Origin of the sequence: Serratia sp. CY76391 (assembly GCF_052166695.1) — a bacterium.
In the GTDB taxonomy this organism is placed as follows: Bacteria; Pseudomonadota; Gammaproteobacteria; order Enterobacterales; family Enterobacteriaceae; genus Serratia; species Serratia nematodiphila.
In genome coordinates, this window is the sequence record NZ_JBJNOJ010000001.1 from 778,240 (window position 1) to 835,910 (window position 57,671).

Genomic DNA, 57,671 nt, shown 5'->3' on the forward strand with positions numbered 1-57,671 from the left:
GCAGGAACCGGCGCACACCGCCAACTGGCCGGTAAGCTGGGCTTCGGCGCCGGCGGCGAAGGCGGCCACTTCTTCATGACGGGTGCCCAACCATTCGATGGTGCCCATGCGGTGCAGGCTGTCGCTAAGGCCGTTGAGCGAATCGCCGGTCACGCCCCAAATGCGTTTTACGCCGGCTTGATCCAGCGTTTTGGCGATCAGTGTGGCTACGGTTTGCTTCATGGTTCCCCCAAACAAGGTTTGAAAAACGATGTGGACTCGATCCGGTGAGTGGCAGCAGAACAACTGCAAGCATAGCTTACCGGCTGTGGACGAGATGCGGTCAGGAAGGGTAAAGAGCGTAGGACGGGGAAAAGTGTAACCGGGCTGGCCGCGGGGAGCTTGCCGATAAATGCCCCATCGCGGCGATGGGGCCAGGGGATCACGCCAGCGTGACGTTACCCTGCAGCTGGCAACTGCAGGCGAGCACGTAGCCTTGCGCTATCTCTTCCGCGCTCAGCGTCATGGTGCTGGTGGTGGTGTAGTCGCCCTCGAGGATGCGGGTTTTGCACGAGCCGCACACCCCGGCGCGGCAGGCGGCGTTGACCGGCAGGGCATGGGCCTCCATCGCCGCCAGCAGCGTGCTGCCAACCGGTACGCGGAATTCGCGCAGCGGGCGCGCGGCGCGCAGCGTCAGCCCTTCGGTGGCGTCGGCCTGCGCCGCCGGCGTGTGGAACTGCTCTTTATGGAAACGCTCGGCCGGCACGCCGAGCCGGCGGCACAGCTGCTCCACCTGATCCATGTAGGACGCAGGGCCGCAGGTCATCACCGTGCGTTCGGCGATATCCGGCGCCGCCTGCCGCAGCGTCTGTTCATCGATGCGGCCGCTGAGGTAGCCGGGTTGCAGATCCTGCTCGGCCATCAGCGTCAGGCGCAGCTGCGGATGGGCGGCGCACAGTGCGCGCCACTGATCGGCGAAAATCGTGTCGGCGGGGGTGCGCACGTTAACGATCGCGACGATATCGCAGGCCGGACGGTTGGCGGTCAGCCAGCGGCACATCGAGACGATCGGCGTCACGCCGCAGCCGGCGGCCAGCATCAGATAACGATCGGCCGGGTGGCGCTCGCAGCTGAACTCGCCCTGCGCGTCGGACAGCCACAGCGTGTTGCCGGGCTTGACCTCTTGCGTCAGCCAGCGCGATCCGACGCCGTCCGGCAGGCAGCGCACGCTGATGCTGAGAAAGCGGCTCTGGCCGGGCGAGGAGGAGAGCGTATAGGCGCGCAGCGTCTCCTCGCTGTTGCGGATGCTGACCAGCGCAAACTGGCCGGCCTGGTAAGGATAGAAAACGTCGCAGATCAGGTTCAGCGTCCAGACGTCGGCGGTTTCACGCCGGATGGAATGCACCTGCATGCGGTTCGGGCAAAGCGGAGTGGGTTGAGTCATCGGGGCACCTCAAAAAGCAAAGGGGCCGGCGCAGGCGGCCCCATAACGTAACGGCATCAGGCGAGCAGCGCGGTGATATCCTGCTCGACGGTGGTGATCGGGCGCAGGCCGAATTTCTCGTTGAGGATCGCCATCAGGTTGTCAGTCAGGAAGCCCGGCGCGGTCGGGCCGGTGACGATGTTTTTCACCCCCAACGACAGCAGCGTCAGCAGAATGACGATCGCCTTCTGTTCAAACCACGACAGCACCAGACTGAGCGGCAGCTCGTTGACGCTGCAGCCGAGCGTGTCCGCCAGCTTGACCGCCAGCATGATGGCGGAGTAAGCGTCGTTGCACTGGCCGACGTCCAGCAGGCGCGGCAACCCCTCCAGCGTGCCGAAGTCCAGCTTGTTGAAACGGTACTTGCCGCAGGCCAGCGTCATGATCAGGCAGTCTTGCGGCACGCTGCGGGCGAAGTCGGTGAAGTAGCTGCGCTCGTCGCGGCTGCCGTCGCAGCCGCCGACCAGGAAGACGTGGCGCAGTTTTTTCTGCGACACCAGGTCGATGACCGTGTCGGCGGCGTTCAGCAGCGTCTGGCGGCCGAAGCCGACGGTGATCAGGTGCTCAATCTCGGTGTAAGGGAAGCCGTTCATGCCCTGAGCCTGGCGGATCACGGCGCCGAAGTCGTCGCCTTCCAGATGGTTGACGCCCGGCCAGCCGACGATGCTGCGGGTCCAGATACGATCGCCGTAGTTGCCGACGTTCGGATCGATGATGCAGTTGGAGGTCATCACGATCGGGCCGGGGAATTTGGCGAATTCCGTCTGCTGGTTCTGCCAGCCGCTGCCGTAGTTGCCCACCAGGTGCTTGAATTTTTTCAGTTCCGGATAGCCGTGCGCCGGCAGCATTTCGCCGTGGGTGTAGACGTTGACGTTTTGCCCTTCGGTTTGTTCGAGCAGCATGCGCAGATCTTTGAGATCGTGGCCGGAAATCAGAATGGCTTTCCCGGCCACCGGGCGCACGTTGACCGCGCTGGGCTGCGGATCGCCGTAGGCCTGGGTTTCACCGCGATCGAGGATCGCCATCACGCTGAAGTTCATCTTGCCGATGCCCATGGCGTTGTTCAGCAGGGTGTCGACGTCGCGCGGCCGGGTGCCGAGCCAGGCCATGAAAGCGTGGTAGTCGGCATAGAGCTGTTCGTCGAACTGGCCGAGCACGTGCGCGTGTTCCATATAGGCCGCCGCGCCTTTCAGGCCGTACAGGCACAGCAGGCGCAAACCGTGTACGTCGTCGCCGACCTCGGCCTTGTCGCTGTCGAGGGCAAATTGCGCCGCCTGTTGCAGCAGCGCAGGCATATCGTCGCCGGCCAGCTGCAGCGCCGCCATCGGGTGATCGACGCGCGCGCCGGCATCCAGCAGCCGGCAACGGGCGGCCAGCGAGTCGCGCAGCAGCAGGGTTTCCCGCGCGTAGCCGATGATGCGCTGGGAATCGAAGTTGACGTTGGTCAGGGTGGCGAAGAAGGCGCGCGGAGCGAAGCTGTCGATCTCGTGGTCGACGATGCCCAACGAACGCGCCTGCAGCGCCCAGGCGGAGAGGCTCTGCAGCGCCGCCACCAGCAGATCCTGCAGATCGGAGGTTTCCGCCGTTTTGCCGCACATGCCCTGAGCATACGCGCAGCCGTTGCCTGCCGGGGTTCGGATGGTTTGTTCACATTGCACACAGAACATAGTCGCTTCCTTTTATTTTAAAGTTGCATTTGTAATGCTTGTTTAAAAGCATAGATCGGCGATCGGGGTTGCAAAAGGCTTTTGTGCGACTACTGCGGGCAAGTTTGATTTAGCGCAATTTTGCCGTGCGGATGGGAATGATTACGCTTTGGGGGCCGGGTGGCCCCCAGGGGGAAAGGATCAGGAGAACAGGGCGATCAGCACCGGCGCCAGCAGGCTCAGCAAGAAGCCGTGCACGATGGCGGGCGGCACCATGTCCAGCCCGCCGCTGCGCTGCAGCACCGGCAGGGTGAAGTCCATCGAGGTGGCGCCGCACAGGCCGAGGGCGGTGGAGCGGCTGCGGCGCACCAGCGTCGGGATCAGCATGATCGCCACCAGCTCGCGTGCCAGATCGTTGAAGAACGCGGCGCTGCCCATCACCGGGCCGTAGGCGTCGGTGATCAGAATGCCGGACAGCGAGTACCAGCCGAAGCCGGAGGCCATCGCCAGCCCGGCCTTGACCGGCAACCCCAGCAGCTGAGCCGCCAGCGCGCCGCCGGCCAGCGACGCGACGGTCACCACCAATGCCACCAGCGTGCCGCGGCGGTTGAGCACGATCTGGCGCAGCGTCATGCCGCTGTTGCGCAGCTGAATGCCGACCAGCAACAGCAGGAAGATCAGCGCATATTCGCTGCCTTTATGGGCGAACTGCAGCCATTGCCACTGCGTCAGGCCGAGCAGGAAGCCGCCGAGTACCACGCCGCACAGCTTGAGCGACTCCAGCGCCATGTGCACGCGCGAAGGCAGCTTTTCCTGTTTATGGCTGCTGCGCCACGGCATGCGCCGCTCCAGTAGCGCCAGCAACAGCAAATTGGCGCAAAGAATGCAGAGGAAGAACACCGCGCTGTACTGGAAGATCAGCACCAGGTTGCTGCTGAGATCTTCCATGAACGCCAGGCTGATACCCATGAAAAACAGGATCACGTACACCATCCAACTGAGCAGCCGGTTGATCAGCACCAGCAGCGGGCGATGACGTAAGGGAATGAGGTAACCGACAATCAGCGGTAACAGAATAATCAACAGTCCTGAGTACATGGTGCAGCTTATGTCCTTGAGTTTTGAAACGCGCCGAACGCCGACGAGGAGCACACGCTAACCAAAAGCCCGGCCGGAGTAAAGCGGCAGATTTGACGTTGGCCGCTTGACCTGCAAGGGGTTTTTTGACCATGCTCTGTGAAGGTCACCTCATTGAAGAGGCGACGGCGCGCACGGGAGGCGGCGGATGTTCTTGGAGCGTATCGAAATTGTAGGTTTTCGCGGCATTAACCGGCTGTCGCTGATGCTGGACGACAACACGCTGTTGCTCGGCGAAAACGCCTGGGGTAAATCCAGCCTGCTGGATGCGCTGACGCTGCTGCTGGCGCCGGAGCAGAAGCTGTATCGGTTTGAAGCGCACGACTTCCATTTCCCTCCCGGTGAGGAGTCGGCCAAAGAGCGCCACCTGCAGGTGGTGTTCACCTTCTGCGAAAAAGACATCGGCCATGCGCACCTGCCGCGCTATCGCCACCTGACGCCGCTGTGGGTCAAGGGCGAAGATGGCCTGAGCCGCATTCATTACCGCTGCGAGGGCGAGCTGGCCGACGACGGCACGGTGTGCACCTGGCGCGGTTTTCTCGACGCCGACGGCAACCCCTTTCAACTGCACCATATCGAACAACTGGCCCACGCCATTATCCGCATCCATCCGGTATTGCGCCTGCGCGACGCGCGCTTTATTCGCCGCCTGCGCCCCAGCAGCCTCGGCGATGAACGCAAACCCGATACCCAGGCGCTGGCGCAGCAGTTGGATCAGCTGACGCGCGAGCTGGTGCGCAATCCGCAGAAGTTGACCAACGGTGAGCTGCGTCAGGGGCTGGCGGCGATGCAGCAGCTGCTGGAGCACTATTTCGCCGAGCAGAGTTCACAGGTGACGCGGCCGCGCCGCCGCGGCGGTGAACCGGAGCAGGACGCCTGGCGCGCGCTGGACGGCATCAATCGCATGGTGGCCGAGCCGAACAGCCGCAGCATGCGCCTGATCCTGCTGGGGATGTTTTCCACCCTGCTGCAGGCCAAGGGCGATGTCAAGCTGGATCCCCATGCCCGGCCGCTGCTACTGGTGGAGGACCCGGAAACTCGCCTGCATCCGATCATGCTGTCGGTGGCCTGGGGGCTGCTCAATCAGCTGCCGCTGCAGCGCATCACCACCACCAACTCCAGCGAACTGGTGTCGCTGGTGCCGGTGGAGCACGTCTGCCGGCTGGTGCGCGAGTCGGGGCGGGTTGCGACCTACCGTCTCGGGCCGCGCGGGCTGAGCGCCGAAGACGGGCGGCGCATCGCGTTTCACATCCGTTTCAACCGGCCGTCGTCGCTGTTTGCCCGCTGCTGGCTGCTGGTGGAAGGCGAGACCGAAGTGTGGCTGCTGAACGAGCTGGCGCGCCAGTGCGGCTACCATTTCGAGGCGGAAGGGGTGAGGGTCATCGAATTCGCCCAGTGCGGCCTGAAGCCGCTGCTGCGCTTCGCCCGCCGTATGGGTATCGAGTGGCATGCGCTGGTGGACGGCGACGAGGCGGGCAAAAAGTACGCCAATACCGTGCGCAGCCTGCTGGACAATCATGAAGACAACGAACGCGATCGGCTGACCGCGCTGCCGGCGCCGGACATGGAGCACTTCATGTTCCGTGAAGGGTTCGGCCCGGTTTATCACCGAATGGCGTCGGTGCCGCTCAACGCGCAGATGCCGGTGCGCAAGGTGATCCTGAAAGCGGTTCACCACTCGTCGAAGCCGGATCTGGCGATTGAGGTCGCGATGCAGGCCGGTGAATGGGGCACGGACTCGGTGCCGCCGCTGCTGAAGAAAATGTTCTCACGGGTAATCTGGCTGGCGCGCGGCCGGGCGGACTGACGGCCCGCCGGGCGTTATCGGGCGCAGAAATGCGCCGCCAATCCCTGTTCCAGTTCGTCCAGCAACTGATAGCGGCGGCGATACTCGGCGCGCTTCTTGCTGGCAATCTCTTCGATCGGCTTGCGGGCGATGCGCTCGGGCAGCAGGAAATAGCCGCTGTCGAGCGGTTTGGCGCCCATCGACAGCCAGAACTGATCGTAATCGGCGTGCAGTTGGTCCTTCTTCTTACTCTGGTAACGCCAGTTTTGATAGATATGGGTAGCATTGCCGACGGCTACGATCCGGCGCATGCCGAGATGCCGAGCCAGCGTGCAAACGCCTTCCAGCACCAGACGTTTAGGGAACAGACCGTGACACTCCTTGGTGGTGTGCTGGATCTCGGCGTGCGGCACCTCATGGTTCGCGCCCTGCAGGCCGCCGATGAACAGCGTCGGCTGCTGCTGATAATGCATCAGCGCAAAGGTGATTTCCGCCAGCATCACGCCGTTGGCGTTGCGCAGCAGCAGCGTGGCTTCCCCTTCCTTATTCAGTTTGTCGATCGCCGCCAGTTCCAGCGAGATCGGCGCTTCGTTTTTGCCCATCGCGCGGGCCAGCACGAAAGGCTGTGGGCCGAGGTGGCCGAGACGCATCTTCAGCGGCATGCGCTGCACGATGAGATCGTAATGATCGCGCAGGGCGAACAAGCATTCGATCTTGCTCATGTTGGCCGCCAGGTAGGGGCGATGCAGCTTGCACGGCAGGTTCGGCTGCGCGTTCAGGATCTCTTCCAGCAGCGGGTTGCTGGCCAGGGTGCTGAGCAGGCCGCTGGTGGTGCGCCAGTTGAGCAGCGAACGGCCGAGAAACTTCAGGCGAAACGAGGTTTTTTTCCAGGCGTTGCTTGGCGCCTTTTCGCCATTGATCAGCGCCGTCATCAGTTGCCAGCCGTTAAGCGGCCGGGGGGAGGCGAGTGGGTAGCTGAGCTGTGACATGATGAAATCCTTGGCTGTGTTGAATGGCGGTATTTCATCAAGGTTTCACTAAACGGGAGTTCAATGCTGAACTGTAACCAGGCGTGTCTCCACATTGTGTTGAGCTAAGGTTTAGTTATTCCCTACGTTGCATGCTAATTTAGCTCCGCCGCCGCAATGGGCGGTGGATATTCACAAGCACAGGCAGGTCCATTTTGACAGGGTTTAAAGGACATAAACGCCGCTGGATACTCGTTCTGGCGGTGATTGCGGCGCTTGCCGCGGCGGCCGTTTGGCACTTTCGCCATCCGGCGCCAACCGATTTCAAAACGGTGAAGGTCACCCAGCGCGATCTGCAGCAGAACGTGTTGGCGACCGGCCAGCTGGACGCGGTGCGCAAGGTTGACGTCGGCGCGCAGGTCAGCGGGCAGTTGGAAAAACTGTATGTCGAGATCGGCGACAAGGTGAAAAAAGGCCAGTTGCTGGGGGTTATCGATCCGCAACAGGCGCAGAACAGCATCCGCGAAGGCGAGGCGACGCTGCGCGAACTGCATGCGCAACTGCTGCAGGCGCAGGCGGAACAGCAACTGGCGGCGGTCACGCTGCAGCGCAACCAGGCGCTGGCTAAACTGCAGGCGGTATCGCGTCAGGATCTGGATCAGGCGGCGACGCAGCTGGCGGTGAAGAAGGCGCAGGTGGGCACCATCAATGCGCAGATCGCGCGGAATCAGGCCAGCCTGGACACCGCCAAGATCAACCTGGCTTACACCCGCATCGAAGCGCCGATGGATGGCGACGTGGTGCAGATCACCACGCTGCAGGGCCAGACGGTGATCGCGGCGCAACAGGCGCCAAACATTCTGACGCTGGCGGATCTCGGCACCATGTTGGTGAAGGCGCAGGTCTCGGAGGCCGACGTCATTAACCTCAAGCCGGGTCAGAAGGCCTGGTTCACGGTGCTGGGCGATCCGACCCGGCGCTTCGACGGCGTGCTGAAAGACATTCAGCCGACGCCGGAAAAGGTCAATAACGCCATCTTCTATTACGCGCGTTTCGAAGTGCCCAACCCGGAAAGGTTGCTGCGCTTGCAAATGACGGCGCAGGTGCATATTCAGCTGGCCGGCGTTCAGCAGGCGCTGGTGATCCCGCTGGCGGCGCTGGGCGATCAGATCGCCGACAATCGCTACCACGTTTCGGTGCTGAAACAGGGCAAGGAAGAGAAGCGTGAGGTGGCCATCGGCCTGCGCAACAATATCGACGTGCAGATCCTCCGCGGGCTTGAGGCGGGTGATGAGGTGATCGTCAGCCGCGGCGGCGTGGAGGCCGGCTGATGGCGGCGCTGTTGCAGCTGAACGGCATTCGCCGCAGCTACCGTTCCGGCGAGCAGACGGTGGAGGTGCTGAAGGGGATCAGTCTGAGCATCGACGCCGGTGAAATGGTGGCGATCATGGGGGCTTCAGGCTCCGGCAAATCGACGCTGATGAACATCCTCGGCTGCCTGGACAAGCCGAGCGCCGGCGTGTATCGGGTAGCCGGGCAAGATGTGGCGACGCTGAGCGACGATGCGCTGGCGCAGCTGCGGCGCGAGCATTTCGGCTTTATCTTTCAACGCTATCATCTGCTGCCGCACCTGAGCGCGGCGCACAACGTCGAGGTGCCGGCGGTGTATGCCGGGCTGGGCAAAGCGGCGCGGCGCGAACGGGCGGAGGCGCTGTTGCGCCGTCTGGGGCTGGGGGAGCGAGTCAACTATCGGCCGAGCCAGCTTTCCGGCGGCCAGCAGCAGCGTGTCAGTATCGCCCGCGCGTTGATGAACGGCGGGCAGGTGATCCTGGCGGATGAGCCGACCGGCGCGCTTGACAGCCATTCCGGCGAAGAGGTGATGGCGATCCTTAAACAGTTGTGCGCCCAGGGGCACACGGTGATCCTGGTGACTCACGATCCGGCGGTGGCGCGTCAGGCTGAACGGATCATCGAAATCCGCGACGGCGAGATCATCGCCGACTCGCGGCCGGCACCGCAGGAGAATGCGCAGGCCAAGCCGCTGGCGCTGGCCGCCGCGGCGCCTTCCTGGCGGCAGATGGGCGGCCGTTTCCGCGAGGCGCTGATCATGGCCTGGCGCGCGATGGCGGCCAACAAGATGCGCACCGCGCTGACCATGCTCGGCATCATTATCGGCATCGCCTCGGTGGTGTCGATCCTGGTGATCGGCGACGCCGCCAAGCAGATGGTGCTGGCGGACATCAAATCCATCGGCACCAATACTGTCGATATCTATCCCGGCAAGGATTTCGGCGACGACGATCCGACCTACCGGCAATCGTTGAAATACGGCGATCTCGATGCGCTGCGCGAACAGCCTTACATCAGTGCGCTGTCGCCGAGCATCAGCAGCAGCATGCGGCTGCGCTTGGGCAACGTTGATGCGGCGGCCAACGTCAACGGCGTCAGCGAGCAGTTCTTCCGCGTGTACGGCATGAGCTTTACCCAGGGCGTCGGCATCGATCCGATGCAGGTACAGTCGCAGGCGCAGACGGTGGTGATTGACGCCAATACCCAGCGGCGGCTGTTCCCGCACCAAAAGAACGTGGTGGGCGAGGTGATCCTGGTGGGCAACATGCCGGCGACGGTGGTCGGCGTGGCCAAGGAGAAGCAGTCGATGTTCGGCAGCAGCAAGACGCTGAACGTGTGGGTGCCGTACAGCACCATGGCCAACCGGCTGATGGGCAACAGCTATTTCGATTCGATCACCGTGCGCATCCGCGACGGTTACGACAGCAAGGAAGCGGAGCAGCAACTGTCGCGCCTGTTGACGCTGCGCCACGGCAAGAAGGACTTTTTCACCTATAACATGGACAGCCTGGTGCAAACCGCGGAGAAAACCACCCGCACGCTGCAGCTGTTCCTGACGCTGGTGGCGGTGATTTCGCTGGTGGTCGGCGGCATCGGCGTGATGAACATCATGCTGGTGTCGGTGACCGAGCGCACGCGCGAGATCGGCATCCGCATGGCGGTGGGCGCCCGTTCCGGCGACGTGTTGCAGCAGTTCTTGATCGAGGCGGTGTTGGTCTGCCTGGTGGGGGGCGCGCTGGGGATTACGCTGTCGTTCGCCATCGGTCTGGCGGTGCAGTTGGTATTGCCAGGCTGGCAGATCAGCTTCCCGCCGGCGGCGTTGCTGAGCGCGTTCCTCTGTTCCACCGGCATCGGCGTGGTGTTCGGCTATCTGCCGGCGCGCAATGCCGCGCGGCTGAATCCGATCGATGCGCTGGCGCGCGAGTAAGTCACAGACATAAAAAATGCCAGTCACACGGCGGCTGGCATTTTTATCGCAGTCAGAGTCAGTGCAGCGTGATGCTGCCGGAAGCGTTTAGGACAGCGCCTCGCTTTCCACTGGCACAATAAGACTGGCATGGTTGCCTTTGGGCCCTTGATGCACGTCGAAGCTGACCTGCTGGCCCGCCTTCAACGTTCTGTAACCATCCATCTTGATTGTGGAATAATGCGCGAAAATATCTTCGCCGCCGCCGGCTGGGCAGATGAAGCCAAAACCTTTGGCGTTGTTAAACCATTTAACAGTACCCGTCTCCATGCTTTTACATCCCTCGCAACGCTATTTTAAGTGAGATGAATAACTGATTTCGCACTCGCCGTGGGCGAGTAGCAGGGTGGACAAGGGGTGGTTAAAAGACCACCAGCCACGAATTTACACTCTAGAGCAAATGATCGGGGCGTCAAGGGATCGGCTTTTGTCGGCGGGGAGCAGTTCACCAAAGTTTGAAGCAGGTAACGCTATTGCCACGATTCAGTCACAATTGGCCCGTTTTTTTGCGCACGTTACTGTGCGGCGGGACGATGGCGAAGATGATAAAATAGTAACTATCCCCACTTTGAATAACCGAAACCTGTCCCCATATCAGAGGGCAGAGCAGAGAAGATGAGCAGCGATGGGCAATAACAACGACTGGCTAAACTTTGAACACTTGGCCGAAGAAAAACAAATCGATGCGGTAAAACCGCCGTCTATGTATAAAGTTATACTTAACAACGACGATTACACACCGATGGAATTTGTGATTGACGTTCTGCAAAAGTTCTTTTCTTATGATATTGAACGCGCAACGCAACTGATGCTCACGGTCCACTATCAAGGCAAGGCGATCTGTGGTGTTTTCACCGCCGAGGTGGCGGAAACCAAAGTCGTCCATGTGAACCGGTACGCAAGGGAGAACGAGCATCCGTTGCTTTGTACGCTGGAAAAAGCCTGAATAAGGCAATCTATTGGGGAGGTGCTTATGCTCAATCAAGAACTGGAACTCAGTCTCAACATGGCTTTCGCCAGGGCGCGTGAGCACAGACACGAGTTTATGACCGTGGAGCACCTGTTGCTGGCGTTGCTGAGCAACCCTGCCGCGCGAGAAGCGCTCGAGGCATGTACGGTGGATCTGGCCGCGTTGCGCCAGGAGCTGGAAGCCTTCATCGAACAAACCACACCGACGCTGCCCGCCGGCGAAGAAGAGCGCGACACTCAGCCGACGCTCAGCTTCCAGCGCGTGTTGCAGCGCGCGGTCTTCCATGTGCAATCTTCCGGCCGCAGCGAAGTGTCCGGCGCCAACGTGTTGGTGGCCATCTTCAGCGAGCAGGAGTCGCAGGCGGCCTATCTGCTGCGCAAGCACGACGTCAGCCGTCTCGACGTGGTGAACTTCATTTCACATGGCACGCGTAAAGACGAGCCGGGCCAAGCGCCGAATGCGGAAAACCCGGTGAACGAAGAGCAGTCCGGAGGGGAAGACCGTATGGAAAACTTCACCACCAACCTCAATCAGTTGGCCCGTGTGGGCGGCATCGATCCGCTGATCGGCCGCGATCGTGAGCTGGAGCGCGCGATTCAGGTGCTGTGCCGTCGTCGTAAAAACAACCCGCTGCTGGTCGGTGAATCCGGCGTGGGCAAGACCGCCATTGCCGAAGGCCTGGCCTGGCGTATCGTGCAGGGCGACGTGCCGGATGTGATGGCGGACTGCACGCTGTATTCGCTGGATATCGGTTCACTGCTGGCCGGCACCAAATACCGCGGCGACTTCGAGAAGCGCTTCAAGGCGCTGCTCAAACAGCTGGAACAGGATCAGAACAGCATCCTGTTCATCGATGAAATTCACACCATCATCGGCGCCGGTGCGGCTTCCGGTGGGCAAGTGGATGCCGCCAACCTGATCAAACCGCTGCTGTCGAGCGGCAAGATCCGGGTGATCGGCTCGACCACCTACCAGGAGTTCAGCAACATCTTCGAAAAGGATCGCGCTTTGGCGCGCCGCTTCCAGAAGATCGATATCACCGAACCGACGGCGGAAGAGACCGTTCAGATCATCAACGGCCTGAAGGCCAAGTATGAAGCGCACCACGACGTGCGTTATACCGCCAAGGCGATCCGCGCCGCGGTGGAGCTGTCGGTGAAATACATCAACGATCGTCATCTGCCGGACAAGGCTATCGACGTGATCGACGAGGCGGGCGCCCGCAGCCGGTTGATGCCGGCCAGCAAGCGCAAGAAAACCGTCAACGTGGCCGATATTGAATCCGTGGTGGCGCGTATCGCTCGCATCCCGGAGAAAACCGTGTCGGCCAGCGACCGCGACGTGCTGAGAAACCTGGGCGATCGCTTGAAGATGCTGGTATTCGGCCAGGATCAGGCGATCGAAGCGTTGACGGAAGCGATCAAGATGAGCCGTGCCGGTCTGGGCCACGAGCGCAAGCCGGTCGGTTCCTTCCTGTTCGCCGGGCCGACCGGGGTCGGGAAAACCGAGGTCACCGTACAGCTGGCCAAGGCGATGGATATCGAGCTGCTGCGTTTCGACATGTCCGAGTACATGGAGCGGCATACCGTCAGCCGCCTGATCGGCGCGCCTCCGGGCTACGTCGGTTACGATCAGGGCGGGCTGCTGACCGATGCGGTGATCAAGCATCCGCATGCGGTGGTGCTGCTCGATGAGATTGAGAAGGCGCATCCGGACGTGTTCAACCTGCTGCTGCAGGTGATGGACAACGGCACGCTGACCGATAACAACGGCCGCAAGGCGGACTTCCGCAACGTGATCCTGGTGATGACCACCAACGCCGGGGTGCGGGAAACCGAACGCAAGTCGATCGGTCTGGTGCAGCAGGACAACAGCACCGACGCGATGGAAGAGATCAAGAAGGTGTTTACGCCGGAGTTCCGCAACCGTCTGGACAACATCATCTGGTTCAACCATCTGTCTACCGAGGTGATCCAGCAGGTGGTCGACAAGTTTATCGTCGAACTGCAGGCGCAGCTGGATGCGAAGGGCGTCTCGCTGGAAGTGAGCGACGAAGCGCGCGACTGGCTGTCGGTGAAGGGTTACGACCGTGCGATGGGCGCTCGTCCGATGGCGCGCGTCATGCAGGAAAACCTGAAGAAACCGTTGGCCAACGAGTTGCTGTTCGGTTCGCTGGTGGACGGCGGTTCCGTGAAGGTCGAGCTGGACAAGGACAAGAAACAGCTGACCTACCACTTCCTCAGCGCCGCCAAGCGCAAAGCGGACGAGGGCGCGGTGCACTAAAAGGCCGCTTTCAGGCAAAGAAAAAGCGATGCTTCGGCATCGCTTTTTTTATGGGTGAGATTCACCGTACAACAGAAACGAGTGAGCCCTCTCAGTTTACCTGCGCACCTGCAACCCGTTGTGTAACGTCGCTGCGGGGGTAAACGGAAAGGGCTCCCGAGGGATATTACATCCTCGATGCCGCCAGCGTGTGGCGCGCGGTGAGCCGATTAACGGCTACGGAAGACAATGCGGCCTTTGCTCAGGTCGTACGGGGTCAGCTCTACAGTGACTTTGTCGCCCGTCAGGATGCGGATATAGTTTTTACGCATTTTACCGGAGATGTGTGCGGTTACCACGTGCCCGTTTTCCAATTCAACGCGGAACATGGTGTTCGGCAGCGTATCAAGAACGGTGCCCTGCATTTCAATATTGTCTTCTTTGGCCATCGAATCCTCTAGGTCTAACTACCTTAGTTTTTAACCGGCAAGATAATGCCGAAAAACCCCCATTATGTAAAGATGTGTCGGTGAACATTGCACCGTTTCCACCAATTAGTTTGCTGGGCAGGGCGGTTCAACCGGCTGTGGGGATATGACTTGCGGCGCCCAGCACGCCGGTGCCAAAGGCCGCCGTTGAAGGGTGCTGAGCTGCTGCAAAAATTGACGGCGCGGAATTTCACGCGCGCCAAGGCGGGCAGTGTGAGCGTTCAGCACCTGGCAGTCAATCAATTCCCCGCCATAAGCGGCAAAATGGCGGCAAAAGGCCATCAATGCGCATTTTGAGGCGTTGGTGACGCGGCTGAACATCGATTCGCCGCAGAACAACGCGCCTTGCGCCACGCCATACATGCCGCCGACCAGTTGATCATCCTGCCATACCTCCACCGAGTGCGCATAGCCGAGGCGATGAAGATGTTGATAGGCGCGCTGTACCTCCGGGCCGATCCAGGTGCCTTCATCCGGCCGGTGGGCGCAGGCGGCGATCACCGCGGCGAAGTCGTGATTAAGCGTGATGCGAAACGGATCGTGGCGCAGAAAGCGTTTCAGGCTGCGGTTGAGATGAAACTCGGCCGGGAACAGCACCGCACGCGGATCGGGTGACCACCACAGAATCGCTTCCCCCGGCGAATACCAGGGGAAGATGCCGCGCTCGTAGGCTGCCAGCAGCCGTGGCGCCGTCAGGTCGCCGCCGATCGCCAGCAGGCCGTTGGGATCGCGCAGGGCGCCCTCAGGCGAGGGAAACGCCAGCGACTGAGGGGAAAGCTTAACGATGCGCATACAGGGTTTCTGCGTCCTCTACGGGCCGATTACGGCGCCAGGTTGCTGATACGGTTGCGAAAGCGGGCATAGCGGCCCTGCTGGCGCATTAGGGCGGCGTGATCGCCCTGTTCGACAATTTGGCCGTCATCCATTACGCAAATGCGATCGAGATGCTCCAGGCCGTACAGGCGGTGCGTCACCAGGATCAGCGTCTTGCCCTGACAATGCCGGCGCAGCAGCGCCAGGATCTGCTGCTCGGTCTCGGCGTCCAGCCCTTCGGTCGGTTCGTCAAGCAACAGCAGCGGGGCAGGGTGCAGCAGCGCGCGGGCGATGCCCAGTCGGCGCTGTTCGCCGCCGGACAGCTGCCGGCCGCCTTCCCCCAGCCAGGCGTTCAGCCCGCCGTCGCTGTCCAGCAATTTGCCGAGCCCCACCTGCAGCAGCACGTCACTCAGGCGAGCGTCGCCGGCATCCGGTGCGGCCAGCCGCAGGTTTTCCCGCAGCGTATCGCTGAAGATATGCACTCGCTGGCTGACGACCGTGGTCATCCGACGCAGCGTGGTTTCATCATAATCCTCCAGCGGTTCGCCGTTGAGCAGAATTTTTCCGCCGTCGGTGCGCCAGGCGCGGGTCAGCAACTGCAGCAGGGTGGACTTGCCGCAGCCGGTGCGGCCGAGCAAGGCGATGTGTTCGCCGGCTGCCACCTCGAGCGTGACGTCGCGCAGTACCGGCTGCGGCTGATCGGGGTAGGTGAAACTCAACTGCCGCAGGCTAAGCTGAGCCCGGTCGGCGGCGGCCGGACCGGTGGCAGGGAAGGTGACCTCCGGCTGGCGATCGATGATCTGTTTGACCCGCGTGGCGGAGGCGATCACCTGGCCGAGGTGCTGGAAGGCGCCGGCCACCGGCATCAGCGCTTCGAACGACGCCAGCGCGGCGAAGACAAACAGCGCGATCAGCGCGCCGGGTTGGGTATCGCCGCCGATGCCGGCGGCGGTCAGCCACAGCAGCAGCGTCACCGTCAGCCCGCTGGCGAGGATCATCAGCGCCTGCGCCTTGCCGCTCAGCGAGGCCTGCTGCCACTGGCGGCGTTGCCACAGCTGTTCGGTGGCGTTCAGCGTCTGGCGGAAGTCGTTGACGGCGCCGAACACCACCAGCTCCGCCTGCCCCTGCAGCCAGGCGGTCAGGTCGGTGCGGTATTGGCCGCGCAGGGCGGTAAGCTGGCCGCCGATCGGTTTGCCGGCGCGATAGAACACCGGCGGCACCAGCAGCAACAGCAGCAACAGTATGCCGCCCAGCGTCAGGGCGAGCGCAGGATCCAGCCAGCTCAGGCCGTAGGTGACCACCAGGATCACCACCGCCGCGCTGATCAGCGGCGAGATCACCCGCAGATAAAGGTGATCCAGCGTGTCCACGTCCGCCACCAGGCGATTGAGCAGGTCGGCCTGGCGGAAACGGGCGATGCCGCCCGGCGTCAGCGGCAGGATCTTGCTGAAGGTGAACACCCGCAGGTGCGACAGCACGCGGAAGGTGGCGTCGTGGCTGACCACACGCTCGGCGTAGCGCCCGGCGGTGCGGAAGATCGCCGTGCCGCGCACGCCGGCGGCCGGCAACATATAGTTGAAGGTCAGCAGGCCCGCCAATCCGGCCAGCGAAGAGGCGGCCAGGAACCAGCCGGAGAGCGCCAGCAGGCCGATGCTGGCCAGCAGGGTGACGATCGCCAAAAGGATGCCCAGGCTAATCAGCAGGCTATGGCGGCGATACAACGCCAAAAACGGCAGCAAAACGCGCATGATTAAAGCTCCCCGCGGCGGTGGGCGATCAGAGTGGCGAACAGGCCCGGCTGGGCGCTGAGGGTGGCGTAATCGCCCTGTTGCACGATGCGCCCGTTATCCATCACCCAAATCTCATCGTAGTCTTCGGTATCTTCCAACTGGTGCGTCACCAGCAGGGTGGTTTGCTGATGCGAAGCGGCATTCAACGCCTGCATCACCCGTTGTTCGCTATGGGCATCGAGGCTGGCGGCCGGTTCATCCAGCAGCAGCAAGCGGCGCTGGCCGATCAGCGCCCGGGCGACCACCACGCGCTGCGCCTGGCCGACCGACAGGCGGGCGGCGTTGTCGCCCACTTCGGTGTCGAGCCCCTGCGGCAGATACGGTAACAGTTCGCTGACGTAGGCGAGCTCCACCGCCTGCTGCAGCTGTGCTTCGTCGGCCTGCGGGCAGCCCAGCAGAATATTGGCGCGCAAGGTTTGCGCCGGCAGATGCGGGTTTTGCCCTACCCAGCTCAACTGTTGCCTCCAGTTTTCTGCGGACAGTTCACGCAGCTCGATGCCGTTGACGGTCAACGACCCACGGTAGGGCAGGAAGCCGAGCAGCAGATTGAGCAGCGAACTTTTGCCGGCGCCGCTCAGCCCGACCAGCGCCACGCGCTGTTGCGGTTGCAGGGTGAAACTCAGCGGCCCGGCCAGCAGCACGCCGTTCGGCGACAGGATTTCCAACGCGTTCGCCTGCAGCGTCAGCGGTTGATCGGCGGGCAGCTGCCGCGTGCCGTTGCCCATCTGCTCGCCTTCGGCGCTGAGGAAGGTTTCCAGCGCTTCCGCCGCGCCGACCGCCTGCGCCTTGGCATGGTAGAAGGTGCCGAGATCGCGCAGCGGTTGGAAAAACTCCGGCGCCAGAATCAGCACCAGAAAACCGGAAAACAGCGTTACGCCGAGGCCGTAGCTGCCGAAATTGAGTTCGCCGAGGTAGGAAAAACCGAAGTACACCGCCACCACGGCGATGGAAATCGAGGCGAAGAACTCCAGCACGCCGGAAGAGAGGAAGGCCATGCGCAGCACTTCCATGGTGCGGCTGCGGAAGTCTTCGGAGGACTTGGCGATCTGCGCGGTTTCGGCCTGCGCGCGGTCGAACAGCCGCAGGGTGTCCAGGCCGCGCAGGCGATCGAGGAAGTTGCCGCTCAATCGCGCCAGTGCCACGAAGTTGCGGCGGTTGGCATCGGCGGCCCCCATACCGACCAGCGCCATGAACAGCGGGATCAGCGGCGCGGTCGCCAACAGAATCAAACCGGCGGCCCAATTGATCGGGAAAACAGCGATCAGGATCAGCAGCGGGATGAAGACCGCCAGATACATCTGCGGCAGATAGCGCGAGTAATAGTCCTGCATATCCTCGATCTGCTCGACGATGATGCTGGCCCAACTGCCCGCCGGTTTGCCCTGGATCCAGGCCGGGCCGAGCTGCTGCAGCTTATCCAGCACCTGCTGGCGCATGCGCTGACGGATCACCTGGCCACACAGGAAACCGACCCGTTCCCGCAGCCAGCTCAACAGCGCCCGCAATGCGAACGCGGCGGCTAGCCAGATAAACGAAGGGAGCAGCTGTTCGCGTGGGGTATGTTCGATGATCAGGGCGTGCAGCAGACTGGCCAGCAGCCACGCCTGCGCCACGATCAGCAGGCCGCTGAACAACCCCAACAGCATGGAAAGGCGCAGCCAACGCTGCGCCAACGAACTCTGGGTTTTAAGCCAACGGGTTAACTGTTGCTGTCTGGTTTTTTTCATCAGATATGCGTCTGCGTCGCCGGTGCCCGTTTGTTACAGGCTGGGTTAACGTACTGTTAAATAATAGTGTTTGGCGCAATCGGCGACAAACAAGCGAGGTCCCATGTTACCTCGTCACCCGGCAGACTGAAAATAATAAAGCGGCCAAATGTGGCTATAACAGACGCGGGAAGGAGAGTGCGGAGGGGGGAAACAAAAAAAGCGGCCCGAGAGCCGCTTTTTGCTGATGGGGGGAAAGTCTTAGCAGACTTCTGCGCCGGCGATGCCGTCCAGGTAACGTTCTGCGTCCAGCGCCGCCATACAGCCGGTGCCGGCGGAAGTGATCGCCTGGCGGTAGACGTGATCCATTACGTCGCCTGCGGCGAAGACGCCGGGGATAGTGGTTTGGGTCGCATTGCCGTGAATGCCGGACTGTACCTTGATGTAGCCGTTTTCCAGCTCCAGCTGGCCGCCGAAGATGCCGGTGTTCGGGCTGTGGCCGATAGCGATGAACACGCCGGCCAGTTCCAGTTCACGGGTTTCGTTTTCCGCTTTGGTGCTGCGGATGCGCACGCCGGTCACGCCCATTTCATCGCCCAGCACTTCGTCCAGCGTATGGTCGGTGTGCAGCACGATGTTGCCGCTTTTCACTTTTTCCATCAGCCGGTCAATCAGGATCTTCTCCGAGCGGAAGCTGTCGCGACGGTGGATCAGGTGAACCTCGGCGGCGATGTTGGACAGGTACAGCGCTTCTTCAACTGCGGTGTTGCCGCCGCCGACCACCGCGACTTTCTGGTTGCGGTAGAAGAAACCGTCGCAGGTCGCGCAGGCGGAAACGCCTTTGCCCTTGAAGGCGTCTTCGGAAGGCAGGCCAAGGTAGCGGGCGGAGGCGCCGGTCGCGATGATCAGCGCGTCGCAGCTGTATTCGCCGCTGTCGCCGAACAGGCGGAACGGACGCTGCTGCAGATCGACGCTGTTGATATGATCGAAGACGATTTCAGTCTGGAACTTCTCCGCGTGCTCGCGCATGCGCTCCATCAGCGCCGGGCCGGTCAGGCCTTCGGCGTCGCCCGGCCAGTTTTCCACTTCGGTGGTGGTGGTCAGCTGGCCGCCTTGCTCCAGACCGGTGATCAGCACCGGATTCAGGTTGGCGCGCGCCGCGTAGACGGCGGCGGTGTAACCGGCCGGGCCGGAGCCCAGAATCAGTAATTTGCTATGTTTAGCCGTGCCCATGAATAACCTCTTTATTCCACAATGGCGGACAATGAAGCCGATTGTAGGGAAAATGGCGCAGTAAAAAAAGCGCCGGGCGACGTTGTTAACGATTTGTATGATAGTTGTCGCCTATTAATGCACCCGCTGTCGGCAAATCGTACGCCGAACGCAGAAATTTACCTTATCAAAGCCGCATTCGGCCGCTGAATCGCCAACCGTACAAAAACGGCGCATTCTGCGACTTCAGCCGCTCCCCGCCGGGGGTTATCTGCCAGCGATTCATAACCAAAAATGGGATGCAGACTTTTCGTGGCGGTACGTTGTTCTGATTTTGCTTCTTTTACTTTGACAATCCGCTGCGCATTTGCGAAAACATCATAGGAAGAAGAAATTATCCCCGTAACACCAGCAAATCGTACGTATTTGCGCCGCGAGGCGGCAATGCGCGATGGGTGTGCGGAGCAGAGCGCGCAAGCGTTTGCTGATTTTTTCTCGACCTAAACGTCGTTACCTGCATCGCGCGGGGTTGGACAGACAGGCTGCGCGGCGTGGAATGATGGTAGTGAAGAAGCATATGACAGGCATCGGGTCTTCGCTTGGAACGAACCCTTACACATTGACGTTGGCTAGGGTGTGGCAAGTGCACGGAAGAAAATAAGAGAGACAATAATAATGGCAGACAACAAGAAACGCCCGGGTAAAGATCTTGACCGTATCGACCGCAACATCCTGAATGAGCTGCAGAAGGATGGGCGTATTTCGAACGTCGAGCTTTCGAAGCGCGTGGGGTTATCCCCGACACCATGTTTGGAACGCGTGCGCCGTCTCGAGCGCCAGGGTTTCATTCATGGCTATACCGCATTGCTTAACCCGCATTATCTGGATGCGTCCCTGCTGGTTTTCGTGGAGATCACGCTGAACCGCGGTGCGCCGGATGTGTTTGAGCAATTCAACTCGGCAGTGCAGAAGCTTGAAGAGATTCAGGAGTGTCATCTGGTTTCCGGCGATTTCGACTACCTGTTGAAAACCCGCGTACCGGACATGTCGGCTTACCGCAAATTGCTGGGCGAAACCTTGCTGCGTTTGCCGGGGGTTAACGACACCCGTACCTACGTAGTGATGGAAGAAGTGAAACAGAGTAACCGTCTGGTTATCAAAACACGGTAAGGTGCAGGTGCAAAACCTGATTAAATTGGTTACACTCCTGTTTATTCATACAGTTTCGGCGCCGGGGCAGTTTCTCGGCGCTGTTGCTATGTCAGCTAACAGGAACCTGGAGAGCCTTTCTTGAGCCAGGAATATACAGAAGATAAAGAAGTTACCCTGAAAAGACTCAGCAGTGGCCGGCGTTTGCTGGAAGCTGTGCTTATCGTGGTAGCGATTTTTGCCGTTTACCTCATGGCTGCGTTGGTCAGTTTCAATCCGTCTGACCCAAGCTGGTCGCAGACCGCGTGGCATGAGCCGATTCACAATCTGGGCGGCGGTGTCGGGGCCTGGTTGGCCGATACGCTGTTCTTCACCTTCGGGGTGCTCGCCTACGCGATACCGCCGATCATGCTGGTCCTGTGCTGGGCGGCTTATCGCCAACGCAGCAACAGAGACTACATCGACTATTTCGCGCTTTCCCTGCGCCTGATCGGCACCCTGGCGTTAGTGCTCACCTCCTGCGGGCTGGCGGCGCTGAACGTCGACGATCTCTATTACTTCGCTTCCGGCGGCGTGATCGGCAGCCTGCTGAGCAACGCCATGTTGCCGTGGTTCAACGGCATCGGCGCTACGCTGGCGCTGCTGTGCGTATGGGCGGCGGGGTTGACGCTGTTTACCGGCTGGTCCTGGCTGGTGATCGCCGAGAAGATCGGCGGGGCGGTGCTGGGCGTCGCGACGGTGATGACCAATCGCTCACGTCGCGAAGAGCGCTATTTTGAGGATGACGAGCGTTACGTCGACGACGAGCCTGAGCAGGCAGGGAAGGGCGCCGCTGCAGCGGTTGCCGCGACCGCCGCCGGAGCCGCGGCCGCCGATGACGACGTGCTGTTCTCCGCGCCTTCGGTCACCGAAAGCGCCAAAGCGGCGGCAGAAGACGCCGCCGATCCGTTGCTCAGCGGCCTGCGCGCCGACGATGGCGAGCTTGAAGCAGAAGCCGCATCCATCGCGCCGGCGGCTTCACCTGCACCGGCGGTGAAGGCAGAGATCCATGAGCCCGTTGCAGCGCCGATCGCCACACAGGCGCAGTCGGTGACGGTGGCGCCGGCCGCGCCGGCCTCTGTCAATCAGCACCCGGTGAGCACCCCGGCGCAAGACGCTACGCCGCCGCTGTATTCCTTCGAGATCCCGGAAGAAACGCCCGCGCCTAAGGCGACGCGTCCTGTCGATCCTTATCAGGATGACGATGAGCCGCGCCTCGGCAACTGGCAAGAGCCGGCCGCGCCGCAGCCGCCGGCGCGTTCTCCCTTTGATTTTACCGCCGCACAGCGTGACAGCGTCGACATCGGCAGTTCGAGCGGTTTCAGCGCCACCGGTGCCAAACCGCAGCCGGATACGGCGGCAGCCGCTGCTGCTGCAGGTGCCGCCGCGGCGACCTTTATGCCGGCCTTCACGGCGACCAGCGACGACAATCCGCAGGTTAAGCAGGGCATCGGCCCTGAACTGCCGCGGCCGAACCCTGTGCGCATCCCGACCCGTCGCGAACTGGCGTCCTACGGCATCAAGCTGCCTTCGCAGCGTGCGGCCGAACAGGAGCAGCGCCAGACAGAGGCGGAGCCTCAGCAGCCGGCGGCGGTGAACCCGCAGGAAGAAGAGGCGCTACAGGAAGCCGCGCTGCGTCAGGCGTTTGCCGAGCAGCAAAGCCAGCGCTATGGCGAAAGCTACGCGCCTGAGCAACAAGATGACGAGAGCGCATTGCAGGAAGCCGAGCTGAGCAAGGCGTTTGCCGAGCAGCAGCACCAACGCTACGGCGAAGGCTATCAACAGGACGACGAAGAGGCGCAGCAAGAGGCCGCGCTGCGCCAGGCGTTCGCCGAGCAGCAGCAGGCGCGCTACGGCCAGCAAGCACCTGCTCCGCAGGCACCGGCCACCAGCCCGATCGATACCCGCAATGCTTTCAGCTTCTCGCCGATGGCGGATCTGGTGGACGATGGCCCGAGTGAGCCGATGTTCACGCTGTCCCCGCAGCTTGAAGAGCGCATTGAACAGCAAAGCGAGCAAGAGGACGATGTGCCGTTCGGTCAGTTTGAGCCTGTGGCGCCTGCGGCTCAACCTCAGCAATCGCATCAGCCGCCTCAACAATACCAACAGCCTCAGCCGCAGCAATACCAGCAGCCGCAACAGCAGTATCAACAGCCGTCGCAGCCGCAATATCAGCAGCCGCAGCAACCGGCGCAGCAGCAGCCTCAGCAAGCTCAGGCCGAGCAACATCCGGCGATGGACAGCCTGATTCACCCGTTCCTGATGCGCAACGATCAGCCGCTGCAGAAACCGACCACGCCGCTGCCGACGCTGGATCTGTTGACCGAAGCGCCGAAAGAGGTGGAGCCGGTCGATTCCTTCGCGCTGGAACAGAAGGCGCGCCTGGTGGAGGCCAGCCTGGCCGATTACCGCGTGAAAGCCGACGTGGTGGACATCCTGCCGGGGCCGGTCATCACCCGCTTCGAGCTGGATCTGGCGCCGGGCGTTAAAGCGGCGCGCATTTCCAACCTGTCGCGCGATCTGGCGCGCTCGCTGTCGACTTCGGCGGTGCGCGTGGTGGAAGTGATCCCCGGCAAGCCTTATGTCGGTCTGGAGCTGCCGAATGCCAAACGGCAAACGGTGTATCTGCGCGAAGTGCTGGATTGCCCGGCTTTCCGTGACAATCCGTCGCCGCTGTCCATCGTATTGGGTAAAGACATCTCCGGCGAACCGGTAGTGGCCGATCTGGGCAAAATGCCGCACTTGCTGGTCGCCGGTACCACCGGTTCCGGTAAGTCGGTCGGGGTCAACGCCATGATCCTGAGCATCTTGTATAAGGCCACGCCGAAAGAAGTGCGTTTTATCATGATCGACCCGAAAATGCTGGAGCTGTCGGTTTACGAAGGCATTCCACACCTGTTGACCGACGTGGTCACCGACATGAAAGACGCCGCCAACGCGCTGCGCTGGTGCGTGGGTGAAATGGAACGCCGCTACAAGCTGATGTCAGCTCTGGGCGTGCGTAACCTGGCCGGCTACAACGAGCGCGTCGATCAGGCCGAAGCGATGGGGCGTCCGATCCCGGATCCATTCTGGAAGCCGACCGACAGCATGGACATCACGCCGCCGGTGCTGGAGAAAGAGCCGTACATCGTGGTGATGGTCGACGAATTCGCCGATCTGATCATGACGGTGGGCAAGAAGGTCGAAGAGTTGATCGCTCGCCTGGCGCAGAAAGCGCGTGCGGCGGGTATCCACCTGGTGCTGGCGACCCAGCGTCCGTCGGTGGATGTGATCACCGGCCTGATCAAAGCCAACATCCCGACGCGTATCGCCTTTACCGTGTCGAGCAAGATCGACTCTCGTACCATCCTCGATCAGGGGGGCGCCGAGTCCTTGCTGGGCATGGGTGATATGCTTTATCTGGCGCCGAACTCCTCGATCCCGGTGCGCGTACATGGCGCATTCGTGCGCGATCAGGAAGTGCATGCGGTGGTCAAGGATTGGAAAGCGCGCGAGCGGCCCCAATATAAAGAGGGCATTCTCAGCGGCGGTGAAGACGGCGAGGGCGGTGCCGGCGGCGGCATGGACGGCGACGAAGAGCTGGATCCGCTGTTTGACCAGGCGGTGGATTTCGTGGTGGATAAACGCCGCGCCTCCATCTCCGGCGTACAGCGCCAGTTCCGTATCGGCTACAACCGCGCGGCTCGCATCATCGAACAGATGGAGGCGCAGGGCATCGTCAGTGAGCAGGGGCATAACGGCAACCGCGAGGTGCTGGCGCCGCCGCGGCACGATTGATGGTCGTTTAGCCATTGCAATTCAATAAGAAAGGGCCGCTTAAGCGGCCCTTGTGCAAAGAAGCGTAAACCCGTTTCTTCTCGGAACATTGGCCTACCGGCCGATCGCCGGCTTCAGGTAAAGTAACGGGAGTAAAGGGTTGATTGACCCGCACGGCGTCGCCCTGCGGTTAACGCATTTCATAAGGTATCTGGAATAATGAAAAAACTGTTAGTTGCCTGCTGTCTGCTTTCGGGATTCGCTTCTACCTCCGTGCTGGCCGATGCCGCACAGGATCTGCAAAGTCGCCTGGCGAAGGTGAACAGTTTCCACGCCAGCTTCTCGCAAACCGTGACCAGCGCCGAAGGCGCCGCGGTGCAACAGGGTGAAGGTGAGCTGTGGGTGAAGCGGCCGAACCTGTTCAACTGGCACATGACCTCACCCGATGAGAGCGTGCTGGTCTCCGATGGCCAAACCCTGTGGTTTTACAACCCGTTCGTCGAGCAGGTGACGGCGACCTGGTTGAAGAACGCCACCGGCAATACGCCGTTTATGCTGATCACCCGCAATAATGCCAGCGACTGGAAACAGTACAACGTGAAGCAAAAGGGCGATGATTTCGAATTAACGCCAAAATCCGCCAGCGGCAACCTGAAGCAATTCGCCATCAGCGTGACCAACAGCGGCACCATCCGCAGCTTCGCCGCGGTGGAGCAGGATGGCCAACGTAGTTCTTATACGCTGAAAAGCCAGCAGAACGTTGCCGCCGATCCGGCCAAATTCAAATTTACCCCGCCGAAGGGGGTGACGCTGGACGACCAGCGCCAGTGAGGTGCAAGTGAGTAATAATCTGTCGCTCGATTTTTCCCAGAACGAGTTCCAGCCGTTGGCCGCGCGCATGCGGCCGACCACGCTGGCGCAGTATATCGGCCAGCAACACCTGCTGGCCGCCGGCAAGCCGCTGCCGCGCGCCATTGAGGCCGGGCAACTGCACTCGATGATTTTATGGGGGCCGCCGGGTACCGGGAAGACGACGTTGGCAGAGCTGATCGGCCGTTATGGCCAGGCGGATGTCGAACGGATCTCCGCCGTGACCTCCGGCATCAAGGAGATCCGCGAAGCGATCGAGCGGGCGCGGCAAAACCGCGACGCCGGCCGCCGCACCATCCTGTTCGTCGACGAAGTGCACCGCTTTAACAAAAGCCAGCAGGACGCTTTCCTGCCGCACATCGAAGACGGCACCATCACCTTTATCGGCGCCACCACCGAAAACCCGTCGTTCGAACTGAACTCGGCGCTGCTGTCCCGCGCCCGCGTTTATCTGCTTAAGGCACTGACCGCCGAAGATATCGGCCAGGTGCTGGATCAGGCGATGAGCGACAAGGCGCGCGGCTTTGGCGATCAGAACGTCGAGCTGCCGGCGGAAACGCGCCGCCTGCTGTCGGAGTTGGTGGGCGGCGATGCGCGCCGGGCGTTGAACAGCCTGGAAATGATGGCGGACATGGCGGAGATGGACGCCAAAGGCGTGCGGGTGCTGACGCCGCAGTTGCTGAAAGAGGTGTCGGGCGAGCGCAGCGCGCGCTTCGACAACAAGGGCGACCGTTATTACGACCTGATTTCCGCGCTGCATAAATCGGTGCGCGGTTCGGCGCCGGACGCCGCGCTGTATTGGTATGCGCGCATCATTACCGCCGGCGGCGATCCGCTCTATGTGGCGCGCCGTCTGTTGGCGATTGCCTCTGAAGACGTGGGCAACGCCGATCCGCGCGGCATGCAGGTGGCGATCGCCGCCTGGGATTGTTTTACCCGCGTGGGGCCGGCGGAGGGCGAGCGCGCCATCGCGCAGGCGATCGTCTATCTGGCCTGCGCGCCGAAGAGCAACGCGGTTTACACCGCGTTCAAGGCCGCCATGCGCGACGCCAGGGAGCAGGCCGATTATGACGTACCTGAGCACTTGCGCAACGCGCCGACCAAGCTGATGAAGGAGATGGGGCTGGGGGCGGAGTACCGTTACGCCCACGACGAACCCAACGCCTACGCCGCCGGCGAGAACTACTTCCCGCCCGAAATGGCCCATACGCGCTACTACCAACCGACCTCGCGCGGGCTGGAAGGGAAAATCGGCGAAAAGTTGGCATGGCTGGCTGAGCAGGATCAAAATAGCCCGACAAAACGCTACCGCTAGCGTGGCCGTTGCGGTAAGGTTAGCGGGTATCACTCTTCTTTTATGCGGCTATAAATCAGCCGCATAGAACAACAACACTTCTTTCAATAACAACAAGCACAGGATTAGCATGCTCGATCCCAATCTGCTGCGTAATGAGCTAGACGCAGTCGCCGTCAAACTGGCTCGCCGAGGCTTTAAACTCGATCTGGATCTGCTGCGTTCGCAGGAAGAACGCCGCAAAGTTCTGCAGGTAGAAACTGAAACGCTGCAAGCGGAACGCAACTCCCGATCGAAATCCATCGGCGCGGCCAAAGCGCGTGGGGAAGACATCGAGCCGCTGCGTCGCGAAGTGAACGAGCTGGGTGACAAGCTGGATGCCGCCAAGGCGGCGCTGGATGCGCTGCAGAGCGAGATCCGCGATTACGCCCTGACGCTGCCTAACCTGCCGGACGACGCGGTGCCGGATGGTAAAGACGACAGCGAAAACCTGGAAGTCACCCGCTGGGGCGAACCGCGCCAGTACGACTTCGCGGTGCGCGATCACGTCGATCTGGGCGAAATGGCCGGCGGGCTGGATTTTGCCGCCGCGGTTAAGCTGACCGGTTCGCGCTTCGTGGTGATGAAAGGGCAAATCGCCCGCATGCACCGCGCGCTGTCCCAGTTCATGCTGGATCTGCACACCGAGCAGCACGGCTACCTGGAGGCCTACGTGCCTTACCTGGTCAACCACGCCACGCTGTACGGTACCGGCCAGCTGCCGAAGTTCGGCGAAGATCTGTTCCACACCCGCCCGCTGGAAGAAGAAGCCGACAGCAGCAACTACGCGCTGATCCCAACGGCGGAAGTGCCGCTGACCAACCTGGTGCGCGACGAGATCGTGGAAGAGGAATCTCTGCCGCTGAAGATGACCGCACACACGCCATGCTTCCGTGCGGAAGCCGGTTCTTACGGCCGCGATACCCGTGGTTTGATCCGCATGCACCAGTTCGACAAGGTTGAAATGGTGCAGATCGTTCGTCCGGAAGATTCGATGGATGCCCTGGAAGAGCTGACCGGCCACGCGGAAAAAGTGCTGCAGCTGCTGAACCTGCCTTACCGCAAGGTGCTGCTGTGCACCGGCGACATGGGCTTCGGCGCGTGCAAGACTTACGATCTGGAAGTGTGGCTGCCGGCGCAGAACACCTACCGCGAGATCTCGTCCTGCTCCAACATGTGGGACTTCCAGGCGCGCCGCATGCAGGCTCGCTGCCGCAGCAAGGCCGACAAGAAACCGCGTCTGGTCCATACGCTGAACGGCTCCGGCCTGGCGGTTGGCCGTACCTTGGTGGCGGTGCTGGAGAACTACCAGCAGGCCGACGGCCGTATTCAGGTGCCTGAAGTGCTGCGCCCTTATATGGGTGGCCTGGAATATATCGGCTGAACAGCCAATCACTAGAAAAAAGCGCCTGCGGGCGCTTTTTTTATGTCGAGAATTCAGCCTTTCGCCAGCGTATAAGCCTGTTTAATGTAGTCTGCCAGATGCTTGCTTTTAACCTCGTCGGGCGAGTGAAGCTTGATGTGCCGCCGATACTGGCCGCTGCCCTCGAGCTGGTGATAACGATCTTCCAGGCGGTAGCCCTGGCCGAACTCTACCGTGACGTGGCTGCGGTAGGCGAAAACGCCGCAGAAAAATTGGCTATGTGAGAACATGATGCCGCCGTATTTAACCGACTCGGTGACGCCGCTGCCGCTCGCCGCGGCGACCCTGCGCACCTGTTGTATGATCTCCAGCAGCTCGCCGTGCGTGCTGCCGATGTCCGCCAGCAAGGTCTCGACCGCCGCATTATTTGCCTGACTCATCTTGCTTCTCCGTCGTCAAATCCGCTCTGCGCTGAGCATAACGCTTTTTCGGTCGTTTGGGCGGAAACAAATCGTGCGCTGGAATGATAAGAGGCGATTGACTTTTTTATCGCCAGTGGCATGATGCGCGCACTCTCATTGCGCGTTCGGTCACAATTTCACTATGTCCGCTTACTCCCGCCCAGTGCTCCTGTTGCTCTGCGGCCTGTTGTTGCTCACGGTATCCATTGCCGTTTTGAATACGTTAGTGCCTCTTTGGTTAACCCATGCTCAGCTGTCGACCTGGCAAGTGGGAATGGTCAGCTCCTCTTATTTCAGCGGCAACCTGTTGGGCACGTTGGTGGCGGGCAAACTGATCCAGCGCGTCGGCTTCACCCGCAGCTACCATCTCTCCTGTTTGTTGTTCGCTGCCGCGACCGCCGGCATGGTGCTGTCGATCGATTTCTGGAGCTGGCTGGGCTGGCGCTTCTTCGCCGGCGTCGGTTGCGCCTGGATCTGGGTGATTGTGGAAAGCGCGCTGCTGCGCAGCGGTAATCTCAGCAACCGCGGCCAACTGCTGGCGGCCTATATGATTGTCTATTACCTCGGTACGGTGACCGGCCAATTGCTGTTGAGCATGACCTCGACCGAATTGCTGCACGTGGTGCCGTGGGTGACCGCCATCGTGATCAGCGCCATGCTGCCGATGCTGTTCGCGCGGGTCAACCGCCATGAAGACGAGCCGCAGCAGGCGGCGGTGTGGTCGATGCTGAGACGCCGCAGCGCGCGCCTCGGCATCAACGGCTGCATCATCTCCGGCATCGTGCTCGGTTCGCTGTACGGCCTGATGCCGCTGTATCTCTCCCATCAGGGCATGAGCGACGCTAACGTCGGCTACTGGATGGCGTTGCTGGTCAGCTCCGGCATCGTCGGCCAATGGCCGGTCGGGCGCCTGGCCGATCGTTACGGGCGCCTGCTGGTGCTGCGCATTCAGGTGTTCGTGGTGATCCTCGCCAGCGTGGCGATGCTCGGCAACTACGCCATGGCGCCTTCACTGTTCATCCTCGGCTGCGCCGGCTTTACCCTGTATCCGGTGGCGATGTCCTGGGCCTGTGAGAAGGCAATGCCGCACGAACTGGTGGCGATGAACCAGGCGCTGTTGATGAGCTACACCATCGGCAGCCTGCTGGGCCCGTCGATGACGGCGCTGCTGATGCAGAACTACTCTGACCGCGTACTGTTCGTGATGATCGCCGCCGTGGCGCTGGTTTACCTGCTGATGCTGCTGAAGAAGCAGAAACCGGATCGCCACCATACGCCGTTCGCCGCCGCCTGAGCATAAAAAAACCGGCCATGAGCCGGTTTTTTCTTGTGGCGCGCGCCAATCAGTAGATCACTTTGTGGCCGTAGCTTTCCAGGATGCCTTTGACGCGATCCATGGTCTCGGCCTTCGGCGGATGTACGCCATCCAACTTGTACTCTTCCCCCATCGCCACCCATTTGTGCTTGCCCAGCTCGTGGTAGGGCAGCAGCTCGATTTTCTCGATGTTGGTCATGTCTTTGGTAAACTCGCCCAGCAAATGCGCCGATTTGTCGTCGTCTGACCAACCCGGTACCACCACGTAGCGGATCCAGGTGCGCTGGTTGCGTTTCGCCAGGTAGCGGGCGAATTCCAGCGTGCGGTGGTTGGAGACGCCGACCAGGTTCTGGTGGATCTCGTCGTTCATCTGTTTCAGGTCCAGCATCACCAGATCGGTGGTGTCCAGCAGCTCGTCGATCACCGGATCGTAGCGGCGCACGAAGCCGTTGGTATCCAGGCAGGTATTGATGCCTTCGGCATGGCAGGCGCGGAACCAGTCACGCACGAATTCAGCCTGCAGGATCGCTTCGCCGCCGGATGCGGTCACGCCGCCGCCAGAGGCATTCATGAAGTGGCGGTAGGCCACCGCGTCTTTCATCAGCTCTTCGACGGTCACTTCTTTGCCGCCGTGGGTATCCCAGGTGTCGCGGTTATGGCAATAGAGGCAGCGCATCAGGCAGCCCTGGAAGAAGACGATAAAGCGGATCCCTGGCCCGTCGACGGTGCCGCAGGATTCGAAGGAGTGGATGCGACCAGTTACTGACATTGCGGGGTTTTCTCCAATATTGACTGTCAAACGCAGTCTAAAAATAGGCGCGTGGCCGCCGGCCAGGTATCTGCGATGCAGTGGCGGGGTGAGCCCGCCACCGGGGGTAATGATGCCTGTCGGCCGGTCAGTTGCCGGATAACTGTTTTGCCGGCTATCCATTCAGTATAGATGTCCGGCAAAACAGACTCGTACAGAGTCAGGGGAGAGCGGTGGGAGAAAAGGGCCGGCAGAACCGGCCCTGACGTTGCTACCGGGCGGTTTCCCGCCCGGCTGGCGCATTACATCGTTTGAGTGAAGGTACGAGTAATGACGTCCTGCTGTTGCTCTTTGGTCAGCGAGTTGAAGCGCACGGCGTAACCGGAGACGCGGATGGTCAGCTGAGGGTATTTCTCAGGGTTTTCCATTGCGTCCAGCAGCATTTCACGGTTCATTACGTTGACGTTCAGGTGCTGGCCGCCTTCGATGGAGGCTTCATGGTGGAAGTAACCATCCATCAGGCCCGCCAGGTTGGCTTTACGCACGTCGTCGTCTTTACCCAGCGCGTTAGGCACGATGGAGAAGGTGTAGGAGATCCCGTCTTTCGCGTAGGCAAACGGCAGTTTGGCTACCGAGGTCAGGGAGGCTACTGCGCCTTTCTGGTCGCGGCCGTGCATCGGGTTGGCACCTGGGCCGAATGGTGCACCGGCGCGGCGGCCATCCGGGGTGTTACCGGTTTTCTTACCGTACACCACGTTGGAGGTGATGGTCAGTACGGACTGGGTCGGTACCGCGTTGCGGTAGGTGCGCAGTTTCTGAATTTTCTTCATGAAACGCTCAACCAGGTCGCAGGCGATGTCATCGACGCGGGCGTCGTTGTTACCGAACTGCGGATACTCGCCTTCCACTTTGAAGTCGATAGCCAGGCCGTCTTCGTCGCGAATGGTGGTGACTTTCGCGTACTTGATGGCGGACAGGGAGTCGGCCGCCACGGACAGACCGGCGATGCCGCAAGCCATGGTGCGATAAACGTCACGGTCATGCAGCGCCATCAGCGCAGCTTCGTAGCTGTACTTGTCGTGCATGTAGTGAATGATGTTCAGCGCGGTCACGTACTGCTTGGCCAGCCAATCCATAAAGTGGTCCATGCGCGCCATGACTTTGTCATAGTCCAGCACTTCGTCCATCATCGGCGCTTCTTTCGGGCCGACCTGCAGTTTCAGTTTTTCGTCAACGCCGCCGTTGATGGCGTACAGCATGGTTTTCGCCAGGTTGGCGCGGGCGCCGAAGAACTGCATTTGTTTGCCGACGATCATCGGGCTGACGCAGCAAGCGATGGCATAGTCATCGTTGTTGAAGTCAGGGCGCATCAGGTCGTCGTTTTCGTACTGTACGGAAGAGGTGTCGATGGACACTTTCGCCGCGAATTTCTTGAAGTTCAGCGGCAGCTTCTCAGACCACAGGATGGTCATGTTCGGTTCCGGAGACGGCCCCATGGTGTACAGGGTATTCAGGAAGCGGAAGCTGTTTTTGGTGACCAGGGTACGGCCGTCGACGCCCATACCGGCCAGGGATTCAGTCGCCCAGATTGGGTCGCCGGAGAACAGCTCATCGTACTCAGGAGTACGCAGGAAGCGCACCATACGCAGTTTCATCACCAGGTGGTCGATCAGCTCCTGCGCTTGTTCTTCGGTCAGTTTGCCCGCCTTGATGTCGCGCTCGATGAACACGTCGAGGAAGGTGGACACGCGGCCGAAGGACATGGCGGCGCCGTTCTGGGATTTCACCGCGGCCAGGTAGCCGAAGTAGGTCCACTGCACCGCTTCTTGCGCGCTGGTGGCTGGGCCGGAGATGTCGTAACCGTATTTGGCGGCCATCTCTTTGATCTGAGCCAGAGCGCGATGCTGTTCAGCGATCTCTTCACGCAGCTGGATGGTCATTTCCAGATCTTCGCCGTTTTCCAGTTTTTCCTGCAGCGATTTGAACTGGTTCAGCTTGTCGGCCATCAGGAAGTCGATACCGTACAGCGCCACGCGGCGGTAGTCGCCGATGATGCGGCCGCGGCCGTAGGCGTCCGGCAGACCGGTCAGCACGCCGGATTTACGGCAGTTCAGGATGTCTTTGGTGTAAACGTCGAATACGCCCTGGTTGTGGGTTTTGCGGTATTCGGTGAACACTTTTTTCAGCTGCGGATCCAGTTCGCGGCCGTACACTTTGCACGAACCTTCGACCATTTTGATGCCGCCGAACGGGATCAGCGCGCGTTTCAGAGGGGCGTCGGTCTGCAGACCCACGATGGTTTCCAGCTCTTTGGCGATGTAACCCGCGTCGTGAGAAACGATGGTTGAAGCAACGTTGGTGTCGAAATCAACCGGCGCATGAGTGCGGTTTTCCAGTTTGATCCCTTCCATAACCTTGTCCCACAAGGTGGTGGTGGCTTGAGTAGCGCCAGCCAGGAAGGATTCGTCACCCTCATAAGGCGTGTAGTTTTTCTGGATGAAGTCACGAACGTTGACTTCATTCTGCCAGTCACCCTTGCTGAAACCTTCCCAAGCGTTGGCTAATTTCTCGTTAAGTTCGGTCATTGTACACCTACCTTTGATTGTGGATTTCTAACTCTGCGCGCGGTTACTCACAGCTTAGTGCTGCTCGCGGCCCCCGCGCAGATAAATTACCCAGTAAGTCAACCCAACCAGCAGACCACCGCCGATGATGTTACCGAGGGTGACCGGAATCAGGTTGTCGATGATGAAGTTGCTTACTGTCAGATGAGCGAATTGCTCAGGTACCGCCCCTACGGCTTGCCAGAATTCCGGCGTGGCGAAGTGTTTGACCACGATGCCCATAGGGATCATAAACATGTTGGCGATGCTGTGCTCGAAACCGCTGGCGACAAACATCCCGACCGGCAGCACCATGGCGAGCATCTTGTCGGTCAGGGTGCGGCCGGAGTAGCTCATCCAGACCGCCAGGCAGACCATCAGGTTGGCCAGAATGCCGAGGCACACGGCTTCGATGAAGGTGTGATGCAGCTTGTGGTCTGCGGTTTGCAGGACATTCAGGCCCCACTGGCCGTTGGCGACCATATACTCGCCGGAGAACCAGATCAGCGCCACGAAGAACAGCGCGCCGACCAGGTTGCCGAGATAAACGTTCAGCCAGTTGGCGCCCAGCTGGCCCCAGCTGATGCGGCCGCTGGCCTTGGCGATGACGATAAGCACGGTAGAGGTGAACAGGTCGGCGCCCGACACCACCACCAGCATTAACCCAAGAGAGAAGCAGATGCCGCCGACCAGTTTCGCCAGCCCGAAAGGCACGCCGGCGGTGCCGGTGGTCGCCGTGATGTAGAAGACGAAGGCGATGGAAATGAAGACACCGGCGGTGATTGCCAAATAAAACGTTTTCAGCGGATGTTTGGTGGCTTTATACACGCCGGCATCCTCAGCGATTTTCGCCGTTGCCGCAGGTAAAATCAGATCGAAGGGGCTGTCAGTTTTCAAACTAACTCTCGCTCTTAAGGGTTAAAACAACGCAATGAGATACTAGCAAAGCAGTATAGGGGAAAATTTGATTTGGATCATAAGGCGGGGAAGTAGAGCGGTGAAATGACGTGTTTTTTGTGTGGTTTTTATGGTTAATTTATTGATTTTTAATAAAAAACAATTTTTTAATGTTTGCAAATTTTTTTGAATACACCGAGTGGTCGGCGCAGAGTAAAGTTAAATTTTTAGGCGTTTTGTCGCCGCGCGGCGCTGAAAGTTTAATTATCGGTTAATTATTATTTCACCGTCCGGCAACAATTGACGGTTTATTTATTTTTATGGTCGTTTAACCACCTATTTCCCGGCGAAAAAATAAAACCGAATGCGTTGAAATAAACCGCAAAATTGAAAACGCCGCAACGGAGTGCGGCGTTTGGCAACAGGGGTACTCCCAAAGTGGCAGTATCCCCTGATGATGCTTAGGCCTTGGCCCAGTGGCGGCGTTTGGCCGCCTGCAGCTTCTCGTAAGCCGCCAGCAGCGCCTGGTGAGCCGGCAGCGCCTTCAGATCGGCATCGACGGCGAACAGCCCGTTGAAGCGCTCTTCACCGCTGATGGCGGCGGAGGCGGCGTCGACCGCTTCCTGGCCGTACATCTTCACGAACGCGGTATAGTACTGCGCCGCTTCGCGTTCAGGCTCCTGCGCCAGCAGAAGCAGCGTTTGCAGGCAGCGGTAGTAGTTGCTGCGCGCCGGGCTCAGCACCGAGGCGTTGAAGTCCTGCGTCCATTCGGTCCAGATCAGCGCCTGATCCAGATCGCCGCCCGCCAGCGCCAGCATCGATTTCAGCTCGCCCACGCGCAGGGTATACCAGGCGTTGTCTTTGCCGCTGGCAATGCCCAGCAGTTCGCGTACGCGGGTGAAATCGTCCAGCCCTTCGTCGTCCAACTGCTCGATCAGCGCCAGGTATTCTTCCGGCTCCCACTCGCTGCCCGGCAGCGCCAGCAGCGTATCGCGCAGGTGCGCACCCATGCTGTTGTTAGCCAGCAGCAGGTCTTCCGCCGGGTAGATATCGGACATGCCCGGCACGATGATGCGGCAAGCGTAGACGCCCAGGTGCTCGTAGTCGGCGATATACACTTCCGCGTCTTCCTTGTCGAAGATGCTCATCAGGGTGGCGAACTCTTCCTGCGTGCTGCCGCTGAAGTTCCAGTCAACGAACGGATAGTCCGCGTCCTGCTTGAACAGATCCCAGGAGATCAGGCCGCTGGAGTCGATGAAGTGCGTTTCCAGGTTGGTGTGTTCCGCTACTTCTTCGTCATCGAAGGTCGGCGCGGTGAACACGTCGAGATCTTTCAGGCTGCGGCCCTGCAGCAGTTCGGTTACCGTGCGCTCCAGCGCCACGCCGAAGTCCGGGTGCGCGCCGAATGAAGCGAAGCAGGTGCCGTTGGTCGGGTTGAACAGCACCACGCAGATCACCGGGTAGTTGCCGCCCAGCGAGGCGTCATAGGAGAGGATCGGGAAACCTTCCTCTTCCAGCTTGGCGATAGCTTCCACCACGCCCGGGTAGCGGTTCAGCACCTCGTCCGGGATCGCCGGCAGGCTGATGGATTCGGCGATGATACGGTTTTTCACATAACGCTCGAACACTTCCGACAGGCCCTGCACGCGCGCTTCGTTGGCGGTGTTGCCGGCGGACATGCCGTTGGAAACATACAGGTTGCCGATGATATTCATCGGGATGTACACGGTTTGCTGGTCGGACTGACGGGTAAACGGCAGTGCACATACGCCGCGATCGGCGTTGCCGGACTGCAGATCGACCAGATCGCTGGCGCTCAGCTCTTGCTGCGGATCGTAGAAGGCGTGCAGACGTTCGTCGAGGATGCCGGCCGGCAGCGCGTCGTCTTCAGGGATCGGGAACCATTTCTCATTCGGATAGTGCACGAAGTCGCCTTCGGCGATCTGCTTGCCCAGATAGAAATCGGCGAAGAAGTAGTTGGTGGACAGGCGCTCGAAATATTCACCCAGCGCGGAGGCCAGCGCGGCTTTTTTGCTGGCGCCTTTGCCGTTGGTGAAGCACAGCGGGCAATCGCGATCGCGGATGTGCACCGACCACACGTGCGGCACCGGGTTCAGCCAGGAGGCTTCTTCGATGTTGAAACCGAGATCGCTCAGTTTCTGCTGGAAACGGGAGATGGAGTCTTCCAGGGCGGCGTCTTTACCGGGGATAAAAGTTTGCGTCATTGTCTTCACTTTTTGCGCGTACTAAAAACGCGCAATGATACGGGGTTTTACGCTGGAGCTCCACGTATTCCTAAAGCGGTGGCAAAGTCACAGTTTTTTTAAGGATAAAGACCATAATTCAGCAAGTTATCTGTCACGGAGAAATCTAATGAAATCAGTGAAACTCAGCGCGTTAACCCTCTTGTTGACCGGCGTCAGCGCCTCGGCACTGGCGCTGCCCAACATCACCCTGCTGGCGACCGGCGGCACTATCGCCGGCGGCGGCGATTCGGCGACGAAATCCAACTATACCGCGGGCAAACTGGGCGTCGAGGCGTTGGTGGATGCGGTGCCGGCGCTGAAAGATATCGCCAACGTGCAGGGGGAACAGGTGGTGAACATCGGCTCGCAGGACATGAACGATCAGGTCTGGCTGACGCTGGCGAAGAAAATTGACGCCGACTGCGGCAAAACCGACGGCTTCGTCATCACCCACGGCACCGATACGCTGGAAGAGACGGCCTATTTCCTCGATCTGACGGTGAAATGCGACAAGCCGGTGGTGTTGGTGGGGGCGATGCGGCCGGCGACGGCGATGAGCGCCGACGGCCCGTTCAACCTGTATAACGCGGTGGTGACGGCGGCGGATCCGCAATCGGCCAACCGCGGGGTGCTGGTGGCGATGAACGACACCGTGCTGGACGCGCGTGACGTCACCAAGACCAATACCACCGCCGTGCAGACCTTCCAGTCGCCAAACTACGGCCCGCTGGGGTATATCCACAACGGCAAGATCGATTACCAGCGCTCGCCGCAGCGTAAGCATACCCGGGAGACGCCGTTCGACGTCACCAAGCTGAACGAGCTGCCGAAGGTTGGCATCGTCTACAACTACGCCAACGCCTCCGATGCGCCGGCCAAGGCGCTGATCGCCGAAGGCTATCAGGGCATCGTCAGCGCCGGGGTCGGCAACGGCAACCTGTATAAAACCGTGTTCGACACCCTGGCGACGGCGGCGCACAACGGCGTGGCGGTGGTGCGTTCTTCGCGCGTGCCGACCGGCGCCACCACCGAGGATGCGGAAGTGGACGACGCCAAGTACGGCTTCGTGGCCGCCGGCACGCTGAATCCGCAAAAGGCGCGCATTCTGCTGCAGCTGGCGCTGACGCAAACCAAAGACGCGAAGCAGATCCAGCAGATGTTTAATCAGTACTGATCGTTTCCTCTCTTGCGGGGGCCATCCGGGCTCCCGCAGCCATCTTGGCTGAATACAGCATAAAACACCGCGTTAACCCGCTGAATTTCCCCATGTCACAGGGTTTTATCGTCCAAACAATCACGACGGCCGCAGAGCCTGTCATCACCCGGCACGGTCGTTTGTCGCCGACGGGCGAATAAGCGTTGCAGCCATGGGGCGTGAGTGATAAAACCGATGGGTTGGTTAACGCGAGCGTTAACTTCGGGCGTCTTTTCGACAGGTCGCTTTTCTGCGGCGAACAGTGAATGTGGTGAGGGGAAATGACTCAGGTTTATAATTTTAGCTCTGGCCCGGCGATGCTGCCGGTGGAAGTGTTGCGTCGTGCGGAACAGGAACTGTGCAACTGGCACGGCCTGGGAACGTCTGTGATGGAGATCAGTCACCGCAGCAAAGAATTCATCGCCGTTGCCGAGCAGGCGGAACAGGATCTGCGCGATCTGCTGAAAGTCCCCTCCAACTATAAAGTGCTGTTTTGCCACGGCGGCGCCCGCGCGCAGTTCGCCGCGCTGCCGCTGAACCTGCTGGGCGACAAGGCCACCGCCGACTATATCGACGGCGGCTATTGGGCGCACAGCGCCATCAAGGAAGCGGAAAAGTATTGCGCCCCGAACGTCATCGACGTGAAAACCCGCATCGACGGCCTGAGCGGCATCACGCCGATGAAAGAGTGGCAACTGAGCAACGACGCGGCTTACGTGCACTATTGCCCGAATGAGACCATCGACGGCGTGGCCATCGATGAAACGCCGGACTTCGGCGACAAAGTGGTGATCGGCGATTACTCCTCGACTATCCTGTCCCGCCCGCTCGACGTCAGCCGCTTCGGCGTGATTTACGCCGGCGCGCAGAAAAATATCGGCCCGGCCGGCTTGACGCTGGTGATCGTGCGCGACGATCTGCTGGGCAAGGCGCGCAAAGAAGTGCCGTCTATCCTTGACTACACCGTGCTGGCCGAGAACGGCTCGATGTTCAACACCCCGCCGACCTTCGCCTGGTACTTGTCCGGGCTGGTGTTCAAATGGCTGAAAGAGCAGGGCGGCCTGGTGGAGATGCAAAAACGCAATCAGGCCAAGGCCGAGCTGCTGTACGCGACCATCGATAAATCCGACTTTTACCGCAGCCAGGTGGCGATCGCCAACCGTTCCTGGATGAACGTGCCGTTCCAGCTGGCCGATGCGGCGCTGGACAAGGTGTTCCTCAGCGAAGCCGAGGCCATCGGCCTGCAGGCGCTGAAAGGCCACCGGGTAGTTGGCGGCATGCGCGCTTCTATTTACAATGCCATGCCGCTGGCCGGCGTCCAGGCGCTGACCGACTTCATGGCCGACTTCGAACGTCGTCACGGTTGATTCCGGCAGCCCGCCAGGCGCGGGCGGCCTCAGGCTGTTGTCCTTTTGCATTAAAGCGGCTCCGGCATTATTCCGGAGCCGTTTCGTTTATCAGAATTGGAGAGTTTTGTTCACATGGTGGATTCCCTGACGTTACAACCGGTCGCCCTGGTCAATGGCACCGTCAACTTACCCGGCTCGAAGAGCGTTTCTAACCGCGCTCTGCTGCTGGCGGCGCTGGCGGAGGGAACGACCCGGCTGACCAACCTGCTGGACAGCGACGACGTGCGTCATATGCTGAATGCGCTGCAGGCGTTGGGTGTGAACTACCGGCTTTCCACCGACCGCACCGTGTGTGAAGTGACCGGAGTGGCCGGGCCGTTGGTGGCCAACCAACCGCTGGAACTGTTCCTCGGCAATGCCGGCACCGCGATGCGCCCACTGGCGGCGGCGCTGTGCCTTGGTGAAGGCGACGTGGTGCTGACCGGGGAACCCCGCATGAAAGAACGCCCGATCGGCCATCTGGTAGACGCGTTGCGCCAGGGCGGGGCGCAGATTGATTACCTCGAACAGACCGATTACCCGCCGATTCGCCTGCGCGGCGGTTTCCAGGGCGGCGACGTCACCGTTGACGGCAGCGTCTCCAGCCAGTTCCTGACCGCGTTGCTGATGACCGCGCCCCTGGCGCCGCAGGATACGCAGATCCACATCAAGGGCGAGCTGGTTTCCAAGCCGTACATCGACATCACGCTGCATCTGATGCGCACCTTCGGCGTATCGGTGAGCCACGACAACTACCGGGTGTTCCATATCCAGGGGCGCCAGACGTATATCGCGCCGGGCGATTACCTGGTTGAGGGCGACGCTTCTTCCGCCTCTTACTTCCTGGCGGCGGCGGCGATCAAGGGCGGCACCGTGCGCGTGACCGGCATCGGCCGCAAAAGCGTGCAGGGCGACACCAAATTCGCCGACGTGCTGGAGAAAATGGGCGCGCGCATCACCTGGGGCGACGATTTCATCGAGTGCAGCCGCGGTGAACTGCGCGGCATCGACATGGACATGAACCACATTCCCGACGCGGCGATGACCATCGCCACCGCAGCGCTGTTCGCCGAGGGGCCGACCACCATCCGCAATATCTACAACTGGCGGGTGAAGGAGACCGACCGTCTGGCGGCGATGGCCACTGAGCTGCGTAAAGTGGGGGCGGAAGTGGACGAAGGCGAAGACTACATTCACGTCGTGCCGCCGGCCAAACTGCAGTTCGCCGAGATCGGCACCTACAACGATCACCGCATGGCAATGTGCTTCTCGCTGGTGGCGCTGTCGGATACGCCGGTCACCATTCTCGATCCGAAATGTACCGCGAAGACCTTCCCGGATTATTTCGAACAGCTGGCGCGCATCAGCCAGCCGGCGTAACCCGTCAAATCGTTTATTTTAAGGCCCCTTTGCGGGCCTTTATCGTTTTTAACCTTTGGCGACCGGCGTTTCTTCTATACTTTTTCGCGGTTATGCGCTTATTTTCAACAACCGGATAGTTCCAGGGTAACAGATCGCCGTAGGGCAGCGTATAATACGCCACCGTATTTGCCCCTAATTGGGCAGGTGACAGAGCTCACGGGCTTCGAGTCGAAGCACGCCGTGTCTCTGTGAGGTTTTCTACCTGAAGGAGAGAGAAATGACGGCTACAGCCCCGGTGATAACCGTTGATGGACCAAGTGGCGCGGGCAAAGGCACGCTGTGTAAAGCGTTGGCCGAGTCCCTTGGTTGGCGTTTGCTGGACTCTGGTGCGATCTATCGCGTGCTGGCGCTGGCGGCGTTGCATCATCAGGTGGATATCACTTCTGAGGAAGCGCTGGTTCCGCTGGCCGCACATCTCGATGTTCGCTTCGTTGCCCAGGACGGCAAGCTGCAGGTGATTTTGGAAGGTGAGGACGTCAGTAATGAGATCCGCACCGAAACCGTCGGCAACACCGCGTCGCAAGCGGCGGCGTTTCCGCGCGTGCGCGAGGCGTTGCTGCGCCGCCAGCGCGCATTCCGCGAGGCGCCCGGCCTGATTGCCGATGGCCGCGACATGGGCACGGTGGTGTTCCCTGACGCGCCGGTCAAGATTTTCCTCGACGCCAGCTCGGAGGAGCGCGCACACCGCCGCATGCTGCAGTTGCAGGAGAAAGGCTTTAATGTTAACTTTGAACGTCTTTTAGCCGAGATAAAGGAACGGGACGACCGTGACCGTAATCGGCCTATCGCGCCTCTGGTGCCTGCTTCTGACGCCCTCGTGCTGGATTCTACCAGCATGTCGATCGAAGAAGTGATCCGGCAGGCGTTGACGTATGCACAGAAAGTGTTGGCGTTGCCGCAGCAATAAGCGCGGCGGCGCTATTGGCTTTTTGTCATATTTGTCATAGCGGTATCGCAATATATCGGGTAAAATTTTACCCCTGTAACCTTAAACCCTGTCGGCATGGAGCCAATGGCGGGGTATGTGAAACAACCCCATTCGGCGGGACGCTAAATGGACGTTAAACTAAAGAACCCTGAAGATTAACAACATGACTGAATCTTTCGCTCAACTCTTTGAAGAATCCTTAAAAGAAATCGAAACCCGCCCGGGTTCCATCGTTCGTGGCGTCGTTGTTGCTATCGACAAAGATATCGTACTGGTTGACGCCGGTCTGAAATCTGAGTCTGCCATCCCGGCTGAGCAATTCAAAAACGCCCAGGGCGAGCTGGAAATCCAGGTTGGTGACGAAGTTGACGTTGCTCTGGATGCTGTTGAAGACGGCTTCGGTGAAACCCTGCTGTCCCGTGAGAAAGCTAAGCGTCACGAAGCTTGGATCACGCTGGAAAAAGCCTACGAAGAAGCTGAGACTGTAACCGGTGTTATCAACGGCAAAGTGAAGGGTGGCTTCACCGTCGAGCTGAACGGCATCCGCGCGTTCCTGCCAGGTTCCCTGGTTGACGTGCGTCCGGTACGTGACACTCTGCACCTGGAAGGCAAAGAGCTTGAGTTCAAAGTCATCAAGCTGGATCAGAAGCGCAACAACGTTGTCGTTTCTCGCCGTGCGGTTATCGAATCCGAGAACAGCGCTGAGCGCGATCAACTGCTGGAAAACCTGCAGGAAGGCATGGAAGTTAAAGGTATCGTTAAGAACCTCACTGACTACGGTGCATTCGTTGATCTGGGCGGCGTAGACGGCCTGCTGCACATCACTGATATGGCTTGGAAACGCGTTAAGCACCCAAGCGAAATCGTCAATGTTGGCGATGAAATCACTGTTAAAGTGCTGAAGTTCGACCGCGAGCGTACTCGTGTATCCCTGGGCCTGAAACAGCTGGGCGAAGATCCATGGGTTGCTATCGCGAAACGTTACCCAGAAGGCACCAAGCTGACTGGCCGTGTAACCAACCTGACTGATTACGGCTGCTTCGTAGAAATCGAAGAAGGCGTTGAAGGTCTGGTACACGTTTCTGAAATGGATTGGACCAACAAAAACATCCATCCGTCCAAAGTTGTTAACGTGGGCGACGTAGTGGAAGTGATGGTTCTGGACATCGATGAAGAACGTCGTCGTATCTCCCTGGGCCTGAAGCAGTGCAAATCCAACCCATGGCAGCAGTTCGCAGAAACCCACAACAAGGGCGACCGCGTTGAAGGTAAAATCAAGTCTATCACTGACTTCGGTATCTTCATCGGCCTGGACGGCGGCATCGACGGCCTGGTTCACCTGTCTGACATCTCCTGGAACGTTGCAGGCGAAGAAGCAGTACGTGAATACAAGAAAGGCGACGAAATCGCTGCGGTTGTTCTGCAAGTTGACGCAGAGCGTGAGCGTATCTCCCTGGGCGTGAAGCAACTGGCTGAAGACCCGTTCAATAACTACCTGTCTATGAACAAGAAAGGTGCTATTGTTACTGGTAAAGTCACTGCAGTTGACGCCAAAGGTGCTACAGTTGAATTGGCAGGCGGCGTAGAAGGTTACCTGCGTGCATCTGAAGCCTCTCGCGACCGCATTGAAGATGCAACTCTGGTTCTGAACGTAGGTGACGAAGTTGAAGCTAAATTCACCGGCGTTGACCGTAAGAACCGCGTTGTAAGCCTGTCCGTACGTGCTAAGGACGAAGCTGACGAGAAAGACGCCATCGCAACTGTTAACAACAAACAGGAAGAAGGCAACTTCTCTAACGCAATGGCTGAAGCTTTCAAAGCGGCTAAAGGCGAGTAATGACGGGGGGCGGTCGCTGACCGCCCCAATACGGTAGTTTAGCTGCAAAGCTTGGAGGTACTATGACCAAGTCTGAACTTATTGAAAGACTTGCTGGCCAGCAATCTCATATTCCGGCGAAGGCCGTTGAGGATGCAGTGAAAGAGATGCTTGAGCACATGGCCGCTACGCTGGCCGAGGGCGAACGCATTGAGATCCGCGGATTCGGCAGTTTTTCTCTTCACTACCGTGCCCCGCGTGTAGGCCGCAACCCGAAAACCGGTGACAAAGTTGAGCTGGACGGCAAGTACGTTCCTCACTTCAAACCAGGCAAAGAGTTGCGTGACCGCGCCAATATCTATGGCTAGTCGCTGACTGATCATAGCGTTGTTGCTTGTAAAGAATATAAAACGGTGCCTGTAAGGCGCCGTTTTTTTTCGCCTGCGATTCTCCACGATACGCTTGTGAATTGCGTACTGCGCCGCATTTGCGGTGTAGTTGCTGCATAAACCTCTCTTACCCTGGCGCGCTCGCCGCATTCTCGCTAAAGCCCGCTGGTCGCGGCATGCCGCTTGACTCATCCTGTTTGCCTGCCGTAACGCGCTTGTGCGCGTGGCGGGTCTGATGGGAGAAGAACGATCAAAATTTCGCTGGATTTGGCGATATTCGCCGTTATCTGCGGCATCCTGCCGCTGCTGATTTTACCGCAGTTGCCAGAACTATGGCTGCTGTGGCCGATGCTGTTTGTCGGCTGCTTGCTGTTGCGCGCGCGTTGGCCGTTCTGCCGCTATTTGGCCTGCCTGGGATTGGGATTCATATGGGCGGTTTTCAACGCCGGAAGCCTGCTCGGGCAAATGGAGCGCTTAACTCGCATGCCGGAAGTGACGGCGGTGGTGCAGGTGAGCAGCGTCGCGCTGGAGCCCGCCGCCAGTAAACAGACGCTGATGCGCATCGAGCGGGTCGACGGTCATTGGTTGGCGCCTGCGCTGGCGTTTACCACGACGTGGGCTCCGGAACGGCAGCGGCTGTGCGCCGGGCAGCGTTGGCAATTGAAACTGCGCCTACGGCCGGTACATGGCAAGCTCAATGAAGGCGGATTTGACAGCCAACGTTGGGCGATCGCCCAGCGCCAGCCGTTGACGGGGCGGGTCAGGCAGGCTCGTTTGCTGGAGGGCGATTGCGGGCTGCGCCAGCGCATCATCAGCCATGCGGAAACCAACATCGGTGAATTGCGTTACAAGGCGGTATTGCTGGCGCTGGCGTTTGGGGAACGAACCGCGCTGGAGCAGGCTTTGCGCACGCTGATGCTGAAAACCGGCATCGCTCACCTGATGGCCATTTCAGGGTTGCATGTGGCGATGGTCGCCATTTTGTTCTGGGCCGCGTTGCGAGCGCTGCAGTTTTTTCTGCCCGCCCATTTGGTTGGCTATCGCTTTCCATTGGTCGCAGGCTGGGTGGCGACGCTGATCTATGTTTGGTTGGTGGGCGCCCAACCGCCGGCGGTGCGTACCGCGTTGGCGATGACGCTGTGGATGCTGCTGCGCTTGCGCGGCGTTCATTGTTCTTCCTGGCAAGTGTGGCTGTGGTGTATCGGGCTGATTTTGCTGTGCGATCCGCTGGCGGTTTTGTCAGACAGTTTTTGGCTGTCGGTGCTGGCGGTGGGGTGTTTGATTTTTTGGTTTGAATGGGCACCGCTCAGCGAGCGATTTCGCTCGGCCTGGTATTGGGCGCCGGTACGCTGGCTGCATATTCAGCTGGGCATGACGTTGTTGCTGATGCCGATGCAGGTCGCGCTGTTTTTGGGTCTGACGCTGACCTCGCTGCCTGCCAATCTTTGGGCTGTGCCCATCGTCTCATTGGTGACGGTGCCGTTGATTTTGCTGGCGGTGATCGGCGGCGTCTTCCCCTCGCTAAGTTACGGGCTTTGGTGGTTGGCCGATTCCACGTTGAGCTGGGTGTTTGTGCCGCTGCATTACCTGCAACGCGGTTGGGTGGATTTGGGGGCCGCCTCGCTGCTGGCCAGCATAGCGGGATGGCTTATCGTTATCTGCTGGCGCTTTCATTGGTGGTGGCGCTATGCGCCGGGGCTGGCGGCGGTGGCGATATGCTGCGTGTTGTGGCGGGGCAAAGCACCGGACTATCGCTGGCGCGTCGATATGCTTGATGTCGGGCACGGGTTGGCGGTGGTTATCGAGCAAAACGGCAAGGGGATACTGTACGATACCGGCGATCGTTGGCCCACGGGCAGCGCCGCCGAACGGCATATCTTACCGATGTTGAACTGGCGGAATATTGAACTGGAGCAGATCATTATCAGCCATATTCACCTCGATCATATCGGCGGGCTGCCGGTGATGCGGCGGGCGTTTCCGCAGGCGACGGTGCGCAGCCCGATACGCGGGGAAGGACACTTGCCCTGCATCGCCGGGGAGCGTTGGCGCTGGCAATCGCTGCAATTCGAGGTGCTGTGGCCACCGAAAACGCGCAAAAGGCCGGTCAATGACGACTCCTGCGTGATCCGCATCGACGATGGGCAATTCAGTTTGCTGCTCACCGGCGATGCGGAAAAGAAGGCGGAGGCGCAGCTGTTACGGTTGCAGCGCGATCGCTTGGCGGCTACGGTGTTGCAGGTGGGGCATCACGGCAGCAAGACGTCCTCGACGCCGCCGTTTCTGCGCGCGGTCAATCCCAAAGTGGCGCTGGCCTCCGCATCGCGTTACAACAAATGGCGATTGCCGGCGCGGAAAGTGGTCGCCAGATACCGGGCAAATGGCATCCAATGGCGCGATACGACGCGCTCCGGTCAGTTATCGGTACTTTTTTTCGACAACGATTGGCAAATTAAAGGCTTTCGCGAACAATTAATGCCCCGTTGGTACCATCAGCGGTTTGGCGTAGAGGGTGATAATGAGTAAAATAGGCCGCTATTTCTTCCGATGCTGGTATTTGCATGATGAATGATAAAGATCTCTCGACCTGGCAGACGTTCCGTCGACTCTGGCCGATGATCACTCCTTTTAAGACCGGGCTGATTGTGGCCGCCATTGCGTTGATTATGAACGCAGCGGGGGACACGCTGATGCTGTCTCTGCTTAAACCGCTATTGGACGATGGGTTTGGAAAAACCGACAGCAGCGTGCTGGTATGGATGCCGTTGGCGGTGATTGCGCTGATGTTGATGCGTGGCGTGACCAGTTTTGTTTCAAGCTACTGCATTTCCTGGGTTTCCGGCATGGTGGTGATGCAAATGCGCCGCCGCCTGTTTGGCCACATGATGAGAATGCCGGTGGCCTTCTTCGATCAGCAGTCCACCGGGACTTTGCTGTCGCGCATTACCTATGATTCCGAACAGGTAGCTTCCTCCTCTTCCAGCGCGCTGGTGACCGTGGTGCGTGAAGGAGCCTCGATCATTGGCCTGTTCATCATGATGTTCTACTACAGCTGGCAGCTGTCGGTGATCCTGATCGTGCTGGCACCGATCGTCTCCATCGCCATTCGCCTGGTGTCCAAGCGTTTCCGCAACATCAGCAAGAACATGCAGAACACCATGGGGCAGGTGACCACCAGCGCCGAACAGATGCTGAAAGGCCATAAAGAAGTGCTGATCTTCGGCGGCCAGCAGGTGGAAACCGAGCGCTTTAACTCGGTGAGCAACCGCATGCGCCAACAGGGCATGAAACTGGTCTCCGCGTCTTCGATCTCCGATCCGATCATTCAGCTGATTGCTTCGCTGGCCCTGGCGTTCGTGCTGTTTGCCGCCAGCTTCCCAAGCGTGATGGAAACCCTGACCGCCGGCACCATTACCGTGGTGTTCTCGTCGATGATCGCGCTGATGCGTCCGCTGAAGTCGCTGACCAACGTCAATGCCCAGTTCCAGCGAGGGATGGCGGCCTGTCAGACGCTGTTCTCCATTTTGGATATGGAACAGGAAAAAGACACCGGCACCCGCGAAGTGAAGCGTGCGAAAGGCGATATCGAATTCCGCAACGTCACCTTCTACTACCCGGCCAAAGAAACGCCGGCGCTGCGTGATATCAACCTGAAAATCGCCGAGGGCAAAACCGTCGCGTTGGTGGGCCGTTCCGGTTCGGGTAAATCAACTATCGCCAACCTGCTGACGCGCTTCTACGATATTCAGGAAGGCGAAATCCTGATGGATGGCCACGATCTGCGTGAATATACCCTGGCCTCGCTGCGCAATCAGGTGGCCCTGGTTTCGCAAAACGTGCACCTGTTCAACGACACCATCGCCAACAACATCGCCTATGCGCGCGAGAGCGAATACAGCCGCGAGCAGATTGAGAAAGCGGCGGAAATGGCGTACGCGATGGACTTCATCAACAAGATGGAAAACGGTCTGGATACGGTGATCGGTGAAAACGGCGTGATGCTGTCCGGCGGCCAACGCCAGCGCATTGCAATCGCGCGTGCGTTACTGCGCGATTGCCCGATCCTGATCCTGGATGAGGCGACTTCTGCGCTGGATACCGAATCCGAGCGTGCCATTCAGGCCGCGCTGGACGAGCTGCAGAAAGACCGCACTTCGCTGGTGATCGCGCACCGTCTGTCGACCATTGAGAAGGCGGACGAGATCCTGGTGGTGGAGGACGGCCGCATCGTCGAACGCGGTGAACACGCCGAGTTGCTTGAGCGCCAAGGCGCCTATGCGCAGCTGCACCGCATGCAGTTTGGTCAATAATGATTGAGCGCATCTGGTCCGGCGGTTCGTTGCTTTATCTGGCGCTATTGCCGCTCTCGTGGCTCTATGGCTTGTTCAGTTGGCTGATCCGTCTCAGTTACCGCTGCGGCCTGCGTAAAAGTTGGCGTTCGCCGGTGCCGGTAGTGGTGGTGGGTAACCTCACCGCCGGCGGCAACGGCAAAACGCCGATGGTGATTTGGCTGGTGGAACACCTGCAACAACGGGGCTATCGCGTTGGCGTGGTGTCACGCGGCTACGGCGGCAAGTCGGCGGTTTATCCGCTGGTGCTCGGTCAGAATACGTCGACCCGCGAGGCGGGCGATGAGCCGGTGCTGATTTATCAACGTACCGGTGCGCCTGTGGCGATCGCACCCAAGCGAGCCGAGGCGGTGCAGGCCCTGCTGCTGCAACAGCCGCTGGATGTGATCATCACCGACGACGGCTTGCAGCACTACGCTTTACAGCGTGACTTCGAGCTGGTGGTCATCGACGGCGTGCGTCGTTTCGGCAACGGCTGGTGGTTGCCGGCCGGGCCGATGCGCGAGCGCGCCGCGCGGCTTGGCAGCGTCGATGCGCGCGTCGCCAATGGCGGCGTGGCGCAGGCCGGGGAAATTGCCATGCGCCTGCAGGCGCGTGACGCGGTGAACCTGCTGAGCGGTGAACGTCGCCCGGCGGCTGAGCTGCCGCGCGTGGTGGCGATGGCGGGCATCGGCCATCCGCCGCGTTTCTTCGCGACGTTGGAAAAGTTGAACGTCGAAGTCGTACAGGAAGTGGCGTTTGCCGATCATCAGGAATATCAGCAGGAACCGCTGGCGGCGCTGGTTGCAGCCGATCAAACGCTGTTGATGACGGAGAAGGACGCGGTGAAGTGTCGCGCCTTTGCCCAGCCTAATTGGTGGTATTTGCCGGTTGATGCGGTGCTACCGTCCGCTCAGGCTGAGCAATTGCTGCAGGATATCGAATCTCTGCTGACTAAGTAATCTCAGGATGCCAGCGTGGCAAGCCCCAGGGCTTGCGCGCAGGCTTCCAGCGAACGCTGCTGGGTTTGCTGATACAGCGCCAGCTCGTCGATCACCTCACTGCCCAACGCTTGTTCAAACGCTGCCCGGCTGGAAGCGGCATTGTACTGCGCGTGGCGGCTGTCACCCAGATTTGACTGGAAAATCCCCGCCGCGCTGACCGGCAGAAAATCTTCATACACCAGAGGCTGGAAGCGAACGTGTTCTTTCTCGATCAATTGTTCCAGGGTGCTGTGCTTGTCCAGCGACTCTTTGGCCGCCAGGCCGCATTCGGTCGGGAAATAGCGGAACCAGGCCAGCTGTTGCTCACGCAGCGTGGCGTAATCATCCGGAAACGCCCGGAAGTTTTCCTCCAGCAGTTGATAGTAGCGCTCGGCATTCTTCTCGCTCGGCGGCGCCTGCAACGCATCGTTGGTCGCCTGCAGCAAACGGTCGTAAAGTTCGCGTCCTTTAGGCGTTAGCGCCACGCCGCGTTGTTCGATCTCGCCGAAGCGCGCGGTATGGTGACCGGCGATGGCGTGGCCGTCGTGCTCAACGAAATCGACGCTTTCTTCCAACGCTTTGAAGCTGGTTTGGCGCAGCAGGATCGCGCGGCGGCGGCGCGGCGGGCCCTCGATGACAGCTTTGGGCGTAATACCGCGGCCGGGCATCGCTTGCTGAACGCGATCGATATCCAGCGTACGTGGTGTCAGGTGGTTGATATGCGGCCCTTTAAACGCCACCACGTCGGCGATCAGGCGATGCTGATCGTGCAACTGCCGGTATTCTTCGGCGCTGACCGTCGCCTGGTTATGCCAGCGAAAGGTTTCCAGCGCTTGTTCGACAAATTCTTGCGCCTGCACTTCATTCAGCCCGCCTTGCGCTTCCTGCAGCGCAATCAGCTCCAGCGCGCGATCGGTAAAGATACGGCGGCGCGCCAGCAAGCGCTCGGCCAGCGCACGCAGCGCGGGATCTTCTATCAGTTCCAGGCGCAGCAGGGAGGTGAACACGCGGAAAGGGCTGATCTGCAGCGCGTCTTCGTGTATGGCGCGAAAAGCGGTGGAGTGCACCGGAACGCCCGCCACCGACAGGTCATAGTAACCGACCGGCGCCATGCCCATCACCCGGAACAGGCGGCGCAGGGTGGCCAGTTCGTCCGCCGTGCCGACCCGGATCGCGCCGTGGCGCTCCATGGCCAGGCGTTCGATCTCGCCGGTGATTTGCAGTTGATGAGCCAGTGCGGCATCTTCGCGTAGAACCTGCCGGTTGGTTTCCGCCACCAGCTCCAGCAGATCGCCGTACAGCGGTACCTCTTTTTGATACATGTCCGACATAGCGTGAGAGAATCTGGCGCGGATTTCATTAGGTGAAACGAACTGCTGGGCGGTCATGCGCATAGCTCCTTGATTCAGCATAATCTGAAAAATCGTGTTTTTAGCGGCAAAAGTGCTGGCGAAAAAGCCGTCTGCCTTGTTTTCCCCTCAAGTTTAGCCATCTGATTTGGGATTTGTTATAGCGGCGTCAAGCATATTAGAGTTTTATGCGTTAGCTCTCATTTGCAGCGCTCAGACGGGCAAAGGATGCCCCGGTGAGAAGAGGAACGCGCTGGATCGGCTGCGGCGAGCGTTAAATTAAGTCATGTATATTCATAGGGATAAAAATAAATTCGGCGTAATGATGAATTTATTGCAATAAACCTCTTGTGCATTCACCATTTTTATGAGTAAATGCAAGTCGGCCTGTAATCCAGACCTATTTATGTTCGAGTTTAGAGTTAAGCAGTTCCTCCAAAAACGTTATCATCCGATTCCGCTTCAAAGACGAACCTTCTAAGTACCTCCCATAAGTAATGTTTCTGAAATGGCCGCAATTGCCTCTTATGGCAGGTTTTGTAAATATATTTAAAGGTAAAAGTAATGTCTAAGAAGACTGGTCAAGTTAAGTGGTTCAACGAAAGCAAAGGTTTTGGTTTCATTGAGCAGCACGACGGCGGCAAAGATGTATTCGTACACTTCTCCGCAATCATGACCGACGGTTTCAAGACCCTGGCTGAAGGCCAGCGCGTCGAGTACACCATCCAGGATAGCCCGCGCGGGCCGGCTGCCGCCAACGTAGTTGCTCTGTAAGAAGACAGGGAACGCGTATAAAGAGATCTTAATACAACCATGGTGACGCTTCAGCGCTGAGTCATGCGGAAGATATTAAGTTCAACAAGCCCGCCTTAGTGCGGGTTTTTTATTTTTTTGCTCACGAGAGGTTTGTTACGAAAAACTTTAGGATGGGCTGGTAGCGTCCAGACAATATAAAAAATGACGTTGTCAAGGATGCTCAAGTAAAAGGATATAAGTTATGTTTAAAAATACTGTGTTAAGAATGGGTCGTGTGAAATGGTTTAATCAGGCCGAAGGCTATGGTTTTATTTCACCGGTAGATGGCAGCGACGAAATCTATGTCAACCGCAACGCTATCGCCAACACCAAAAATAAGTCGTTGAACGAAGGTCAGAACGTTGAGTTCTCGATCTATCGCAGCTCGCATGGGCTGTCCGCGGCAGACGTTATCGCGTTCTGATCGCATCCTCCTTACTCGCCAGTGCCGGTGTCGCCACCCGCAAGCACTGGCGAAGATAAATCCCGCGATATCCACTATTATCAGGCCATTGCCTACTCGCCACGGATATCAGGATGACCACCCCGACCATTTCCCTTACCGCCGCTCGCGCACTGCACCTTGCCGCCCAGGGGCTGCTTTCTCCGCTTAAACGCCAGGCTCGGCCCGATGATGTCGTGAGCGCGATCCAGCGCATGGGGCTGTTACAAATCGATACCATTAGCGTCGTCGCCCGCAGCCCGTATCTGGTGCTGTTCAGCCGTTTGGGGGCCTATCAGCCTGAGTGGCTGGAGCAGGCGCTCGCCGGCCGCAAGTTGTTCGAGTATTGGGCGCACGAGGCCTGTTTCCTGCCGATCGAGGATTTTGGTCTGTTGCGGCATCGCATGCTGGCGCCGCAGGATATGGGCTGGAAATACTCGGCCGACTGGGTGCAGCAGCACCAGGCGGCGATGGACAACCTGCTGCGGCACATCGAACAACAGGGGCCGGTGCGTTCCGCCGACTTCAGCGCCGAGAAGAAAGGCAACAGCGGGTGGTGGGACTGGAAACCGGAGAAACGGCACCTGGAGATCCTGTTTACCGCCGGCAAGCTGATGGTGGCCGAGCGTCGCAACTTCCACCGGGTTTACGATCTGACCGAAAGGCTGCTGCCGGCCTGGGATGATGCGCGTCATGCGCTGCCTGCGGAGCGGGCGCGCCGGCAGATGTTGCATCGCACCTGCCGCTATCTGGGCATTTTCCGCGCCGAGTGGTTGGCGGATTATTATCGGCTGAAACGCGTGGCGCCAAAAGCCTTGCTGGCAGAGCTGCAGGCGCAGGGGGAAATTTCGCCGGTGCAGGTAGAGGGGCTGGAAGGGCAGTTCTATGTGCATGAATCACTGGCGGAACTGCTGCCGCTGGCGGAGCAGGGCAAACTGAAATCGACGGTCACCAGCCTGCTGTCGCCTTTTGATCCGGTGGTGTGGGATCGCCGCCGGGCGCTCGAACTGTTCAACTTTGACTATCGGCTGGAGTGTTACACGCCGAAAGAAAAACGCCGCTATGGTTACTTCACGTTGCCGGTGCTGCATCGGGGCGAGCTGGTGGGGCGGATTGACGCCAAGGCGCACCGTCGCCAGGGCATCTTCGAGATCATCAGTTTCCATGCGGAGCCACAGGTGCGCTTCGGCAAACAGCGAACGCAGGATATCCGGCAGGCCATCGCGCGCACGGCCAAATGGCACGGTGCGCAACGCGTCGCGCTGGGCGACATTCCGACCGCGTTGGCCGCGGAATGGGGTGCCGGCTGGGAAGTGGGATAACGAGCGACGCCGTCGGTGGGGTAAAACGAAGTGAAGCGTCGCTCGTTACAAAGGGGCTCAGTGGCTGAAGTTAGCGAACAGAGCGATGATTTTATGCAGACGTTTGATCATGTATCACGGCTTTCTTTTGTGATTTGTGTCACAAAATTCTACGCCGGGATGCGCCGCAGTTCAAGCTGTCGCGCCGACGCAGTGAGGAAATATCGGCGCCTTGGCGCCGCCGATGATTAACCTGAGGCCGGGCGTTATGCTATCCTCACTGCCTTTCCCAGATGACCTATCCCCTAGCGGAGGATGCATGGACCACCGTTTACTCGAAATCGTTGCCTGCCCGGTATGCAACGGCAAACTCTATTTCAATAAAGAAAACCAGGAACTGGTGTGCAAAGCGGATGGGTTGGCTTACCCGCTGCGTGACGGCATTCCGGTGCTGTTGGAAAATGAAGCGCGTGCGCTGTCGCTGGATGAGAAGCACGCATGAGTTTTATCGCTATTATTCCCGCCCGCTACGCCTCAACCCGTTTGCCGGGCAAACCGCTGGCCGATATTCACGGCAAGCCGATGGTGGTGCATGTGATGGAGCGCGCCCGTGAGTCCGGCGCCAGCCGCGTCATCGTGGCGACCGATCATCCTGAAGTCGCCAAAGCGGTGGAAGCCGCCGGCGGCGAAGTGTGCATGACCAGCCCGGATCACCATTCCGGCACCGAGCGTCTGGCGGAAGTGATCGCGCACTACGGCTTTGCCGACGACCAGATCATCGTTAACGTGCAGGGCGATGAGCCGCTGATCCCACCCGTTATCGTGCGGCAGGTGGCGGAAAACCTGGCGGGCAGCCAGGCTGGCATGGCGACGTTGGCGGTGCCGATCGAGAGCGCCGAAGAGGCTTTCAACCCCAATGCGGTGAAGGTGGTGATGGACGCGCAGGGCTACGCGCTCTATTTCTCACGCGCCACCATTCCGTGGGATCGCGAGCGTTTCGCCGCGTCGAAAGAGAGCATCGGCGACAGCCTGCTGCGTCATATCGGCATCTACGCATACCGTGCGGGCTTCGTGCGCCGCTACGTCAGCTGGGCGCCGAGCCAACTGGAGCAGATCGAGCTGTTGGAACAGCTGCGCGTGCTGTGGTACGGTGAAAAGATCCACGTGGCGGTCGCGAAAGCGATCCCGAGCGTGGGGGTCGATACGCCGGAAGACCTCCAGCGCGTGCGCGACAGCATTCAACCCTGAGCCTGATTTCGTCGGCGCGCCGCGCAACGCGCCGACGATGCAACACCCCCATTATTGATCCCCGTTTTGTTGATCTGCGTTGAAGAATTTTTCCGCTCGCCGTTCGATGATGTTACGCATCCCCCTAATTAGCCTGAGGTGAATGCCTTATGGAGCAGTTACGTGCCGAACTGAGCATTGTTCTGGGTGAGTCCATCAGCCGGCTGGAGCGGGTGAGCGAACAGCCTTATGCACATATGTATTCGCTGTACGATCGGCAGGGCAACGCGATCCCGCTGATGGCGAAAAGCTTTATCTGTCGGGGCATCGCCCAGCAGGAAGCGTACAAGCTGTCGATGCTGGCGCGCGACGGGGATATTCGCCTGCCTACGGTGTATGGCGTGGTGTGTACCCACCAGGCGCCGTATACGGAAATCCTGCTGATCGAGCGCCTGCGCGGCGTGTCGGCTGAGGCGCCGACGCGCTCGCCGGATCGCTGGAATATGCTGATGGAGCAGATCGTTGACGGGATATTGGCCTGGCACCGCATCGACAGCCACGGCAGCGTCGGCAGCGTTGACAGCACGCAGGAGAATGACTGGTTTTGCTGGTATCAACAGCGGGTCGAAGTGCTGTGGGCGACGGTGGTCAATCTCACTACCCCGCAGTTGACCATGGCGGATCGGCGTTTGCTGTACCGCACGCGCGAAGCGCTGACCCATTTCTTCGTCGGCTTCGATGATCCCTGTGTTCTGGTGCACGGTAACTTATCGCTGCACAGCATGCTGAAAGATCCCAAAAGCGATCAACTGCTGGCGATGCTCAATCCCGGCGTAGTGCTGTGGGCGCCGCGCGAATACGATCTTTTCCGCCTCAGCGAGGAGGGCATGCCCAGCCAGCTGTTGTTCAGCTATCTGCAGCGGGCACCGGTCGCCGACGCTTTCCTGGCGCGGCGCTGGCTATATGTGGTGTGGGAAGCGGTAGGGCGTTTGATCCATACCGGCAAGCTGGAGCGGCGGCCGTTCGACTATGCGTCGCAACAGCTGCTGCCCTGGCTGGCCGGTTGAACGAGCTTTACTCTGCGCCGGCGCTATCTGCGCCCTTCAGCCATTGCCACAGACTACCCAGCGTTTCATACCAGGCGCGCTCGGTATGGCCGAGGAACATTGACGACGGTGTGGCGCGATCCCAGATATTCAGCGGCGAGTCGATCGCCAACTGGTTGGCCGGCGCCGGGATCGGGTGCAGCCCCTTAGCCTTGAAGAAACGCATGGCGCGTGGCAGATGGTTGGCGGAGGTCACCAGAATGAACGGTTGCTCGCCGACCAATTTGGCGACCTGAGCGGCCTCTTGCTCGGTATCGCGCGGTTCCCCCAAGATCACCATATCACTGCGCGGCACGCCCAGGCTTTCGGCCACCAGCGCCGCAGTGGCAGCGTTGCTTTGCATGGGGCCGGCGGACGCACCGGTGAACACCATCCTGGCGCCGGGATGTGCAAGGTAGAGCCGCACGCCTTCCGTCACGCGCGGCAGACTGTTGCCGAGCAGGTTTGAACTGGGCGCCCAATCGGGATTGTAGGTATAGCCTCCGCCCAACACGACGATGTAGCTGATCGGATCGTTACCGCGATAAGTCTGGTATTCGGCTTCGATCGGCCGCAGCAGCCGGTCGGCCACCGGTTGCAGGCTGAAAAGCAGTAAAAACAGCCAGCTCAGCGTGAAAATCGTCTTACCGCTTTTTTGCCAGCGGGTGAACCACAGCAGCAGCAGCGCCAGCCCCATCAGCAGCATCAACAGCGGCAGTGGCATCAGCAGGGCGCCAAAGAACTTTTTCAGGTTGAACAGCATCGAAAATCAGATCCTTTTGGGTGAAAAAGCGGCATCCAGGTATAAACAGGCCGCAAGAAGATACATTCTAAGTCAGTCTGTGCCAAAATAGCAGGTTTGAATGGGCGTGCGCTTTGCCGCCGACAAGAATGAGATCAGCGGAGCCGTTGTCCATGCAGGATCGCAATTTTGACGATATTGCTGAAAAATTTGCGCGTAATATTTACGGCACCACGAAAGGAAAAATCCGCCAGGCGGTAGTTTGGCAGGATCTGACCGGGCTGCTGGCGCAGTTGCCGCAGCGGCCGCTGCGCATTCTCGACGCCGGGGGCGGTGAAGGCCATATGGCCTGCCAACTGGCAGAATTAGGACATCAGGTGTTGTTGTGCGATCTTTCTGGTGAGATGATCCAGCGCGCCGCGCAGCTGGCGGAGCAGAAAGGTGTGAGCCAGAACATGCAATTCGTACAAAGTTCTGCGCAGGATATCGCTCAACATTTGGAACAGCCGGTTGATCTGATATTGTTTCATGCAGTGCTTGAATGGATCGCCGAGCCCGAAGCGGCGCTGCAGGCGTTGTATGACTGCCTGACGCCGGGCGGCGCACTGTCGCTGATGTTCTTCAACGCCAACGGCCTCTTGATGCGCAACGTGGTGTTGGGTAATTTCCAACTGGTGGATCCCGAGGTCAGACGGCGCCGCAAGCGTTCGCTGTCGCCGCAATATCCGCACGATCCGCTATTGGTCTACGGTTGGTTGGAACAACTGGGCATGCGCATCGGCGGCAAAACCGGCGTGCGGGTGTTCCACGACTATCTGCAGAGCAGACAGCTGCAAACACAAAAATTTGAAGAGTTACTGGCGCTTGAACAGCACTATTGCCGGCAGGAGCCGTACGTGAGTTTGGGGCGCTATATTCACGTCATGGCGCATAAACCAAACCTGAAGGACGAACTATGAGTGAATTTTCCCAGACAGTACCCGAACTGGTCGCCTGGGCACGGAAAAATGATTTCTCTATTTCGCTCCCTACGGAGCGTCTCGCATTTCTGCTCGCCATTGCTACCCTGAACGGCGAACGGCTGGACGGCGAGATGAGCGAAGGTGAGCTGGTTGATGCATTTCGCCATGTCAGCAAGGGTTTTGAACAGACGCATGAAACGGTGGCGATGCGTGCCAACAATGCGATTAACGACATGGTGCGCCAGCGCCTGTTGAACCGTTTTACCAGCGAGCTGGCGGACGGCAACGCGATTTACCGCCTGACGCCGCTGGGTATCGGCATTACCGATTACTATATTCGCCAACGCGAATTCTCCACGCTGCGTTTGTCGATGCAGCTGTCTATCGTGGCGCAGGAACTCAAACGCGCCGCCGATGCCGCCGACGAGGGCGGCGACGATTTCCATTGGCACCGCAACGTGTTCGCGCCGTTGAAATATTCGGTGGCGGAAATCTTCGACAGCATCGACATGACCCAACGCGTGATGGATGAGCAGCAGCAGAGCGTGAAGAACGACATCGCGGCGCTGCTGAGCAAAGATTGGCGGGCGGCGATCTCCAGCTGCGAGATGCTGCTGTCGGAAACCTCGGGCACCCTGCGCGAGCTGCAGGATACGCTGGATGCGGCGGGCGATAAGCTGCAGGCCAACTTGCTGCGCATCCAGGACGCAACCCTCGGCAACGTGGAACTGGGTTTCGTCGATAAGCTGGTGTTCGATCTGCAAAGCAAGCTGGATCGCATCATCAGCTGGGGGCAGCAGGCGATCGATCTGTGGATCGGCTACGATCGCCACGTGCATAAATTTATCCGTACCGCTATCGATATGGACAAAAACCGCGTGTTCGCCCAGCGCCTGCGCCAGTCGGTGCAAACCTACTTCGACCACCCATGGGCGCTGACCCATGCCAATGCCGATCGTCTGCTGGACATGCGCGACGAA

Annotated in this window: 46 protein-coding genes (2 of these 46 only partly in view); 28 read left to right on the top strand and 18 right to left on the bottom strand. The window is 59.8% G+C overall.

The features are described 5' to 3' along the window. The 4 genes from poxB to ACJ8PN_RS03965 all read right to left on the bottom strand — a co-directional run. Positions 1-222: the beginning of a ubiquinone-dependent pyruvate dehydrogenase gene (gene poxB / locus ACJ8PN_RS03950; RefSeq protein ID WP_033633465.1), read on the bottom strand. 1,500 nt of this gene lie to the left of the window's left edge; only the first 222 of its 1,722 coding nucleotides appear in the window; its start codon is at positions 220-222; its stop codon lies off the left edge, out of view. Positions 223-421: 199 nt separating this feature from the next. Then, positions 422-1,423, bottom strand: coding sequence for an NADH oxidoreductase (gene hcr / locus ACJ8PN_RS03955; RefSeq protein WP_442534627.1), 1,002 nt, complete (start codon positions 1,421-1,423; stop codon positions 422-424). A gap of 56 nt (positions 1,424-1,479) precedes the next feature. Next, positions 1,480-3,129 carry a hydroxylamine reductase gene (gene hcp, locus ACJ8PN_RS03960; protein WP_171453692.1) on the bottom strand — a complete coding sequence of 550 codons (1,650 nt, stop codon included), beginning with the start codon at positions 3,127-3,129 and terminating at the stop codon, positions 1,480-1,482. Positions 3,130-3,309: 180 nt separating this feature from the next. Continuing rightward, positions 3,310-4,206: a lysine exporter LysO family protein gene (locus tag ACJ8PN_RS03965; RefSeq protein WP_171453693.1), complete on the bottom strand. Its 897-nt coding sequence runs from the start codon at positions 4,204-4,206 to the stop codon at positions 3,310-3,312. Between the two features lie 187 nt (positions 4,207-4,393). Between ACJ8PN_RS03965 and ACJ8PN_RS03970 the strand changes: the two genes are divergently transcribed. Further along, on the top strand, positions 4,394-6,052 hold the full coding sequence (locus ACJ8PN_RS03970) for an ATP-dependent endonuclease (protein ID WP_171453694.1): 1,659 nt from the start codon (positions 4,394-4,396) through the stop codon (positions 6,050-6,052). A gap of 14 nt (positions 6,053-6,066) precedes the next feature. Here ACJ8PN_RS03970 and ACJ8PN_RS03975 read toward each other — a convergent pair whose 3' ends face one another. Beyond that, complete coding sequence (locus ACJ8PN_RS03975; RefSeq protein WP_442534628.1) at positions 6,067-7,020, bottom strand: VirK/YbjX family protein; 954 nt, start codon at positions 7,018-7,020, stop codon at positions 6,067-6,069. Positions 7,021-7,214: 194 nt separating this feature from the next. On the opposite strand from ACJ8PN_RS03975, the gene macA reads away from it, so the two are divergent. After that, positions 7,215-8,330 (top strand): macrolide transporter subunit MacA, encoded by a 1,116-nt coding sequence (gene macA / locus ACJ8PN_RS03980; protein WP_346593367.1) that lies wholly within the window; start codon positions 7,215-7,217, stop codon positions 8,328-8,330. Further along, positions 8,330-10,276 carry a macrolide ABC transporter ATP-binding protein/permease MacB gene (macB, locus tag ACJ8PN_RS03985; RefSeq protein WP_048322702.1) on the top strand — a complete coding sequence of 649 codons (1,947 nt, stop codon included), beginning with the start codon at positions 8,330-8,332 and terminating at the stop codon, positions 10,274-10,276. Before macA ends, macB begins: the two co-directional genes overlap by 1 nt. Before the next feature lie 87 nt (positions 10,277-10,363). Here the strand turns inward: macB and cspD are convergent, their stop codons facing one another. Next, positions 10,364-10,585, bottom strand: a complete 222-nt coding sequence (gene cspD / locus ACJ8PN_RS03990; protein ID WP_004928349.1) for a cold shock-like protein CspD — start codon at positions 10,583-10,585, stop codon at positions 10,364-10,366. A 355-nt stretch (positions 10,586-10,940) separates the two neighbouring features. Between cspD and clpS the strand changes: the two genes are divergently transcribed. Both clpS and clpA read left to right on the top strand, forming a co-directional pair. After that, positions 10,941-11,261, top strand: a complete 321-nt coding sequence (clpS, locus tag ACJ8PN_RS03995) for an ATP-dependent Clp protease adapter ClpS (protein WP_004928347.1) — start codon at positions 10,941-10,943, stop codon at positions 11,259-11,261. A gap of 27 nt (positions 11,262-11,288) precedes the next feature. Next, entirely contained in the window at positions 11,289-13,568 is a 2,280-nt protein-coding gene (clpA, locus tag ACJ8PN_RS04000) for an ATP-dependent Clp protease ATP-binding subunit ClpA (protein WP_171453696.1), read from the top strand. A 209-nt stretch (positions 13,569-13,777) separates the two neighbouring features. On the opposite strand, the gene infA is transcribed toward clpA, so the two are convergent. From infA to trxB, 5 genes are all read right to left on the bottom strand, one after another. Further along, positions 13,778-13,996, bottom strand: coding sequence for a translation initiation factor IF-1 (infA, locus tag ACJ8PN_RS04005; RefSeq protein WP_002211347.1), 219 nt, complete (start codon positions 13,994-13,996; stop codon positions 13,778-13,780). A gap of 105 nt (positions 13,997-14,101) precedes the next feature. Beyond that, on the bottom strand, positions 14,102-14,827 hold the full coding sequence (gene aat, locus ACJ8PN_RS04010; RefSeq protein ID WP_004928340.1) for a leucyl/phenylalanyl-tRNA--protein transferase: 726 nt from the start codon (positions 14,825-14,827) through the stop codon (positions 14,102-14,104). A 29-nt stretch (positions 14,828-14,856) separates the two neighbouring features. After that, complete coding sequence (cydC, locus tag ACJ8PN_RS04015; protein ID WP_442534629.1) at positions 14,857-16,596, bottom strand: heme ABC transporter ATP-binding protein/permease CydC; 1,740 nt, start codon at positions 16,594-16,596, stop codon at positions 14,857-14,859. Positions 16,597-16,598: 2 nt separating this feature from the next. Then, a complete protein-coding gene (cydD, locus tag ACJ8PN_RS04020) occupies positions 16,599-18,365 on the bottom strand; it encodes a heme ABC transporter permease/ATP-binding protein CydD (RefSeq protein ID WP_442534630.1) in 1,767 nt (588 codons plus the stop codon). A gap of 240 nt (positions 18,366-18,605) precedes the next feature. Next, positions 18,606-19,577: a thioredoxin-disulfide reductase gene (gene trxB, locus ACJ8PN_RS04025; RefSeq protein WP_004928321.1), complete on the bottom strand. Its 972-nt coding sequence runs from the start codon at positions 19,575-19,577 to the stop codon at positions 18,606-18,608. 654 nt (positions 19,578-20,231) lie between these two features. On the opposite strand from trxB, the gene lrp reads away from it, so the two are divergent. From lrp to serS, 5 genes are all read left to right on the top strand, one after another. Beyond that, on the top strand, positions 20,232-20,726 hold the full coding sequence (lrp, locus tag ACJ8PN_RS04030) for a leucine-responsive transcriptional regulator Lrp (protein WP_004928318.1): 495 nt from the start codon (positions 20,232-20,234) through the stop codon (positions 20,724-20,726). A 120-nt stretch (positions 20,727-20,846) separates the two neighbouring features. Then, positions 20,847-24,524 (top strand): DNA translocase FtsK 4TM domain-containing protein, encoded by a 3,678-nt coding sequence (locus ACJ8PN_RS04035; RefSeq protein ID WP_442534631.1) that lies wholly within the window; start codon positions 20,847-20,849, stop codon positions 24,522-24,524. Positions 24,525-24,722: 198 nt separating this feature from the next. Further along, positions 24,723-25,334 (top strand): outer membrane lipoprotein chaperone LolA, encoded by a 612-nt coding sequence (gene lolA / locus ACJ8PN_RS04040; protein WP_004928303.1) that lies wholly within the window; start codon positions 24,723-24,725, stop codon positions 25,332-25,334. A 67-nt stretch (positions 25,335-25,401) separates the two neighbouring features. Further along, complete coding sequence (locus ACJ8PN_RS04045) at positions 25,402-26,688, top strand: replication-associated recombination protein A (RefSeq protein WP_351106857.1); 1,287 nt, start codon at positions 25,402-25,404, stop codon at positions 26,686-26,688. A 109-nt stretch (positions 26,689-26,797) separates the two neighbouring features. Beyond that, positions 26,798-28,090: a serine--tRNA ligase gene (serS, locus tag ACJ8PN_RS04050; protein WP_004928296.1), complete on the top strand. Its 1,293-nt coding sequence runs from the start codon at positions 26,798-26,800 to the stop codon at positions 28,088-28,090. A gap of 53 nt (positions 28,091-28,143) precedes the next feature. Here the strand turns inward: serS and ACJ8PN_RS04055 are convergent, their stop codons facing one another. Then, the gene (locus tag ACJ8PN_RS04055; RefSeq protein ID WP_049187485.1) at positions 28,144-28,509 is read right to left on the bottom strand and encodes a DUF1801 domain-containing protein; all 366 of its coding nucleotides are present in this window, start codon (positions 28,507-28,509) and stop codon (positions 28,144-28,146) included. A gap of 163 nt (positions 28,510-28,672) precedes the next feature. Between ACJ8PN_RS04055 and ACJ8PN_RS04060 the strand changes: the two genes are divergently transcribed. After that, positions 28,673-29,824, top strand: coding sequence for an MFS transporter (locus ACJ8PN_RS04060; RefSeq protein WP_085336387.1), 1,152 nt, complete (start codon positions 28,673-28,675; stop codon positions 29,822-29,824). A 49-nt stretch (positions 29,825-29,873) separates the two neighbouring features. Here ACJ8PN_RS04060 and pflA read toward each other — a convergent pair whose 3' ends face one another. The 4 genes from pflA to ycaO all read right to left on the bottom strand — a co-directional run bounded on the left by pflA (position 29,874) and on the right by ycaO (position 36,318). After that, positions 29,874-30,614 carry a pyruvate formate lyase 1-activating protein gene (gene pflA / locus ACJ8PN_RS04065; protein WP_015377324.1) on the bottom strand — a complete coding sequence of 247 codons (741 nt, stop codon included), beginning with the start codon at positions 30,612-30,614 and terminating at the stop codon, positions 29,874-29,876. Positions 30,615-30,895: 281 nt separating this feature from the next. Further along, entirely contained in the window at positions 30,896-33,178 is a 2,283-nt protein-coding gene (gene pflB / locus ACJ8PN_RS04070) for a formate C-acetyltransferase (RefSeq protein WP_033633448.1), read from the bottom strand. Positions 33,179-33,232: 54 nt separating this feature from the next. After that, positions 33,233-34,093 (bottom strand): formate transporter FocA, encoded by an 861-nt coding sequence (gene focA, locus ACJ8PN_RS04075; RefSeq protein ID WP_004928284.1) that lies wholly within the window; start codon positions 34,091-34,093, stop codon positions 33,233-33,235. Between the two features lie 461 nt (positions 34,094-34,554). Continuing rightward, the gene (ycaO, locus tag ACJ8PN_RS04080) at positions 34,555-36,318 is read right to left on the bottom strand and encodes a 30S ribosomal protein S12 methylthiotransferase accessory factor YcaO (RefSeq protein WP_004928282.1); all 1,764 of its coding nucleotides are present in this window, start codon (positions 36,316-36,318) and stop codon (positions 34,555-34,557) included. A gap of 148 nt (positions 36,319-36,466) precedes the next feature. Here ycaO and ansB point away from each other — a divergent pair, with 148 nt between their 5' ends. From ansB to lpxK, 9 genes are all read left to right on the top strand, one after another. Next, positions 36,467-37,513, top strand: a complete 1,047-nt coding sequence (ansB, locus tag ACJ8PN_RS04085; RefSeq protein WP_411261474.1) for an L-asparaginase 2 — start codon at positions 36,467-36,469, stop codon at positions 37,511-37,513. Positions 37,514-37,815: 302 nt separating this feature from the next. Then, positions 37,816-38,901: a 3-phosphoserine/phosphohydroxythreonine transaminase gene (serC, locus tag ACJ8PN_RS04090; protein ID WP_004928275.1), complete on the top strand. Its 1,086-nt coding sequence runs from the start codon at positions 37,816-37,818 to the stop codon at positions 38,899-38,901. Between the two features lie 114 nt (positions 38,902-39,015). After that, positions 39,016-40,302: a 3-phosphoshikimate 1-carboxyvinyltransferase gene (aroA, locus tag ACJ8PN_RS04095; RefSeq protein ID WP_171453703.1), complete on the top strand. Its 1,287-nt coding sequence runs from the start codon at positions 39,016-39,018 to the stop codon at positions 40,300-40,302. Between the two features lie 259 nt (positions 40,303-40,561). Continuing rightward, complete coding sequence (gene cmk, locus ACJ8PN_RS04100) at positions 40,562-41,251, top strand: (d)CMP kinase (protein ID WP_004928270.1); 690 nt, start codon at positions 40,562-40,564, stop codon at positions 41,249-41,251. A 184-nt stretch (positions 41,252-41,435) separates the two neighbouring features. Next, positions 41,436-43,109, top strand: a complete 1,674-nt coding sequence (gene rpsA / locus ACJ8PN_RS04105; protein WP_004928267.1) for a 30S ribosomal protein S1 — start codon at positions 41,436-41,438, stop codon at positions 43,107-43,109. A gap of 62 nt (positions 43,110-43,171) precedes the next feature. Continuing rightward, positions 43,172-43,456, top strand: coding sequence for an integration host factor subunit beta (gene ihfB, locus ACJ8PN_RS04110; protein ID WP_004928264.1), 285 nt, complete (start codon positions 43,172-43,174; stop codon positions 43,454-43,456). Positions 43,457-43,732: 276 nt separating this feature from the next. Then, positions 43,733-46,003: a ComEC family protein gene (locus ACJ8PN_RS04115; RefSeq protein ID WP_442534763.1), complete on the top strand. Its 2,271-nt coding sequence runs from the start codon at positions 43,733-43,735 to the stop codon at positions 46,001-46,003. A 35-nt stretch (positions 46,004-46,038) separates the two neighbouring features. Then, a complete protein-coding gene (gene msbA / locus ACJ8PN_RS04120) occupies positions 46,039-47,787 on the top strand; it encodes a lipid A ABC transporter ATP-binding protein/permease MsbA (RefSeq protein ID WP_021504329.1) in 1,749 nt (582 codons plus the stop codon). Next, positions 47,787-48,767, top strand: coding sequence for a tetraacyldisaccharide 4'-kinase (gene lpxK / locus ACJ8PN_RS04125; RefSeq protein WP_171453704.1), 981 nt, complete (start codon positions 47,787-47,789; stop codon positions 48,765-48,767). The genes msbA and lpxK overlap by 1 nt, the downstream gene beginning before the upstream one ends. A 2-nt stretch (positions 48,768-48,769) precedes the next feature. On the opposite strand, the gene hglS is transcribed toward lpxK, so the two are convergent. Further along, positions 48,770-50,176, bottom strand: coding sequence for a 2-oxoadipate dioxygenase/decarboxylase HglS (hglS, locus tag ACJ8PN_RS04130; RefSeq protein ID WP_351106668.1), 1,407 nt, complete (start codon positions 50,174-50,176; stop codon positions 48,770-48,772). Between the two features lie 525 nt (positions 50,177-50,701). Between hglS and cspE the strand changes: the two genes are divergently transcribed. The 6 genes from cspE (at position 50,702) to ACJ8PN_RS04160 (ending at position 54,969) form a co-directional block, all read left to right on the top strand. After that, positions 50,702-50,911 (top strand): transcription antiterminator/RNA stability regulator CspE, encoded by a 210-nt coding sequence (gene cspE / locus ACJ8PN_RS04135; protein ID WP_004928244.1) that lies wholly within the window; start codon positions 50,702-50,704, stop codon positions 50,909-50,911. 223 nt (positions 50,912-51,134) lie between these two features. Further along, positions 51,135-51,356, top strand: coding sequence for a cold-shock protein (locus ACJ8PN_RS04140; protein ID WP_171453706.1), 222 nt, complete (start codon positions 51,135-51,137; stop codon positions 51,354-51,356). Between the two features lie 113 nt (positions 51,357-51,469). Further along, positions 51,470-52,696 (top strand): winged helix-turn-helix domain-containing protein, encoded by a 1,227-nt coding sequence (locus tag ACJ8PN_RS04145; protein ID WP_411261475.1) that lies wholly within the window; start codon positions 51,470-51,472, stop codon positions 52,694-52,696. Positions 52,697-52,994: 298 nt separating this feature from the next. Further along, positions 52,995-53,177 (top strand): Trm112 family protein, encoded by a 183-nt coding sequence (locus tag ACJ8PN_RS04150; protein WP_004928237.1) that lies wholly within the window; start codon positions 52,995-52,997, stop codon positions 53,175-53,177. Next, complete coding sequence (gene kdsB / locus ACJ8PN_RS04155) at positions 53,174-53,923, top strand: 3-deoxy-manno-octulosonate cytidylyltransferase (protein ID WP_004928235.1); 750 nt, start codon at positions 53,174-53,176, stop codon at positions 53,921-53,923. Before ACJ8PN_RS04150 ends, kdsB begins: the two co-directional genes overlap by 4 nt. 149 nt (positions 53,924-54,072) lie before the next feature. Then, positions 54,073-54,969, top strand: a complete 897-nt coding sequence (locus ACJ8PN_RS04160; protein ID WP_411261476.1) for a YcbJ family phosphotransferase — start codon at positions 54,073-54,075, stop codon at positions 54,967-54,969. Between the two features lie 7 nt (positions 54,970-54,976). Here the strand turns inward: ACJ8PN_RS04160 and elyC are convergent, their stop codons facing one another. Further along, complete coding sequence (gene elyC / locus ACJ8PN_RS04165; protein WP_286094022.1) at positions 54,977-55,750, bottom strand: envelope biogenesis factor ElyC; 774 nt, start codon at positions 55,748-55,750, stop codon at positions 54,977-54,979. Between the two features lie 152 nt (positions 55,751-55,902). Here elyC and cmoM point away from each other — a divergent pair, with 152 nt between their 5' ends. Next, positions 55,903-56,688, top strand: a complete 786-nt coding sequence (gene cmoM / locus ACJ8PN_RS04170; RefSeq protein ID WP_015377334.1) for a tRNA uridine 5-oxyacetic acid(34) methyltransferase CmoM — start codon at positions 55,903-55,905, stop codon at positions 56,686-56,688. Beyond that, positions 56,685-57,671 carry the 5' portion of a chromosome partition protein MukF gene (mukF, locus tag ACJ8PN_RS04175; protein WP_015377335.1) on the top strand. It continues 336 nt past the right edge of the window, so 987 of the gene's 1,323 nt are visible here — the first part of the coding sequence; it begins with the start codon at positions 56,685-56,687; the stop codon falls past the right edge of the window. Before cmoM ends, mukF begins: the two co-directional genes overlap by 4 nt.

What these genes read in the sequence shown, in the direction of transcription:
- hcr (WP_442534627.1), bottom strand. Translation starts at nt 1,423, where the DNA reads ATGACTCAACCCACTCCGCTTTGCCCGAACCGCATGCAGGTGCATTCC.
- hcp (WP_171453692.1), bottom strand. Translation starts at nt 3,129, where the DNA reads ATGTTCTGTGTGCAATGTGAACAAACCATCCGAACCCCGGCAGGCAAC.
- ACJ8PN_RS03965 (WP_171453693.1), bottom strand. Translation starts at nt 4,206, where the DNA reads ATGTACTCAGGACTGTTGATTATTCTGTTACCGCTGATTGTCGGTTAC.
- ACJ8PN_RS03970 (WP_171453694.1), top strand. Translation starts at nt 4,394, where the DNA reads ATGTTCTTGGAGCGTATCGAAATTGTAGGTTTTCGCGGCATTAACCGG.
- ACJ8PN_RS03975 (WP_442534628.1), bottom strand. Translation starts at nt 7,020, where the DNA reads ATGTCACAGCTCAGCTACCCACTCGCCTCCCCCCGGCCGCTTAACGGC.
- macB (WP_048322702.1), top strand. Translation starts at nt 8,330, where the DNA reads ATGGCGGCGCTGTTGCAGCTGAACGGCATTCGCCGCAGCTACCGTTCC.
- cspD (WP_004928349.1), bottom strand. Translation starts at nt 10,585, where the DNA reads ATGGAGACGGGTACTGTTAAATGGTTTAACAACGCCAAAGGTTTTGGC.
- clpS (WP_004928347.1), top strand. Translation starts at nt 10,941, where the DNA reads ATGGGCAATAACAACGACTGGCTAAACTTTGAACACTTGGCCGAAGAA.
- clpA (WP_171453696.1), top strand. Translation starts at nt 11,289, where the DNA reads ATGCTCAATCAAGAACTGGAACTCAGTCTCAACATGGCTTTCGCCAGG.
- infA (WP_002211347.1), bottom strand. Translation starts at nt 13,996, where the DNA reads ATGGCCAAAGAAGACAATATTGAAATGCAGGGCACCGTTCTTGATACG.
- aat (WP_004928340.1), bottom strand. Translation starts at nt 14,827, where the DNA reads ATGCGCATCGTTAAGCTTTCCCCTCAGTCGCTGGCGTTTCCCTCGCCT.
- cydC (WP_442534629.1), bottom strand. Translation starts at nt 16,596, where the DNA reads ATGCGCGTTTTGCTGCCGTTTTTGGCGTTGTATCGCCGCCATAGCCTG.
- cydD (WP_442534630.1), bottom strand. Translation starts at nt 18,365, where the DNA reads ATGAAAAAAACCAGACAGCAACAGTTAACCCGTTGGCTTAAAACCCAG.
- trxB (WP_004928321.1), bottom strand. Translation starts at nt 19,577, where the DNA reads ATGGGCACGGCTAAACATAGCAAATTACTGATTCTGGGCTCCGGCCCG.
- lrp (WP_004928318.1), top strand. Translation starts at nt 20,232, where the DNA reads ATGGCAGACAACAAGAAACGCCCGGGTAAAGATCTTGACCGTATCGAC.
- lolA (WP_004928303.1), top strand. Translation starts at nt 24,723, where the DNA reads ATGAAAAAACTGTTAGTTGCCTGCTGTCTGCTTTCGGGATTCGCTTCT.
- ACJ8PN_RS04045 (WP_351106857.1), top strand. Translation starts at nt 25,402, where the DNA reads ATGCGGCCGACCACGCTGGCGCAGTATATCGGCCAGCAACACCTGCTG.
- serS (WP_004928296.1), top strand. Translation starts at nt 26,798, where the DNA reads ATGCTCGATCCCAATCTGCTGCGTAATGAGCTAGACGCAGTCGCCGTC.
- ACJ8PN_RS04055 (WP_049187485.1), bottom strand. Translation starts at nt 28,509, where the DNA reads ATGAGTCAGGCAAATAATGCGGCGGTCGAGACCTTGCTGGCGGACATC.
- ACJ8PN_RS04060 (WP_085336387.1), top strand. Translation starts at nt 28,673, where the DNA reads ATGTCCGCTTACTCCCGCCCAGTGCTCCTGTTGCTCTGCGGCCTGTTG.
- pflA (WP_015377324.1), bottom strand. Translation starts at nt 30,614, where the DNA reads ATGTCAGTAACTGGTCGCATCCACTCCTTCGAATCCTGCGGCACCGTC.
- pflB (WP_033633448.1), bottom strand. Translation starts at nt 33,178, where the DNA reads ATGACCGAACTTAACGAGAAATTAGCCAACGCTTGGGAAGGTTTCAGC.
- ycaO (WP_004928282.1), bottom strand. Translation starts at nt 36,318, where the DNA reads ATGACGCAAACTTTTATCCCCGGTAAAGACGCCGCCCTGGAAGACTCC.
- ansB (WP_411261474.1), top strand. Translation starts at nt 36,467, where the DNA reads ATGAAATCAGTGAAACTCAGCGCGTTAACCCTCTTGTTGACCGGCGTC.
- serC (WP_004928275.1), top strand. Translation starts at nt 37,816, where the DNA reads ATGACTCAGGTTTATAATTTTAGCTCTGGCCCGGCGATGCTGCCGGTG.
- aroA (WP_171453703.1), top strand. Translation starts at nt 39,016, where the DNA reads ATGGTGGATTCCCTGACGTTACAACCGGTCGCCCTGGTCAATGGCACC.
- cmk (WP_004928270.1), top strand. Translation starts at nt 40,562, where the DNA reads ATGACGGCTACAGCCCCGGTGATAACCGTTGATGGACCAAGTGGCGCG.
- rpsA (WP_004928267.1), top strand. Translation starts at nt 41,436, where the DNA reads ATGACTGAATCTTTCGCTCAACTCTTTGAAGAATCCTTAAAAGAAATC.
- ihfB (WP_004928264.1), top strand. Translation starts at nt 43,172, where the DNA reads ATGACCAAGTCTGAACTTATTGAAAGACTTGCTGGCCAGCAATCTCAT.
- msbA (WP_021504329.1), top strand. Translation starts at nt 46,039, where the DNA reads ATGATGAATGATAAAGATCTCTCGACCTGGCAGACGTTCCGTCGACTC.
- lpxK (WP_171453704.1), top strand. Translation starts at nt 47,787, where the DNA reads ATGATTGAGCGCATCTGGTCCGGCGGTTCGTTGCTTTATCTGGCGCTA.
- hglS (WP_351106668.1), bottom strand. Translation starts at nt 50,176, where the DNA reads ATGACCGCCCAGCAGTTCGTTTCACCTAATGAAATCCGCGCCAGATTC.
- cspE (WP_004928244.1), top strand. Translation starts at nt 50,702, where the DNA reads ATGTCTAAGAAGACTGGTCAAGTTAAGTGGTTCAACGAAAGCAAAGGT.
- ACJ8PN_RS04140 (WP_171453706.1), top strand. Translation starts at nt 51,135, where the DNA reads ATGTTTAAAAATACTGTGTTAAGAATGGGTCGTGTGAAATGGTTTAAT.
- ACJ8PN_RS04145 (WP_411261475.1), top strand. Translation starts at nt 51,470, where the DNA reads ATGACCACCCCGACCATTTCCCTTACCGCCGCTCGCGCACTGCACCTT.
- ACJ8PN_RS04150 (WP_004928237.1), top strand. Translation starts at nt 52,995, where the DNA reads ATGGACCACCGTTTACTCGAAATCGTTGCCTGCCCGGTATGCAACGGC.
- kdsB (WP_004928235.1), top strand. Translation starts at nt 53,174, where the DNA reads ATGAGTTTTATCGCTATTATTCCCGCCCGCTACGCCTCAACCCGTTTG.
- ACJ8PN_RS04160 (WP_411261476.1), top strand. Translation starts at nt 54,073, where the DNA reads ATGGAGCAGTTACGTGCCGAACTGAGCATTGTTCTGGGTGAGTCCATC.
- elyC (WP_286094022.1), bottom strand. Translation starts at nt 55,750, where the DNA reads ATGCTGTTCAACCTGAAAAAGTTCTTTGGCGCCCTGCTGATGCCACTG.
- cmoM (WP_015377334.1), top strand. Translation starts at nt 55,903, where the DNA reads ATGCAGGATCGCAATTTTGACGATATTGCTGAAAAATTTGCGCGTAAT.